The organism is Pseudomonas sp. FP1740 (assembly GCF_030687165.1).
Taxonomy (GTDB): domain Bacteria; phylum Pseudomonadota; class Gammaproteobacteria; order Pseudomonadales; family Pseudomonadaceae; genus Aquipseudomonas.
The window spans coordinates 2,486,245-2,543,915 of record NZ_CP117461.1 but is presented as its reverse complement, the minus strand read 5'-3'; the positions used below and the strand labels follow the sequence as shown (position 1 = coordinate 2,543,915).

General features: G+C 59.5%; 52 protein-coding genes (1 of these 52 running past the window's edge). 17 read left to right on the top strand and 35 right to left on the bottom strand.

Annotation, left to right across the window (positions count from 1 at the left end; all coding sequences use genetic code 11):
• Nucleotides 1-24: 24 nt before the first annotated feature.
• The 14 genes from comJ to PSH69_RS11465 form a co-directional block, all read right to left on the bottom strand.
• A complete protein-coding gene (gene comJ / locus PSH69_RS11525; RefSeq protein WP_305412071.1) occupies nt 25-498 on the bottom strand; it encodes a competence protein ComJ in 474 nt (157 codons plus the stop codon).
• A complete protein-coding gene (locus tag PSH69_RS11520) occupies nt 498-635 on the bottom strand; it encodes a hypothetical protein (protein ID WP_305412069.1) in 138 nt (45 codons plus the stop codon). Before PSH69_RS11520 ends, comJ begins: the two co-directional genes overlap by 1 nt.
• A gap of 940 nt (nt 636-1,575) precedes the next feature.
• The gene (locus PSH69_RS11515; RefSeq protein WP_305412068.1) at nt 1,576-2,109 is read right to left on the bottom strand and encodes a hypothetical protein; all 534 of its coding nucleotides are present in this window, start codon (nt 2,107-2,109) and stop codon (nt 1,576-1,578) included.
• A gap of 622 nt (nt 2,110-2,731) precedes the next feature.
• Nucleotides 2,732-3,103 carry a hypothetical protein gene (locus PSH69_RS11510; protein WP_305412067.1) on the bottom strand — a complete coding sequence of 124 codons (372 nt, stop codon included), beginning with the start codon at nt 3,101-3,103 and terminating at the stop codon, nt 2,732-2,734.
• A 2-nt stretch (nt 3,104-3,105) separates the two neighbouring features.
• On the bottom strand, nt 3,106-3,222 hold the full coding sequence (locus PSH69_RS30245; protein ID WP_370695257.1) for an HNH endonuclease: 117 nt from the start codon (nt 3,220-3,222) through the stop codon (nt 3,106-3,108).
• Between the two features lie 156 nt (nt 3,223-3,378).
• Nucleotides 3,379-3,840: an SMI1/KNR4 family protein gene (locus PSH69_RS11505; RefSeq protein WP_305412066.1), complete on the bottom strand. Its 462-nt coding sequence runs from the start codon at nt 3,838-3,840 to the stop codon at nt 3,379-3,381.
• A 281-nt stretch (nt 3,841-4,121) separates the two neighbouring features.
• Complete coding sequence (locus PSH69_RS11500) at nt 4,122-4,433, bottom strand: colicin (RefSeq protein WP_305412064.1); 312 nt, start codon at nt 4,431-4,433, stop codon at nt 4,122-4,124.
• On the bottom strand, nt 4,417-4,908 hold the full coding sequence (locus PSH69_RS11495) for an SMI1/KNR4 family protein (protein WP_305412063.1): 492 nt from the start codon (nt 4,906-4,908) through the stop codon (nt 4,417-4,419). The genes PSH69_RS11500 and PSH69_RS11495 overlap by 17 nt, the downstream gene beginning before the upstream one ends.
• Nucleotides 4,909-5,034: 126 nt before the next feature.
• Nucleotides 5,035-5,208, bottom strand: coding sequence for a hypothetical protein (locus tag PSH69_RS11490; RefSeq protein ID WP_172901200.1), 174 nt, complete (start codon nt 5,206-5,208; stop codon nt 5,035-5,037).
• Between the two features lies 1 nt (nt 5,209).
• On the bottom strand, nt 5,210-5,584 hold the full coding sequence (locus tag PSH69_RS11485) for an SMI1/KNR4 family protein (RefSeq protein WP_305412062.1): 375 nt from the start codon (nt 5,582-5,584) through the stop codon (nt 5,210-5,212).
• Nucleotides 5,585-5,586: 2 nt separating this feature from the next.
• A complete protein-coding gene (locus tag PSH69_RS11480) occupies nt 5,587-13,767 on the bottom strand; it encodes a DUF637 domain-containing protein (protein WP_305412061.1) in 8,181 nt (2,726 codons plus the stop codon).
• A gap of 31 nt (nt 13,768-13,798) precedes the next feature.
• Nucleotides 13,799-15,526, bottom strand: coding sequence for a ShlB/FhaC/HecB family hemolysin secretion/activation protein (locus tag PSH69_RS11475; protein WP_370695239.1), 1,728 nt, complete (start codon nt 15,524-15,526; stop codon nt 13,799-13,801).
• Between the two features lie 382 nt (nt 15,527-15,908).
• Nucleotides 15,909-17,336, bottom strand: a complete 1,428-nt coding sequence (locus tag PSH69_RS11470) for an FAD/NAD(P)-binding protein (RefSeq protein ID WP_305412059.1) — start codon at nt 17,334-17,336, stop codon at nt 15,909-15,911.
• A 282-nt stretch (nt 17,337-17,618) separates the two neighbouring features.
• Nucleotides 17,619-18,182: a helix-turn-helix domain-containing protein gene (locus PSH69_RS11465; protein WP_305412057.1), complete on the bottom strand. Its 564-nt coding sequence runs from the start codon at nt 18,180-18,182 to the stop codon at nt 17,619-17,621.
• On the opposite strand from PSH69_RS11465, the gene PSH69_RS11460 reads away from it, so the two are divergent.
• The 7 genes from PSH69_RS11460 (at nt 18,177) to PSH69_RS11430 (ending at nt 25,520) form a co-directional block, all read left to right on the top strand.
• Complete coding sequence (locus PSH69_RS11460) at nt 18,177-19,205, top strand: DMT family transporter (protein ID WP_305412056.1); 1,029 nt, start codon at nt 18,177-18,179, stop codon at nt 19,203-19,205. The genes PSH69_RS11465 and PSH69_RS11460 overlap by 6 nt on opposite strands.
• Before the next feature lie 239 nt (nt 19,206-19,444).
• Entirely contained in the window at nt 19,445-22,375 is a 2,931-nt protein-coding gene (locus PSH69_RS11455; RefSeq protein WP_305412055.1) for a monovalent cation/H+ antiporter subunit A, read from the top strand.
• Complete coding sequence (locus tag PSH69_RS11450) at nt 22,375-22,719, top strand: Na+/H+ antiporter subunit C (RefSeq protein WP_007935994.1); 345 nt, start codon at nt 22,375-22,377, stop codon at nt 22,717-22,719. Before PSH69_RS11455 ends, PSH69_RS11450 begins: the two co-directional genes overlap by 1 nt.
• On the top strand, nt 22,716-24,401 hold the full coding sequence (locus tag PSH69_RS11445) for a monovalent cation/H+ antiporter subunit D (RefSeq protein ID WP_305412052.1): 1,686 nt from the start codon (nt 22,716-22,718) through the stop codon (nt 24,399-24,401). Before PSH69_RS11450 ends, PSH69_RS11445 begins: the two co-directional genes overlap by 4 nt.
• Nucleotides 24,398-24,886 (top strand): Na+/H+ antiporter subunit E, encoded by a 489-nt coding sequence (locus PSH69_RS11440; protein ID WP_018928014.1) that lies wholly within the window; start codon nt 24,398-24,400, stop codon nt 24,884-24,886. Before PSH69_RS11445 ends, PSH69_RS11440 begins: the two co-directional genes overlap by 4 nt.
• Entirely contained in the window at nt 24,883-25,161 is a 279-nt protein-coding gene (locus tag PSH69_RS11435; RefSeq protein WP_007935991.1) for a K+/H+ antiporter subunit F, read from the top strand. Before PSH69_RS11440 ends, PSH69_RS11435 begins: the two co-directional genes overlap by 4 nt.
• Nucleotides 25,158-25,520, top strand: a complete 363-nt coding sequence (locus tag PSH69_RS11430) for a Na+/H+ antiporter subunit G (RefSeq protein ID WP_230172019.1) — start codon at nt 25,158-25,160, stop codon at nt 25,518-25,520. Before PSH69_RS11435 ends, PSH69_RS11430 begins: the two co-directional genes overlap by 4 nt.
• A 71-nt stretch (nt 25,521-25,591) precedes the next feature.
• On the opposite strand, the gene PSH69_RS11425 is transcribed toward PSH69_RS11430, so the two are convergent.
• The 4 genes from PSH69_RS11425 to PSH69_RS11410 form a co-directional block, all read right to left on the bottom strand.
• A complete protein-coding gene (locus PSH69_RS11425) occupies nt 25,592-26,029 on the bottom strand; it encodes a DUF3995 domain-containing protein (RefSeq protein ID WP_305412049.1) in 438 nt (145 codons plus the stop codon).
• A gap of 163 nt (nt 26,030-26,192) precedes the next feature.
• The gene (locus tag PSH69_RS11420; protein ID WP_305412047.1) at nt 26,193-27,209 is read right to left on the bottom strand and encodes an ABC transporter substrate-binding protein; all 1,017 of its coding nucleotides are present in this window, start codon (nt 27,207-27,209) and stop codon (nt 26,193-26,195) included.
• A gap of 119 nt (nt 27,210-27,328) precedes the next feature.
• Nucleotides 27,329-27,532, bottom strand: coding sequence for a hypothetical protein (locus PSH69_RS11415; RefSeq protein ID WP_007935975.1), 204 nt, complete (start codon nt 27,530-27,532; stop codon nt 27,329-27,331).
• Nucleotides 27,532-28,002, bottom strand: coding sequence for a hypothetical protein (locus tag PSH69_RS11410; protein WP_008035847.1), 471 nt, complete (start codon nt 28,000-28,002; stop codon nt 27,532-27,534). The genes PSH69_RS11415 and PSH69_RS11410 overlap by 1 nt, the downstream gene beginning before the upstream one ends.
• A gap of 410 nt (nt 28,003-28,412) precedes the next feature.
• On the opposite strand from PSH69_RS11410, the gene PSH69_RS11405 reads away from it, so the two are divergent.
• The 3 genes from PSH69_RS11405 (at nt 28,413) to PSH69_RS11395 (ending at nt 29,430) form a co-directional block, all read left to right on the top strand.
• Nucleotides 28,413-28,661: a hypothetical protein gene (locus PSH69_RS11405; protein ID WP_305412815.1), complete on the top strand. Its 249-nt coding sequence runs from the start codon at nt 28,413-28,415 to the stop codon at nt 28,659-28,661.
• A gap of 159 nt (nt 28,662-28,820) precedes the next feature.
• Nucleotides 28,821-29,051, top strand: coding sequence for a hypothetical protein (locus tag PSH69_RS11400; protein WP_018928020.1), 231 nt, complete (start codon nt 28,821-28,823; stop codon nt 29,049-29,051).
• A 139-nt stretch (nt 29,052-29,190) separates the two neighbouring features.
• A complete protein-coding gene (locus PSH69_RS11395) occupies nt 29,191-29,430 on the top strand; it encodes a DUF2789 domain-containing protein (RefSeq protein ID WP_018928021.1) in 240 nt (79 codons plus the stop codon).
• A gap of 9 nt (nt 29,431-29,439) precedes the next feature.
• On the opposite strand, the gene PSH69_RS11390 is transcribed toward PSH69_RS11395, so the two are convergent.
• The 15 genes from PSH69_RS11390 to iolC all read right to left on the bottom strand — a co-directional run bounded on the left by PSH69_RS11390 (nt 29,440) and on the right by iolC (nt 47,711).
• Nucleotides 29,440-29,643, bottom strand: a complete 204-nt coding sequence (locus tag PSH69_RS11390; protein WP_018928022.1) for a hypothetical protein — start codon at nt 29,641-29,643, stop codon at nt 29,440-29,442.
• A 121-nt stretch (nt 29,644-29,764) separates the two neighbouring features.
• Nucleotides 29,765-30,988, bottom strand: coding sequence for a methyl-accepting chemotaxis protein (locus tag PSH69_RS11385; RefSeq protein WP_370695256.1), 1,224 nt, complete (start codon nt 30,986-30,988; stop codon nt 29,765-29,767).
• A gap of 628 nt (nt 30,989-31,616) precedes the next feature.
• On the bottom strand, nt 31,617-32,021 hold the full coding sequence (locus PSH69_RS11380; RefSeq protein WP_007935965.1) for a TraR/DksA C4-type zinc finger protein: 405 nt from the start codon (nt 32,019-32,021) through the stop codon (nt 31,617-31,619).
• 326 nt (nt 32,022-32,347) lie between these two features.
• On the bottom strand, nt 32,348-33,370 hold the full coding sequence (locus PSH69_RS11375) for an ABC transporter permease (RefSeq protein ID WP_018928024.1): 1,023 nt from the start codon (nt 33,368-33,370) through the stop codon (nt 32,348-32,350).
• 57 nt (nt 33,371-33,427) lie between these two features.
• The gene (locus PSH69_RS11370; protein WP_305412044.1) at nt 33,428-34,993 is read right to left on the bottom strand and encodes a sugar ABC transporter ATP-binding protein; all 1,566 of its coding nucleotides are present in this window, start codon (nt 34,991-34,993) and stop codon (nt 33,428-33,430) included.
• A gap of 69 nt (nt 34,994-35,062) precedes the next feature.
• Nucleotides 35,063-35,989, bottom strand: a complete 927-nt coding sequence (locus tag PSH69_RS11365; RefSeq protein WP_305412043.1) for a sugar ABC transporter substrate-binding protein — start codon at nt 35,987-35,989, stop codon at nt 35,063-35,065.
• Between the two features lie 366 nt (nt 35,990-36,355).
• A complete protein-coding gene (locus tag PSH69_RS11360) occupies nt 36,356-37,408 on the bottom strand; it encodes a Gfo/Idh/MocA family protein (RefSeq protein ID WP_305412042.1) in 1,053 nt (350 codons plus the stop codon).
• A gap of 60 nt (nt 37,409-37,468) precedes the next feature.
• Complete coding sequence (locus PSH69_RS11355) at nt 37,469-38,329, bottom strand: sugar phosphate isomerase/epimerase family protein (RefSeq protein WP_007939382.1); 861 nt, start codon at nt 38,327-38,329, stop codon at nt 37,469-37,471.
• Between the two features lie 146 nt (nt 38,330-38,475).
• A complete protein-coding gene (locus PSH69_RS11350; protein WP_305412041.1) occupies nt 38,476-39,501 on the bottom strand; it encodes a Gfo/Idh/MocA family protein in 1,026 nt (341 codons plus the stop codon).
• Nucleotides 39,502-39,532: 31 nt separating this feature from the next.
• A complete protein-coding gene (iolD, locus tag PSH69_RS11345; protein WP_305412040.1) occupies nt 39,533-41,464 on the bottom strand; it encodes a 3D-(3,5/4)-trihydroxycyclohexane-1,2-dione acylhydrolase (decyclizing) in 1,932 nt (643 codons plus the stop codon).
• 31 nt (nt 41,465-41,495) lie between these two features.
• Nucleotides 41,496-42,317 (bottom strand): TIM barrel protein, encoded by an 822-nt coding sequence (locus tag PSH69_RS11340; RefSeq protein WP_305412039.1) that lies wholly within the window; start codon nt 42,315-42,317, stop codon nt 41,496-41,498.
• Between the two features lie 26 nt (nt 42,318-42,343).
• Complete coding sequence (locus PSH69_RS11335; RefSeq protein ID WP_086945491.1) at nt 42,344-43,846, bottom strand: CoA-acylating methylmalonate-semialdehyde dehydrogenase; 1,503 nt, start codon at nt 43,844-43,846, stop codon at nt 42,344-42,346.
• Between the two features lie 44 nt (nt 43,847-43,890).
• A complete protein-coding gene (iolB, locus tag PSH69_RS11330; protein ID WP_305412038.1) occupies nt 43,891-44,700 on the bottom strand; it encodes a 5-deoxy-glucuronate isomerase in 810 nt (269 codons plus the stop codon).
• Nucleotides 44,697-45,590: a myo-inosose-2 dehydratase gene (gene iolE, locus PSH69_RS11325; protein ID WP_086945489.1), complete on the bottom strand. Its 894-nt coding sequence runs from the start codon at nt 45,588-45,590 to the stop codon at nt 44,697-44,699. Before iolE ends, iolB begins: the two co-directional genes overlap by 4 nt.
• A 183-nt stretch (nt 45,591-45,773) precedes the next feature.
• On the bottom strand, nt 45,774-47,711 hold the full coding sequence (gene iolC / locus PSH69_RS11320) for a 5-dehydro-2-deoxygluconokinase (RefSeq protein WP_305412037.1): 1,938 nt from the start codon (nt 47,709-47,711) through the stop codon (nt 45,774-45,776).
• 311 nt (nt 47,712-48,022) lie between these two features.
• Between iolC and PSH69_RS11315 the strand changes: the two genes are divergently transcribed.
• Together PSH69_RS11315 and PSH69_RS11310 are read left to right on the top strand one after the other, a co-directional pair.
• Nucleotides 48,023-48,943, top strand: coding sequence for a MurR/RpiR family transcriptional regulator (locus tag PSH69_RS11315; RefSeq protein ID WP_007939390.1), 921 nt, complete (start codon nt 48,023-48,025; stop codon nt 48,941-48,943).
• 109 nt (nt 48,944-49,052) lie between these two features.
• On the top strand, nt 49,053-49,664 hold the full coding sequence (locus PSH69_RS11310) for a glutathione S-transferase (protein ID WP_305412036.1): 612 nt from the start codon (nt 49,053-49,055) through the stop codon (nt 49,662-49,664).
• Nucleotides 49,665-49,757: 93 nt separating this feature from the next.
• Here PSH69_RS11310 and PSH69_RS11305 read toward each other — a convergent pair whose 3' ends face one another.
• Both PSH69_RS11305 and PSH69_RS11300 read right to left on the bottom strand, forming a co-directional pair.
• Entirely contained in the window at nt 49,758-50,999 is a 1,242-nt protein-coding gene (locus tag PSH69_RS11305) for a M20/M25/M40 family metallo-hydrolase (protein WP_018928036.1), read from the bottom strand.
• Nucleotides 51,000-51,133: 134 nt separating this feature from the next.
• Nucleotides 51,134-52,207: a diguanylate cyclase gene (locus tag PSH69_RS11300; RefSeq protein WP_305412035.1), complete on the bottom strand. Its 1,074-nt coding sequence runs from the start codon at nt 52,205-52,207 to the stop codon at nt 51,134-51,136.
• 260 nt (nt 52,208-52,467) lie between these two features.
• Between PSH69_RS11300 and PSH69_RS11295 the strand changes: the two genes are divergently transcribed.
• The 5 genes from PSH69_RS11295 to PSH69_RS11275 form a co-directional block, all read left to right on the top strand.
• The gene (locus PSH69_RS11295; protein ID WP_305412034.1) at nt 52,468-53,412 is read left to right on the top strand and encodes an alpha/beta fold hydrolase; all 945 of its coding nucleotides are present in this window, start codon (nt 52,468-52,470) and stop codon (nt 53,410-53,412) included.
• Nucleotides 53,413-53,475: 63 nt separating this feature from the next.
• Complete coding sequence (glcD, locus tag PSH69_RS11290; protein ID WP_305412033.1) at nt 53,476-54,975, top strand: glycolate oxidase subunit GlcD; 1,500 nt, start codon at nt 53,476-53,478, stop codon at nt 54,973-54,975.
• A complete protein-coding gene (glcE, locus tag PSH69_RS11285; protein ID WP_305412032.1) occupies nt 54,975-56,024 on the top strand; it encodes a glycolate oxidase subunit GlcE in 1,050 nt (349 codons plus the stop codon). The genes glcD and glcE overlap by 1 nt, the downstream gene beginning before the upstream one ends.
• 1 nt (nt 56,025) lies before the next feature.
• Complete coding sequence (glcF, locus tag PSH69_RS11280) at nt 56,026-57,243, top strand: glycolate oxidase subunit GlcF (protein WP_305412031.1); 1,218 nt, start codon at nt 56,026-56,028, stop codon at nt 57,241-57,243.
• Nucleotides 57,244-57,372: 129 nt separating this feature from the next.
• Nucleotides 57,373-57,671: the beginning of a VOC family protein gene (locus tag PSH69_RS11275; protein ID WP_305412030.1), read on the top strand. It continues 1,093 nt past the right edge of the window; the window shows 299 of its 1,392 coding nt (coding positions 1-299); its start codon is at nt 57,373-57,375; the stop codon falls past the right edge of the window.

The window sequence follows — 57,671 nt, the reverse complement described above, 5'->3', positions numbered from 1 at the left end:
CTACCCCCTATGTCCCATCAAGTCTCATGACGCGGGCGTAGCGTTAATATCAAAACCACCTTGCTCATTTATTTCCGCATCCGCCTTCAATATCTCAAAGTCACAACGGCCTTTATTCAATCGAACTTTTATCTCATATAGCCCATTTGCATGAGGACTAACGAACTCAACCTGAAGAGCGTAATCTCCGTCGACCAACTCCAAAGACAAAACATCCGAGATACTACCGACTTCAATATTGCGATTATTTACCGTGAATGGCACTTTGAAAGCCCGCACCACATCTGCACTCAGCTTTGGCACTTCCTCATTAATAAAGAGATCAATCTTATGATCACCCTCATCAACCAACGCTCTAAAAGAAGCACTACCTACTCTCCAAGAAAATCCTTGCGTATAGCTTCGATCGCTCCAATCGTTATACGGCTGATCAAGCGAGCTTAGGAATACGCAAAATTGTGAGTACGATAAATATACATTCACTTCAAACTTAGCCATCAGTCCACCACCTTAATCCTGACTTTCTCTCCATCAGACAACCCGCGACATGCATTCCCTATGCATGCACCAGCCCCCATATTATCCTTCGGACTTATAGGTCTAACACTCGCTCCCGCCCCACCTTCCTTAAACATTGCTGGTGGATACTCATCCAGCTGTTTCCCTGGGACCTTCGGAAGACCACCGATAGATTCCTTTCTGTTCGTGCCTGTGCTATTCGCAGGTGTTTCGTGTACACGTCATCAGGTTCCTGAGCACCTGTCATGTTTCCCTCCTGCGACTCCTGTTACCGACGCCGCCTTTCCTCCACCGGGTCCAGTCGGGTCTGTTCCCCGGCTTCAACGGTACTACGCAGCGTTCCGACTCCCGTTGCCTCTTGGGGTAACGCTCCTTTCTCGTCGCGAAACCCTACCTCCACACTGTCGGTTATTCGCTCCTGCAGCTGGCCGACACCGATGCCGCAGGCCTGGAAGGTTGGGGCCCGGTCCTTTCCTTACCGGTCATCTCATGGAGGAAAACAACGGGTCTCCCAGGTTCCTGGGAAACCCTCATGCGTACATGCCCTGCTCTCTGACCCCGGTGGAATTTCAATACCAAGCCATTGCGGTATTTCCATGTTGCCTTCCGCTATTTATAAGGCGTCGGCTTCCACGCTGCGGACATTTCGAGGCTCTATCACACGGCCTATACATTCGCTGTCTACGCTTCGCAGCGCCGGTTACCCGAACACCACGCAAGACTCGCTTCCGGTGGATGGCTGGCCCTTGCCGGGCGGGGTTAGTACCCGCTGGGTTTCTTACGCCATTTCATGACGGCTTGCGCCGTCAATCCCAGGCGACCAAGCTTTGCCTGGCGCACATAAATCCGTCCCATTTCCCGCGGCCTTAAGGCGCACAAGCCGGCGGATTCTGGCGCAGTGGTAGGCCACGGCGCAAGAATGTGTAGCCTGAGTGAGTATCTGGAGATGTCGATTAAACATCGCCTGTTTATCGGTCTCACTTTGGGTTTTGCGGCGGATGGGCCGCCCCCTTCCCCCAATACAATCTCTTTTTACTCACATAAATCAGACCATAACTAATAGCGAATCCACTTTCCCGTACTTATTATCTCCGGACTATTACAATCAACTAAATAAAGCCATTCTGGATCATGCCCTACCGTACCTACCAAGACCCCTAGCGCGTCAGGATGATTGGGCATTGCAGCGTAGTGGACGGCCCCTATATAACTGCCTTCACCCTCGGGATTGTGCAGTTGAAAACGTAATGAGCCGTCAGCATTATAGATCGCAGCGTTATTAGGAAAATCAAAAAACCAGGGAGCTTCGGGGCAATTGAATTTTGAAGGCTCTTGTTCAAAAACCACTAAAACCCCAGTTCTATCAGAAAGAAGATAAGGTGTCTCATGCACTGGGATGCTAATTTCAAAGCCACTATCCAAAACCAAAAGCCGCTCAAAACTTATCACCACGTGCTTTTGCTTATATAGCATATTATTTTTTTGTTCATCGAAGCTGGTACATGCTCCGTCCCAACGAACAAACTCCTCAAAGACCACCCCATCATCGAGCTTCCACCTTGTTCTAACCTCACTAATTAACTGCGTCACTGTAACGACCTCACCGAGCTCATATTAACTTCATACAGTTCCGGGTTAGCTCGGGGTGACTTATCCATAAAATTCACCTGGTGCCCGCCTCCAGGCAAGCGAACCCCATTGGTTGCATCCCACATATCGCCCACGGTCCCCTCTCGAATGCCCACACCCGGTTTAACCGTAAACTCAATTTGAAATAATGAACCTCTTTTAAACTCCTCAGAAACTGCAAGCTTATTTCGGACGTCCGCTACAGAGTTTATCGGAGTGTCCGTGGCCCACCCCCCGAGAGCGGGGGACGGGCTTCTACCAGAATCGACCTCTGCTTTCATCCTTTCATACTGCTGTTGGTTTATGGTCATCGTCATAGTGCGTGGTTGATCTATTACCTTATCCGTCACGATTGTCCCCTCTTTCCAAGCAGGGCGTTGTGTTCCCCAATAGGGAGGTTTTACCCCACCCGCTTGCTCCGTCAAAAGCAGGTCGTTCGCTGTCTTCTCATCATAGAAACAAAGTAGAAACAAAGTAGAAACAAAGGGGACAGATTTATTTTCTGACCACTACGCCCGAAGCAAACAAATAAATCCGTCCCCTTTCTCGCCTCCCCTTTCCCGTCTGTCCCCTTTCCCGAAAACTACAACTCAATAAAACCAAAAGCCTGACGAAACTCTTGCTCTACAGTAGGGGCTGCATCTAACTTCTCCAGCGTCTCATCTACCGACAAAGGCATATCGTAAGGCTTCATCCCGCGACGAACAGCTATGCCATACAGTGCATACTCCTCATCATCACTATGTTCCCAATAAGGTACGCTTCCGATGATTTGGTAGATTTTAAAAATCTCACCATCAAACTCCATGAGATCATACAAAAAATATGGCGCGTTTTCTAAGGTGGTACTCTGAGCACACCAGATTTGAAACTCAGCTTTGCTGATAGCCTCACAAAATAGGCAGGCGAGCACGAACCCCATTAACTCGTCGTTATAGCGCTCGAAATCCAACATAATTACATTCCTCCGCCCATAGCTTCGCCACCGACATGCCCCGTCTTTTTATGTATCATCTCAGGAATTAATTGCATTCGGCCGTTATCCTGATGGTGATGCCAAGTGTAACCTTCAATTTTCCTAGGGAAGCATTAGGGGATAGACCACGCTTTTGCTTACCATCAAAAAAAATCGTGGTCTGTCCCCTATTCCCTCTGGATGTCCTGATCGCTCAGGCACAGAAGCAGATAAAACAACACCGGCACGGGGCCGGTGTAGGATGAGGATATCTATCAAATATGAGCAGAAATTCGTTTATATAAAAATTCATAAAAATCTGAAGCGTAATTAACATTTTCGCCAGACGGAAGCCGAAGACTCACGGGGCACTCACCATCTTTAAACCTTGAATAGTCAAAGAAAAAGACTTCCCCCATGTCAGTTTCGCTAATCACAAGCTTTTTTTCATCTACTAGATTATTTTTTATGCCCACAATATGTTGATAGACAATATCTCCCCCATTGACACTCTCAAAGTCCACGCCATAGATACTGTAAATTTCTTCAGTACCAATTTCCCCACCCGCATACGTCTTTAAAAACCACTTGTACGACCCTGGCAGTTCTAGCCCTAGCCTCTGCTCCGCCTTCTTAATCCAGTCGTCACCCACGTGATCGACCTCACTACCAAAGCACACGATATCAGGATGCAGTGATACTAAATCCTCAATTTGATGCGCCGTAGTTTGGCTCATTCCCAACTCCTAAAATCTGCAGATCGTTGCTGCCAGTACTGCACCTTCCACTTATCAAAAGCTGCCCTATCAATACCAGAATGAAACAAAGGAGACAGATTTATTTTCTGACCACTACGCCCGAAGCAAACAAATAAATCCGTCCCCTTTCCCTCCTGTTTCGTAGGGTAGGCGACCCTCACCAATTTTTGCTCCCAGCTTTTTGTTGAGGTTAGTCGACTGTGATGCAAAGAAGTCATCTACCTCTCCAAAGCCAGGAACCTTCTGAATACCTTTTGCACCTACAAATCATACTCTCGACGACAGTAGACAAAACCTCCCAAGCACTCAAGCCTTCCAATCGAATCCGACTCAAACTTGCATTCCAAATCTATGCGAAGAATTTTTTCTTGACCAATTGAGGCTGAAATATTTGTAGCAACAACCTCTAAGCTTTCCCAGTCAAAGTCTGTAGGTTGCCTGGCAAGGTAGTAGCAAATAAGCAACGTCCGATCATCCGCTAGAGAAAGAGCGATCGCTCTTATTGCAGGATATATCTCACCAATCAGAGCGCGCCAAACACACAAAACCAACCAATCAGGTAAAGCTTTCATGGCTCAGCTCCAACCGTAGCGGGGTTTGTAGCATTAGGGGACAGACCACGCTTTTGCTTACGATCAAAAAAATCGTGGTCTGCCCCCTATTCCTTCTTACGACGGGAGGACTATCGGATAGTAAATTTTTACGATAGTCAAAACACAGCGCATCCCCATTTCCTAAAACTGAGAAAATAATCAAATCCTGTACAAAATCCTCTGGCGGATATTGATATTTTATCTCCATGGTTTCGAATGACCCGTCAATCTTGCCAAAAGGTAAAAACATACCTGGACTGCATGTAACCTCTTGCCCCAGGAGTCGATTATAAAACTTGAAGGCGGGTTTATTCACAACAAACGCGCCATTGAACTCTAAAACAATTTCTTTGTAATCGGCAGGTAAAACCTTACCCGTCAGCGCCTCAAAAGCCCGTATTTCCGCAGAATCCCCATGACCATAATACGAATCAAAACTTACACCTGAGAACATGTTATTTCCCCTTACTCATAACAAAGGGGACACCCATTAGCCGGACGAGCGGCCTGATTAAAACCAGTAAATATTGTTCCGCCAATCTTTCCCTCTGCAATTAACTGGAAAAACACCTTTTGAACCTTAACGCTGTTCTTTACGCATATTGTTGATGACCCGATTCCAGTAGCGCACCGCTTCAAAATGCTGCTGCCTCGTCAACCAGGTTTTGTTCTCAGGACAGGTTGGATCGCCCCCCAGAATGACCGGTGTAATCTCGAACAACTCCATGCCCTTGGGGCGCTCTTGCTTATTCATTTCAGTCTGCCAACCAAGCAAATAAACCCGGGAGGTCGCGGGCTACCGTGTCAATATACTGCCGATCCATACCTATAAACGGGATGCGCACTATCGGCATAGCTGCATCATCAGTATCGAAGCCATATCCTTCTCCGCCTCCGCTCGAAGCGAACAAGAAGATGCCTGGGGCATATGTTTCGACCTCATATTCTCGATTGAAGTCGACCAGCTCCTCAGCTCTCCAAAAAATAATGTAGTTGTCGCCTATGAAGCCCTCACCACCATTATGCTCCTTGAGAAATTCGATATAACTCTTAGGAAGTGCCGACAGACCATCAAGAGTTTCGGATTCCGCAGGACCATTGAGCTGTCCCTCTGTCAAACTATATTTCATCGCTATCTTCCTAGGTCTTTCAGCAATTTGTTCCACCAAGGGGTTACCTGCTGTCGATGAACATCGCGAGGCAGAATAATTTTGTTGGTGGGGTCGGTCGGACTGCCACCAAATTTCACTGGATTGGTTTCATGCACATCCACTGGCTGACCGACAAGCCCTTGTTCTCGGCGGATGTTGCTGTTGGCTTTGTTAGCGGCATTTCTGGCAGCATTATATTCCGCTCCCTCCAGTAATCTGAATGGCCCTTGCGGCTTCGGTACGCCTACGGGGTAGCCTGCCCAATCTGAAATCGAGAAACTGCTCGGGGGAAGATCTACAGTCAATCGAGGCGCGACGCTTTCTGTGGCAAGGTTATCCGTTCCTTTTGCCTCCGCAATCTTCGCCTCAGCCGCCACCAACTCTGCCAGATTACCCCCAGCCTTCGGCCTCAGTCCACCCTCGGCGGTTTCGTAATAAAAGACACCATCAGAGCCGGCGACTTCAGTATTACCGGTCCTGGTATTAACGACCCGACGATAGCCATCCGGCAACGCCCCCGTCTCGTTAAATGCCGCTCCTGCTGAACTGCCCTCACGATAACCCGCTGGAAGTACAACATTGTCAGCGGCTTTAACGACCGCACTCTCCGCCCCCAATTTGGCCAGCGTCTTAACCCGGTTCACCGGAAGGAAGTTCAACGCAAATTCAACATCGCTTTGCGCCCGGATCGCGGCGCTGGCGGTGGTGTTGCCTTGCATGTCGTACAGGCTCGCCAATGCCGCTTTGGTTTGGCTCGCCTCGACGCTGCTCATCAACGAGTCCAGCGGATGTTTGGTCAGCCCGACCAGGCCATTGGCGATTTGTTCGCTGCCTTGCACCGGGTTGCTCAGCAAGGCCCACGCCGAGCCCGCCGCCTCGGATAATGCCTTTCCCGTGCCTTGGGCGCTGCCGGTTACCGTGCCCCAATCTGTCAGGCCCGGGCTGACAGCCAGGTTCTTGCGGTAGAAGTTGGCGTATTCACCACTGAGATCACCCGCGTAGAAGCCCTGCAGGTTGACGACGTTGATGGAGTTGTCCGCGTACTGCGCCGCATGGGTGCTGCTGTAGTTGGCGATTAACGCGGCGGTTTCGGTGGGGGTGTAGGTTTTCTCGGGACCTGTTGCCGGAATATCCGTCGCCGCTGCGGGTGCGTACGTGGCGCCCAGCGGTGCCAGCGCGATGCCCAAATGCTTCACCGTCAGGGCATCGGGCGCGGCACCTTGGCCACTCAGCACGCCGTTCCAATCTTTGTCGGTGTAATAAACCAGCGCTTTGGCTAGGCGTCTTTCCGCTTCTGCAGGGCTGAGTCCGGCTTCCTTCGCCAGACTGTCAGCCTGTTTCTTCAGAAGCGGAATTTCGTCTGGATGAAGTTGGCGGTTGTACTGATCGGCCATCAGCGAAACCCAGGCCGCTTTCTCAACGTCTTTACCAGCAAGACCGGCGGCGGTCAGGCCGACGATTTGTGCGGCGGCCTCGCGATATTCCGGCTGCTTGCTGAAGACATCATTCAAGGCGCCAGCCATGGCCTGGCTGGCACCGGCGGCCACCGCACCGGTCGCGAAGTCGCCGCCCGTGGCTGAGGACATCGCGCCACCCATCATGGCGTGCAGCGCGGTTCGTCCGGCGCCACCCTCGGCCCACAGTGCCATGCCGACCGAGTCTTTATTGGCCGCAGCTTTGAGGTACTCTTTTTGGGCGAAGCTGCCGACCTGGCTGAACCCCACCGCCGCGGCAACGGTCCCGGCCTGGGTCACAAGTTCATCGAGCAGGTTGTCGCCCAGGCTGCCACCGTTGACCGCGGTTTTGACCACGCCCGAGGTAACGCCTTGTGCGCCGGCATGCACGGCGAAACCACCTATGCCCTCAAGGGTGGATAAGTCGAAACCCTTGGTGATGCTGTTGTAAGGCTTGGTTGTCCCGCCCAATTCCGGGTCGATCACGCCGGTGGTAAACCCTGCGACCATCCCGGAAATGGCAGCATTTTTCAGGCTGTCGCTGCTGAACGTATCTTTAACAGCCGCGCCCAGATTGCCCTTGTTGTTGATTACACTGACAGCACCCGTACTGGCCATGGACGTCATCGCCGCCGTCGCAATGACGTTACCCCAGCCTGCCCCAACATAGGTCGCCCCGGCAGCCACGGCCTCCGCAGTCGTCGCCGCCGCCATCGCAGAGGCAGTGCCAGCCTGAGCCCCGGCCGCCGCGCCCGCCAGGCCACTGGCCGCACCTGCGGTGAGGATCGTCACGACGATGATGATCGCCAGCATCGCGCCCTGACCCAGGCTGGAGTGGCTGTACTTGAAGGAGTCATGCACCTCCTTCACTTGGCGCCAGTCCACATCGCCGCGTTTTTCCGCTTCCTTGATCCAGGCGAGTTGCGGGTCAGCCTTGACCATCGCATCGATGGTCTGGCTGACGGTGTTTTGATTGATCTGTTTGATGTCGACTTTCAGCCCATCGACCGCCCGAACAGCCAGGGCGCCCTGGGCAACCAGCGTGCTCTGACGCAACGTTTCATCGGTATTGCCCTTGCCCTTGGAGCTGGTCCAGGCCAGGTCGCTCTTGCTCTTGGTGTGGCTCTCGTCGTGGTAGTCCTTGACCCCCTCAAACGTGATGGCGCCGCCGCTTTCAAGGATAAGGTCTTTACCGCTGTTGAGCCTGGCAACCTGGTAGCGCTGATCACCGGCACTGGCGAGGGTGAGATTGCCGCCGGTGTTGATTTCGGTACCCACATGGGTGATCTGCGTCACCTCATCGCGCTGAGCCTTCTTCGCCCCCCAGTTCCCCTTCTCCTTCATGTCATACAGCGTGTGCGTGCTGTTCTGCGCCGCCAGCAGGTTCAGCTTGTTGCCGCTGTACAGATACGCTTCGTTGCCGGCGATGATCTTGCTGGCGATGAGGTTGGTGTCGCGAGCCGCCTGGGCGTTGAAGTTATTGCCCGCGCTCAGGATGCTGGCGACCTGGGTGGTGCGGTCGTTTTCTTCGGTGATGCGTTTTTTGCCGTCCTTGGTTTTGCTCTCGACGTTGTGAATGTCGTCAGCAGAGGTCACGTTGAAGTCTTGACCGGCCTTGATGTTCAGGTTGTTCCCGGCCTTGACTTGGCTGGCAATAACATTGACGTCGCGGCCCGCATCCACGGTCAGGTTGCCACCGACAGTAACGGTCGCGGCGAGGTTCTTCACGTCGGTGGTGATGCTCGACTTGTGGCCGCCGTCGCTGAATTCATGCTTCTCGCTGGCGTCGGTTTTGGCCGCCAGGTTGATGTCCCGACCCGCCGTCAGGGTCGCGTTGCCGCCACTGTTTAATGCGCCGTGGTTGGTCAGGTCGCGACCGGCCGCAACGGCGAGGTTTTCCCGGGCGCTGATGCGGCTGCCCGCGTCGGTCAGGGTGCGCATGCCAGAGCCGTCGCGAACCCGGATCGCGGTGCGGTCGTTGATGATGTCGCCCCTGAGCGCAACAAGGCTGACCTGGCTGGCGCGGATCTCGCCGGCCATGGCGTTGCGAATGCTGTCTTGCGCCAGCATTTGCAGGTCGTTGCCGGCCTCGACCAGCCCGCCCTGATAGACGCTGCCGGCGCTTTGGATGTTGAGGTTGTTGCTGGCGCGCAGTGTGCCGACGTTGATCAGATCGCCGCCGGTGAACAGGTTCAGGTCACGGCCCTGGACCAGGCTGCTGCCACGTACGTTGCGGGTGGAGGTCTGGGCCAGGTACAGCACTGGCACGAGGACTTTTTGCCCGTCGACGATGCGATTTTCCATCCAGACGATGTCATGGGTCAGCGCGCTGACTTGCTCACCCGTCAACGAGACGCCAAGGCTTAGACGCAGCGCGTCCTTGCTGGCGAGGGCGTTGTCCATCAAGTAACGGTATTGCTCATAATCGCTGGTCAAGCCGCTGGCGAGAAAACGCTGGCCAGTCTGCGCCAGCACCGCGTCGCGAATCAGGCGCTGCTCGTACAGGCCATCACCGAGTCGGCGCCAATTGCCGTCGGCGTTGACGTTCAACTGCTTGAGCAGGTAGTCCGAACCAAAGAACCGCGACAGGTTCGTGAGGTTCGGGTTGGTTTCGATCATGTAGTGACTGGTCGGATCGGGGTTCTTGATGAACATCCCGTACTCGCCGTTGGGCAGCTGGAAGGTGGGCCCGGACGTAGGGTCCACGGAGATGAACGGGATGCCGCTGTAATCCACCGGTTTAAAGACGCTCTGTACGCTGCTGTCCGTCGCGATACGCTTGCTGGTCACAGCACCGGCATCGCTCACCTGCGGGTTGAGGTTGATATCGATCCCGCCGACCCCGACACCGGTCTGGTCATCGCCCAGCGTGCCGGTCAGTTGTTCAAGCGTGTTCTGGTGCAGCGTTCCGTTTTGCACGGTGCGCGTGACGTTCAGGTTGACGGTGCCGCCGGCCTGAATCGTCGCGGCGTAGGTCGGCTGAAGATTGTCGGTCCAGACGGTGACGTTGCTTTGCTCCTGGAAGCGGCTGTCACTGGAGCGAGATTTCAGCAACTCGAAGCGGGCATCATCGTAGTTGCCGGCGGCCACGGCCGCGTTGAAGGCCGGGATGTCGACGTACTCCATCTGGTCCCAGTAGCCGGTGGAAATGCGCCCCGGCGTACCGATCTTGATGGTGTTCTGCCCGGTGCGGGTGGACGCGCCCTGATTGAGCAGGTCATCGGCAATGATGGTCAGGTTGTTGTTGGCGGCCAGCAGGCTGTAGCGGTTCTGCACGCTTGAGGCCTGGATGTTGAGGTCTTTGCCGGCAACCAGACGCGCCGAAGCAGAGTCCTTGGTGGCGCGCTCGATGAACGTTTGGCCGATGGTGATCTGGCCGCGTTTGAAGGAGTCATGACCGCCGCAGTGTTGGCCGCACACCCAGCTCAAGGTGCCGCTCACCCGCTCCTGGCTCAGTTCGAATTCGGCCTTGGCGTTTTCCAGCGAGGCGGCATAAAGGCTGATGTTGCCTTCGCTTTCAATCGTCCCGGAGAGGTTGCGCAAGCTTTGCGCCTGACTGTCACCGATACCGGCGAAGCTCAGGTTGCCGACGCTGTAGAGGTCGCCATACCGGTTGAGCAGGCTACTGGCGCGCAGGGTCATGTCACCACCGCTGAACAGCAATGCATCGGCACCGTTGGTGATGCCGCCGGTGGCGGTGAGGTTGACCTTGCCTTGGGCACCCAGTGTGCCGCGGTTGTCGATTTGCGCCGCGTCGATGCGCAGGTTCTGGCGTGCAGTCAGGTAACCGAGGTTATCCAGCGTACCGCTCAGGTTGAGGCGTATGTCGGTGCCCGCGCCCATGCGTCCGCCGTCCTGGCTGATGTCATGGGCGGTGATGCCGAGTTTCTTTTGTGCGGATAACCGACCGCTGTTGAACAGATCGCCCGTAAGGTTCAGCGTGAGGTCGCCGTCGCTGAGCAACTCGCCGCCGTTGTTCAGGCTTTCAAGGTTGAGCACCAGAGCGGTGCTGCTGGCCAGGCGATCGCCGGACCGCAGCGTCAGCGAATCGCTGGTGTACGTCAGCGCCTCGTCGAGCTGTGCACGACCCAGCCCATCCACCGCGCCAAAGTTCCAGTCGCCACTGCCCAGGCCGGTGATCCCGCCACCGGCCCCGGTCAGGCTATCGAGGTGCAGGGTAAATAACCCGGAGTTGGCGTGTTCGAGGGTCCCGCCTCGGTTATCCAGCGAGCGGGATTCAAAACTGAACGATGTGTTGCCCACCTCGATGGTGCCGTTGCGGTTATTGACGGCGCCGTTGAAGTCGACGGTGCTGATGTCGTCTGGCGAGACGCGAAGTGTACTGGCCTTGTTGCCCAGCGCACGGATCCGCCCCGAAGCGCTGTTATCCAGCGTATCGCCCTGAAGTGTCAGCCAGCTATTGGATTCGATCAGGCCACCCTGGTTGATCAGCGAATCGACGGTCAGCTTCAGTTCGCCCTTCAGGCTGGCGATCATGCCGGCCTTGGTGCCGTCGCGGCGGTTATCGAGATTGCCGGCGGTCACCTCGACGGTGTTGCCCTGGATCGCACCGCCAAGGTTGTCGATGCTGCCCTTGCCGAGCTTCAGGCTGGCAAGCCCCGCGTCGGCGAGGATGATGCCGCCGTTGTTGACCAGGCGTTGAGCATCGACCTCGATGGTTTTACCGAGCACCGTGCCGGCGCTGTTGTCCAGCCAGCCACCTTGCAGCAAAAGGCCGCCGTCGCTCTGAATGCGCCCTTTGTTATTGAGCAGCTGCGCCTTGATGGCCGCCGGATCGAAAATCAGGCTCATGCCCTGGGCGCCTGCCGCCAGCAGCCCTGCGTTGCGGTTGTCGAGCCCCGAGGCGTTCAGATCAATGCGCTCGCCGACGATTTTCCCGCCGCGGTTGTCAACCTGGCCACCCGGCGCGCGAATGCTGACCTTGGACCCCAGCACGCTGCCGAGCTGGTTATTGAGGCTCGAAGCTTTCAGATCGAGGTCACCTTTGACCGCCAGTAGCCTGCCGCCCTGGTTGATGACCTCCTGGCCCGTGACTGACAGTTTGTTTTGCGCCTGAAGAGTGCCCGAAGTGTTGTCGAACCTGCCGCGGATGTTCACCTGCGCATTGCCGGCGCTGGCAGACAGCAGGCCAGAGCGATTATCCAGCGTGGCGGTATCGACAATGAGGCCGCCAGCGTCGATTTGCCCATTACGGTTATCCAGCTGGCGAGCGGTGATTGTCAGGCTTCCGCCCAGCACCTGGATCAAGCCTTCGCGGTTGTCCAGGCTGTCGAGTTGCAAGGACGCCGCCTGCCCCGCGCCAAAACCGATCACCCCGGCCAGGTTGACGATGGCCGGCGCATTGAGCACCAGCGAGCGGTCACCGACGATTCGCGCGGCGGTGCCCTGGTTGGTCACCCGGGCGCTGGTCAGATCGACCGCCGCGCCCTGCACCACGCCTTGATTGGTCAGGTCTTTGCTTGCATGGATACTCAACGAGCGACTGGCTTCGAGGCTGCCGCTGTTGGTCACCGAGGGGCTGGTGATGCTCAGGTCACCCGTGGTGTTGCGGCTGTTATCGGCTTCAATGCCCGCGGCGATCACGCCGGAGTTACTGAGTTTGTCGGCATTGATGTCGATGCGGTTGCGTGCAGCCAGGCTCTGCCGGTTGACCAGCTCGCCGGGCGTGCGCACATCGACACTGCCGGCGTAAGCCTTGCCGGTCATCTCGACACTTTGCGCGTTGACCCGCAAGGCACCTTGGGCCGATGTCTGCGCCATGCTCAGATGGCCACCGGCATCGATTTGAATATCGCCGGCACTGGCAGCCATGTTGCCCGCCAGCTTGACCCCGACACCCTGTTCGGTGCCCACCAGTTTGATGGTATTGGCATACATCCCGCCCAGCGCCGCCGCATCGATTGCCAGTTGAGGCTTATCGGCATCACGGGCCGCGCGAGGCGTGGTGGCCAGGCTGTCGGCGTTGACGTTGTTGGCACCGGTGATGACATTCAATTGCCGGGCATGGATGTCTGCGTTGATCTTCGCCGAACGGGTAATCAGGTCGAATTGATCAATGTTGGCCGCATCAAGCCCCATGCCATCGATGGTGATGCTGCCGCCATCCACCTCGAAGTGATCAAGCTTGCCGCTGCCGTCGAGTACAGGCTTGCCGGTGCTGAGGGTCACGCGCGGCGTGTTGATGAAGCCGCAACCGTTACAGCTCACGCCGTATGGGTTGGCGATGATGACCCGCGCCGACTGGCCTGCCACTTCGGTGTAACCGTTGAGCTGGCTGGGGCTACCGCCGTTGACTTCGTTGAGGATGGTGCCGGCTGCCCGTCCACCGAGCTGGCTGTTGCCCAGGATGTGGCCGCCCAACTGGGTGTTTTGCACCGCGTTTGTCGCGTTGTTGAGGATCACGCCCTGTTGACCGACGTTGTAATCCTTGAACTGGTTGTGCGAAAGCCCGGCGCCGTTGGGCGCGGCAATGTTGATCACCGGTACACCGTTGCCGGCCTGCCCCAGGCTGGTCTGAGTACCGCCGCTGACGGCAATGCCCTCGGCCTGGGCCCAGATCGGCTGCCAGAACATGACGTTCGCCAGCAGCAATGCCAGCCAGCGTTTGGGCATGCCCAGGAAGTGCGTGCGAGGGGCCACGGCAGTCGAAGGCTGGCGGGACAGAAAGGCAAACTGGTGAACGTCCATATTCAAAAATCCCGACGCAACGACAAATTAGTTAGAGAAACAGGTCGACCTGGAAATAGATCGGCGCCTCGCGCTCGGTGAGCACGGTGGGGCGTTCCAGCGAGTGGGCGAAGGTCACGCGAGTGGCGAGGTACTTGCCACGGGCGAAGATCTCCAGAGAGTTGCTGGACATTCGGCCATGCACTTCGCCGTTGTATCCGTCATTGCTGATCACGCCTTGGTCATAGCCGACACTGGTGCCGTACTCGCTCAGGACCGGGCGTAGCCAATCGGCGGTCACCGGGCGGGTCCAGCGCAGTTCGTTGCGCCAGTAGCCGCCGCTGTCCCCGGATAAAAACTGGTCTTTGTAGCCACGCACCGATGAGCTGCCACCCAGGCTGATGCGTTGCGGGCTGAACAGCACGTCTTCACTGCGCTGGCCCGTGGCGAGGCTGCTGAACGTGAAGGACTCGCCCAGCCAGTTGAACGGCAACAGGTAACTGGCCGTGGCGGTGTACTTTCGATAGCGAGCGTTGGCGGTAAGGTTGCCGGCCTCATCACGACGCTGGTCGTTGCCTTGCGCATCCAGCGCGCCGATGCCCTGCTGCATGCCCAGGTCCAGGTTGACGAACGAATGGCCGATACGCCGACCGTGGTTGATACCCAGCTGGGCTTCGGTAATCCGCTGGCTGCTGTTATCCAGGCGGCTGTCTTCGATGTAGTTGTTGGTGCGCAGGTGGGAGAAGCCGGCATTGATCGAGGTTTTGCTCACCGCATCGCGATGGACGAGGCGCTCGGCGCGCAATTGATGACTCTCGCTGTCGCCGCTCTGGCTGAAGTTGAAACCATTGCCTTGGGCCTGGGAGCGGTATTCGCTCTGGCTGTAGGTATAACTGAAGTTCCACCAGCCCCAAGGCACGTTGTAATAGAGCATGGCGTTTTTCGAGGTTTTCTGGTGATCGCTCACCGCGTCATGGCCGCCGCGCAACATCAACTGGTCGGCCAGCCCCAGCGGGCTGTCCCACTCCAGGCCTGCTCCCCACTGCTGTTCACCGGTGCTTTTCTGACCGTCGTTGTTACGCGACAGGCTGGCACGCCAAGGCTTCTGTGGGGTGTTCTTGACCAGCACGCTACTGCCGCCGACCTGAACGCCGGGGGTCAGTTCCATTTGCGCCTGATTGGAGGGCAAGCGGTTCAACTGATCCACCAGTTGTTCTATTTCACGCAGATTGAGCAATTCACCCGTTTTACCGGGGAAGGTCATGGACAGTTCCCGATCGGAGATATGGCTGTCGTCAGCGCCCTTCAAACCCTCGAGTTTGCCCTCGACTACAAACACACTTAAGTGGCCGCTGGAGAGGTCTTGCTGCGGCAAGTAAGCGCGGCTGGTGATCATGCCCTTGCCGATGTAATGGTCGGTGATGACCTTCAGCAATTCGTTGAGTTGCGAGACGCCCAGGCATTGACCGATATAAGGCTTGAGCAAGCGCTCGCGGTCGGCGGCGGACAGACTGTCGGCGCCCTTGAGTTCGATGTCTTTGATCGGAAAACAACGTGTATCCACCGGGGCGGCCGGTGTTGCGGGCAATGTTGGCTTGCCCGGCAGTTCCTTGAGTTCTTCCAGTCGACGCTGCTGTTCTTCAATCAGGCGGTTCTGGCGATCGCGGATCAAGTCCTGGTCGCCCGGCGTTGGCAGGCCGGCGCCATAGGCATTGCTCTGCGTACCGATGCCAAACAATAGCGCGCACAGCACCAGCCACATCCGTGGGGAGATAAACATAACGCTCCATGTCATAAGTGCTGAGGGCGAAAATTGATGCCCGCAGGGGAAGGGTCGTAGTCACCCTGAAATTGATGTCAGAAATACTGGCCAAGTGACAACGGCCATCATTGGCGTGAAACAGACCGCACACATTTTGAAAGATTCAGCCGACAGGAAAATTATTATCAGCTGCGTCAGAGCCACTGAGCGACGCGACGGGCTCGATGGCGTCTTCGGTGCAGTCATTCAAGATTGGACGGGATAAGCACCAAAGCCCTTGCATTGCACATGGGTGGCGAGGGGGCTGCTGTGAACCGATTTTTTACGAACATCGCAGATCAAACAGGTGCAAGCGAACCTGCTCGCGACAAGGCCCAAAAGAACCCCCTCCAACTCTCGATCAATCCGCCAACCGCGCCGCAAGAGATTTGGCCTGGCTCGCCACGTCAGTCACCGCCGTGCTCTCCCACCACATGCCGCGCAACGGCGGCCCCATGGCGAACAAACGGCTGGCGACCTGCCCGTCGGCACCCAGTACCGCGCCATCCACCGCCGCGGCAATGCCCAGCGCCAATGGCCCCGGACGCACCAGCCCGCGAGCGAGCAACTGCTGGGGCAACGGCCGCGCCACCCGGCGCCAGTCGTATTCGATGCCGCTGGAGTTGATCAGCGCCGCGCCATGCACCACGCAGGTTTGCGCCTCACCACGACGACGAATGCGGATGCTGACCTCACCGTCCGACGCAGGCTCGAGCCCCTTGAACGATGCGGCATGAATCCGCAACCGCCCTTCCCCATGCAGCCGCGCCACCAACTCGGCACTCAACGGCGGCGAACGATGGTGATGGCTTTCCCACCATGGCCGCACATGCCGCACAAATTGCCGGCGTTGCCGATCCGTCGCCTGACTCCACAACCGCCCGATGTGCGCCCGCACCGTGTCCAGCGGTGCTTGCCAGTCGATGCCTTGAGCGATGGCATCGCGGCAATGCCGGCGCAGTTCGCGCACCAGCTGACGCGGTGTGCGAATGCTGTGGTCCTCGGCCAAAAAATCAATCCAGGCCGGTGGCTGCCTGCGCACATGCGGCAGCAGGCCATGACGGGAAAAGACTTCGATCGGCCCGCGATGCCCGGCCTGCTCCAGCGACACCACGGCATCGACCATGGTCAGCCCCGAGCCGATGATCAGCACCGTCGACTGCGGGTCGAGCTGACGCATGGCGGCTACATCCCACGGGTCGAGTGCAGCGGCGTTCAAACCGCTGGATTCGGTTTGCGGCGTGCGGGCGGCGGGAAACATTCCAGTCGCCAACACCGCGTAAGCGCCCTGCAATTGCTGCCCATCACTCAGGCTCAACCGCACCGAATCGCTCAACGTTTCCAGGTCCACCACCTCGGCCCGCACATGTTCGACACTCGACCCCTTCAATGCGCCCACCGTCTGCGCTTCAGCCAGACGCTGCTGCACATAGACGCCGAACAGCCCGCGCGGCGGAAACAGTTCACTGACCGGCACATGCTGCTGATCCGACTCCGGCCAGCCACCCGCGGCGATGTGTGCGGTCAGCCATTGGGTCAGGTCATCGGCGTTGTCCGGGTCGACGCTCATCCGCGCCGCGTTACCGTTGAGCGTATGGCCCAGCTCCACCGCGCTATAGGCTTCGCCACGGCCCAGTTCTGCTCGCGGCTCGATCACCAGAATCCGGCGCTGACCGGGCAACCGCAACAACTGCGCCGCCAACATCGTACCGCTGAGGCCGCCGCCGATGATCAGGATGTCCGCGTGGCGGATGGCGTCGCTCGCCTGTGCGCGTGGGGTCTCAGTCATGGCTTTCTCACTGATCAATGTTTACCTGAATGGAAGTCGTGCGGATCGCTCCGTGTCAGTCACTCACCGGACGCTAGCCTGTGAAGCGTACTTGGGTGCCAAGTTAATATTTTGCTCGGCCATCAGGAAGCGCACCTGCTCGTTTCGATGCCATCCCCACTGTTTTTCAGGAGCCGCACTTGAATATAATTTTCTTTTATTTCAATAAGTTGGGTAATTATTCAAGAAACACTTGCAGCTTTAAAACAGCAAAGTGTTTATCCAGTGTTAGCCGGTAAACAGTCAAATCACCACATTGCGCACAAACCGCACCGCCACTTCCCCATCATTGAGATAAGAATGCGGTTGATGACTGGCAAACATAAAGAACTCGCCAGCCGCAATTTTCTGCGGCTGACCGCCAAGCATCAGGGTCAGGCAACCTTCGAACACATAAAGCTGTTCGCTGTAGCCTTCGGCATCCGGCTCCGAGAGGTAATGCTCGCCCGGTTCCAGGCGCCATTCCCAGAGTTCTACTTCGCGGGTGGCGGTGGCTTTGGCCAGCAGCACCGCTTTACTGCCCGGGATCGTACCGGCCCAGGCCAGTTCGTTGATGCGGCTCGGGTCGCGGGCCTCCGGGGCCTGGATCAGGTCGCTGAAGGCCACGTCCAACGCTTCGGCCACGCGGTCGAGGGTGGTCAGGCTGACGTTCTTCTCGCCGGCCTCGATGGCCACCAGCATCCGGCGGCTGACCCCGGACTTTTCGGCCAGGGCGCTCTGGCTCATGTCGGCGGCGTGGCGCAGACGTCGCACGTTCAGGCTGACGTGCTGGAGGACCGAAGCCCGTTGGGTGGAATCTTTGTGCACTATATTGCTCACTGGGTGGCGTTGCGCAGTATACTGCCCAACTTCGGGCGCATTGTGCGTCTCCCTCAGATGGCGCGCAAGGTCATGACGTCAATGAACGCTTCTCATACTTCCCCCCGTTTCTCCCAGTTCAGCAAGGCCGAGTGCGTGCTGGTGCTGATTACCATGGTTTGGGGCGGGACCTTTTTGCTGGTGCAGCATGCGATGACCGTCAGCGGGCCAATGTTCTTCGTCGGGCTGCGTTTTGCCGCGGCGGCGAGCCTTGTGGCGCTGTTCTCCTGGCGCCATCTGCGTGAACTGACGCTGTTCGAACTCAAGGCCGGGGCGTTTATCGGCGTGGCGATCATGCTTGGTTACGGCTTGCAGACCGTGGGTTTGCAGAGCATTCCCAGCAGTCAGTCGGCGTTTATTACCGCGCTGTATGTGCCGTTCGTACCATTGCTGCAATGGCTTGTGCTGGGGCGTCGTCCGGGGTTGATGCCGAGCATCGGGATCATGCTGGCGTTTACCGGGTTGATGTTGCTGTCGGGGCCTTCCGGCGCTTCATTCAATTTCAGCCCCGGTGAAATCGCCACATTGATCAGCGCCGTGGCGATTGCGGCGGAGATCATTTTGATCAGCACCTATGCCGGCCAGGTCGACGTGCGCCGGGTGACGGTGGTGCAATTGGCGGTGACGTCGGTGCTGTCGTTCCTGATGGTGGTGCCGACCCAGGAAGTGATTCCCGACTTCTCGTGGTTGCTGTTGTGCAGCGCTTTGGGATTAGGCGCGGCGAGTGCGGCGATTCAGGTGGCGATGAACTGGGCACAGAAGAGTGTTTCGCCGACTCGGGCAACGTTGATCTATGCCGGGGAGCCGGTATGGGCCGGGATTGTCGGGCGGATTGCCGGGGAACGCTTGCCGGCGATTGCGCTGGTTGGCGCGGGGTTGATTGTGGCGGCGGTGATTGTCAGTGAGTTGAAGACCAAGGGTAAGGCGGCTGCCGAGGTTGATGAAGCCCTGGAGAGCGAAGCCGAGCACTGATCATTCCCACGCTCCCGCGTGGGAATGCCTCAACGGACACTCTGTGTCCGCTCTTGGGACGCGGAGCGTCCCCGGGCTGCATTCCCACGCAGAGCGTGGGAATGATCGAACCGGCTCTCTGAAACAATGTGAATCAGGGTTTCTGCATCTATCTTGTAGGATTCTGCGACAGCTTGGCGTTTGGTGATCGGGGAGCTGGCACGTATGATGCTTCATAAACTTCCGCAGATTAGAAGCCTATGTCCCTGATAGTTCTACTGCTTCTGCCTTTTATCGGCAGCTGTCTGGCAGCCTTGCTGCCGCACAACGCGCGTAATACCGAATCGCTGTTGGCTGGCCTGGTTGCCTTGATCGGCACCGTCCAGGTCGCCCTCTTGTACCCGCAAATCGCCCATGGCGGCGTGATCCGTGAAGAGTTCTTCTGGCTCCCCAGCCTGGGCCTGAACTTCGTGCTGCGCATGGACGGTTTCGCCTGGCTGTTCTCGATGCTGGTGCTGGGCATCGGTACGCTGGTTTCGTTGTACGCCCGTTATTACATGTCACCGGACGATCCGGTACCGCGCTTCTTTGCGTTTTTCCTGGCGTTCATGGGCGCCATGCTGGGGTTGGTGATTTCCGGCAACCTGATCCAGATCGTGTTTTTCTGGGAGCTGACCAGCCTCTTCTCGTTCCTGTTGATCGGCTACTGGCACCACCGCGCCGATGCGCGACGGGGTGCCTACATGGCGTTGATGGTCACCGGCGCGGGCGGTTTGTGTTTGCTGGCGGGGGTCATGCTGCTCGGCCATGTGGTCGGCAGCTATGACCTGGATAAGGTCCTGGCCGCCGGCGATCTGATTCGCGCGCATGCCCTCTACCCTATTCTGCTGCCCCTGATCCTGATCGGCGCCCTGAGCAAAAGTGCGCAATTTCCCTTCCACTTCTGGTTGCCCCACGCGATGGCGGCACCGACACCGGTCTCGGCGTATCTGCACTCGGCGACCATGGTCAAGGCCGGGGTGTTCCTGCTCGCGCGCCTGTGGCCGTCGCTGTCCGGCAGTGAAGAATGGTTCTACATCGTCAGCGGGGCCGGCGCCTGCACCCTGTTGCTCGGCGCTTACTGCGCGATGTTCCAGAACGACCTCAAGGGCCTGCTGGCCTACTCGACCATCAGCCACCTGGGCCTGATCACCCTGCTGCTGGGCCTGAATAGTCCGCTGGCCGCCGTGGCCGCGGTGTTCCACATTCTCAACCACGCCACGTTCAAGGCCTCGCTGTTCATGGCCGCCGGGATCATCGACCACGAAAGCGGCACCCGGGACATTCGCAAACTCAGCGGTCTGGTCAAACTGATCCCGTTCACCGCCACCCTGGCCATGGTCGCCAGCGCCTCCATGGCCGGCGTGCCGTTGCTCAACGGCTTCCTGTCCAAAGAGATGTTCTTCGCCGAAACCGTGTTCATCAACGCCACGGCCTGGATCGAGATGACCCTGCCGATCGTCGCGACCATTGCCGGGACGTTCAGCGTCGCTTACTCCCTGCGCTTCACCGTCGACGTGTTCTTCGGCCCGACCGCCACCGATCTGCCGCACACCCCGCACGAGCCGCCGCGCTGGATGCGCGCGCCGGTGGAGTTGCTGGTGTTCACCTGTCTGGTGGTGGGGATTTTCCCCGCTCAAGTGGTCGGCTCGCTGCTCGCCGCCGCCGCATTGCCGGTGGTGGGCGGCACGCTGCCCGAGTACAGCCTGGCGATCTGGCACGGCTGGAACGCACCGATGTTCATGAGCCTGATTGCCATGTCCGGCGGCATCGCGCTTTACCTGTTGCTGCGTAATCAACTCAAGCAAGGGCGCTTCACGCACCCGCCGGTGATCAGCCGTTTCAATGGCAAGCGGCTGTTCGAGCGCTGCCTGGTGATCATGATGCGTCTGGCCCGTCGCCTGGAGCGGCGGATCAGCACCCGGCGCCTGCAAACCCAACTGTTCCTGGTGGTACTCGCCGCGGTGCTGGCCGGGGTGATCCCGATGCTGCACAGCAGCCTGAGCTGGGGTGACCGGGCGAAAATTCCGGGCTCGATCGTGTTCGTGATCCTCTGGCTGCTGGCGATTGCCTGTGCACTCGGCGCGGCGTGGCAAGCCAAGTATCACCGGCTTGCGGCCCTGACCATGGTCAGCGTCTGCGGCCTGATGACCTGCGTGACCTTCGTCTGGTTCTCGGCGCCGGACCTGGCCCTGACGCAACTGGTGGTCGAAGTGGTGACCATGGTGCTGATCCTGCTCGGCCTGCGCTGGTTGCCGCGACGGATCGAAGAGGTGTCACCGTTGCCAAGCAGCCTGCGCAAGGCGCGGGTACGACGGGTTCGCGACTTGTTGCTATCGACAGCGGTCGGTGGCGGCATGGCGCTGTTGTCCTACGCGATGCTGACCCGCCAGACGCCCAACGACATATCCTCTTTCTACCTCAGTCGCGCCCTGCCCGAAGGCGGCGGTAGCAACGTGGTCAACGTAATGCTGGTGGATTTCCGTGGCTTCGACACCCTCGGCGAAATCACCGTGCTGGTGGCCGTGGCCCTGGCGGTGTTCGCCCTGCTGCGACGCTTCCGCCCTCCGAAAGAAAGCCTGCAACTGCCGGCCCAACAGCGTCTGCTGGCCCCCGATGTGGTCACCGATCTGGTCAACCCGCGTCACGCCAGCGACACCGCGCTCGGTTTCATGATGGTGCCGGCGGTACTGGTGCGCCTGCTGTTGCCGATCGCCCTGGTGATCTCCTTCTATCTGTTCCTGCGCGGGCACAACCAACCGGGCGGCGGTTTCGTCGCCGGACTGGTGATGTCGGTGGCGTTCATCCTGCAATACATGGTCGCCGGCACCCAGTGGGTCGAGGCGCAAATGAGCTTGCGGCCGCTGCGCTGGATGGGCACCGGGCTGTTGTTCGCCACCGTTACCGGGCTCGGGGCGATGGCGGTCGGGTATCCGTTCCTGACCACCCACACCTGGCATTTCGAGCTGCCGCTGCTGGGTGACATTCATATCGCCAGCGCGCTGTTCTTCGATATTGGCGTGTACGCCGTGGTGGTCGGTTCGACGCTGTTGATCCTCACCGCCCTCGCCCACCAATCGGTACGCGGTCATAAAACCAGCGCGCAAATCAGGCCCGCGGCCAAAGCCGTTGCCACCCAAGGAGCCATCTGATGGAAGAAGTCATCGCAATCGCCATCGGTGTGCTGGCCGCGTCCGGCGTATGGCTGATCCTGCGGCCACGGACGTTCCAGGTGGTCATGGGCCTGTGCCTGCTGTCCTATGGCGTCAACCTGTTCATCTTCAGCATGGGCAGCCTGTTCATCGGCAAGGAGCCGAACATCAAGGACGGCGTGCCTCAGGATTTGCTGCACTACACCGACCCGCTGCCGCAAGCGCTGGTGCTGACCGCGATCGTCATCAGTTTCGCCATGACCGCGCTGTTCCTGGTGGTGCTGCTCGCCTCCCGGGGCCTGACCGGCACCGACCATGTGGATGGCCGGGAGCCTAAAGAATGATGGCGATGACTCACTTGATCGTCGCACCGATCCTGCTGCCGCTGCTGACTGCCGCCGTGATGCTGATGCTGGGCGAAAAACACCGTCCACTGAAGGCCAAGATCAATCTGTTCTCCAGCCTGTTGGGGCTGGGCATTGCCGTGATGTTGCTGCAATGGACACAAACCACCGACGTGCCCGGCTCCATTGGCGTGTACCTGCCGGGCAACTGGCAGGCGCCGTTCGGTATCGTGCTGGTAGTCGATCGCCTGTCGGCGTTGATGCTGGTGCTGACCGGGATCATCGGCGTCAGCGCCCTGCTGTTCGCCATGGCCCGCTGGGACGGCGCCGGTTCGAGTTTCCACGCACTGTTCCAGATTCAGCTGATGGGCCTGTACGGCGCCTTCCTCACGGCGGACCTGTTCAACCTGTTCGTGTTTTTCGAAGTACTGCTCGCCGCCTCTTACGGGCTGATGCTGCACGGTTCGGGCCGGGCGCGGGTGTCGTCGGGGCTGCATTACATCTCGATCAACCTGCTGGCCTCGTCGCTGTTCCTGATTGGCGCGGCGCTGATCTACGGCGTTACCGGCACACTGAACATGGCCGACCTGGCGCTGAAAATCCCGCTGGTGCCGGAAGCCGATCGCGGCCTGCTGCATGCCGGCGCGGCGATTCTGGCAGTGGCGTTCCTGGCCAAGGCTGGCATGTGGCCGCTGAACTTCTGGCTGGTGCCGGCCTATTCCGCGGCCAGCGCGCCGGTAGCGGCGATGTTCGCGATCATGACCAAGGTCGGCGTCTACACCCTGCTACGCCTGTGGACGCTGCTGTTCTCCGGCCAGGCCGGGGCCTCCGCGTACTTCGGTGGCGACTGGCTGATCTACGGCGGCATGGCGACCATCGTCTGCGCCGCCGTGGCGATCCTCGCCGCGCAACGCCTGGAACGCATGGCCAGCCTGAGCATTCTGGTGTCGGCAGGCATTTTGTTGTCGGCCATCGGTTTCGCCCAGCCGAACCTGATCGGCGCGGCGCTGTTTTATCTGGTCAGCTCGACCCTGGCCTTGAGCGCGCTGTTCCTACTGGCGGAGTTGATCGAGCGTTCGCGTTCGGCCAACGAAATGCCACTGGACGATGACGGCGAGCTGCTGCCACGGCCCCTGGAACCCTTGCAGCCGCCCAAAGGCTTCAACCTCGATGACGACCAGAAAGCCGTGGTCGGTCAGGTGATTCCCTGGACCATGGCCTTCCTCGGCCTGAGCTTCATCGCTTGCGCCTTGCTGATCATCGGGATGCCGCCGCTCTCCGGATTCATCGGCAAACTCAGCCTGCTCAGCGCCCTGCTCAACCCGCTGGGCCTGGGTCATGGCAACGACGAGCCGGTATCGAACGGTGCGTGGGGGTTGCTGGCGTTGTTGATCCTGTCCGGATTGGCCTCGTTGATCGCTTTCTCGCGTGTGGGTATCCAGCGTTTCTGGACCCCGCAAGAGCGGCCATCGCCCTTGCTGCGTCGTCTGGAATGCGTGCCGATCATGGTTCTGCTGGGGCTGAGCATTGCGCTGACGTTCAAGGCTGAACCGCTGTTGCGCTACACACAAGCGGCTGCGCAGGCGTTGAATAACCCTCAGCAATACGTGATGGCGGTGCTCGGCACCCGTGCGGTGCCGAGCCCTGAAGCCAGGGCAGCACTGGTGGAGGTGCAACCATGAAGCGTCTGTTTCCTGCGCCGTGGTTGTCGCTGTCCTTGTGGCTGCTGTGGCTGCTGTTGAACCTGTCGATGAGCCCCGGCAATGTGCTGTTGGGCGCGGTATTGGGCCTCTGTGCCCCACTGATGATGCGCAAGTTGCGGCCGTTGCCGATCCGCATTCGTCGCCCCGGGGTAATCCTGCGTTTGTTCTTGCTGGTCGGGCGCGATGTGCTGGTGTCCAACCTCGCCGTGGCCTGGGGTGTGCTCAATGCCGGGCGGCGTGCGCCTCGCTCGCGGTTCATCAAAGTGCCGCTGGACTTGCGAGATGCCAACGGCCTGGCGGCGCTGTCGATCATCTGCACAGTGATTCCCGGCACAGTCTGGTCGGAACTGGCGCTGGATCGCAGCATTCTGTTGCTACACGTCTTCGATCTGGATGACGAAAACCAATTCATCCAGCACTTCAAGGCGACCTACGAGCGCCCCTTGATGGAGATCTTCGAATGAGCGAATTGCTGTCGAACGCGATCCTGCTGAGCCTGTTCATCTTTTCGCTGGCGATGATTCTGACCCTGATCCGCCTGTTCAAGGGCCCGTCGGCCCAGGACCGGGTTCTGGCCCTGGATTACCTGTACATCATCGCCATGCTGATGATGCTCGCGCTGGGCATTCGTTATGCCAGTGACACTTACTTCGAGGCGGCGCTGCTGATCGCGCTGTTCGGCTTCGTCGGCTCGTTTGCCCTGGCTAAATTTCTGTTGCGCGGCGAGGTGATCGAATGAGCGCTGAACTGTCTTTGTGGGTGGAAATACCGGTGGCGATTCTGCTGGTGTTTGGCAGTCTGTTTGCGCTGATCGGCGCAGTCGGGCTGCTGCGGATGAAGGATTACTTCCAGCGCATGCACCCGCCGGCGCTGGCCTCGACATTGGGTGCGTGGTGCGTGGCACTGGCTTCGATCATTTACTTTTCGGCGCTCAAGTCGGGGCCGGTGTTGCACGCCTGGCTGATTCCGATTCTGTTATCGATCACGATGCCGGTGACCACGCTGCTGCTCGCCCGGGCGGCGCTGTTCCGCAAGCGCATGGCGGGGGATGATGTGCCTGCGGAAGTGAGTAGTCGGCGCACGGAACCCGGGAGTTAGTTCAGGGATTTGTGTTGATTGGCAGGGTCTCTTCGCGGGCTTGCTCGCGAAAGCGATTGACCGCCCCCCCCTCAGATCCAGGCCACTGCCAGCAACCCGGCCCCCAACACCAAGCACAATGGCGAATACGCCCAAGTGTCGAGCCGGGCAAACTTCGAATCCTTGACCTGCTTGAAGAACCCCACCAGATTCGAATCGCCGATCGCCCGAGCGAACATCAGCAGAGCAATCGCGCTAATCACCCATTGCAACGACCAGTGATGCACCGTGGGCAGATACAGCCCGACCCGCAGGCACACCAGCATCGCAATCAGCAGCAAACCCACCGCCACCAGCAGCGTGCCAAAGCCCGATGGCTTGAACGCCGGCCTTGATGCCTCACCGCCCTCCCCGGGTACTCTCGGTACCACCGCCTCGCTACCCCACTTGCCACCCGCCGCCCAATACAGGTGGATCAGGCTGATGACCAGAAAGATTGCAGCAATCCATTGCGCGACCAAAAGGCTCATATTCAAACGTCCCGTGTGAAATGTTGCAGCAGAATGAACTTCCTTGCGCGATTTTAAAAGCGCCCGGCACAAGCTGGCGAAGCCTGCAATCTTTTGACTTTGCTTCCAACGGCAAAATCAAAAGATCGCAGGCTTCTATGGGATTTATGTACACCCGAGCAGTTTATTTCAGCTGGGCAGCGACTTTATCCGCCACATCCTTGGGCACCCAGGCCTGCCACACCTGCGGGTTCGCCTTCATGAACGCCTCGGCCGCTTGACGTGGCGGGGTGTGTTTTTCACTCATGTCCGCCAGGGCCTTGTTCAACGCTTCGATCGGTAAATCGACCTTGCTGAAGAACTCGGTGAGCTGCGGGTACTGTTTCTGAAACGGCGCGGACACACCGATGGACAGCTTCGAAGGCAGTGAGCGAGTCGGCTTCGGATTAGGGTTGTCGGCCTCGGTCAGGGTTTTCCAGGCTTCGGCGTCGAATGGCGGCTCTTGCAGTTGAATCAGCTTGAAACGGCCGAGCAATGGCGTCGGTGACCAGTAATAGAACAGGACTGGTTTGCCGCGACGAATCGACGAACTGATCTCTGCGTCCAGCGCCGCCCCCGAACCACTGCGAAAGTTCACGTAGCTGTCGTTCAGCCCATAGGCCTTGAGCTTCTGCTTGTTGACCACCTCCGACGTCCAGCCGATCGGGCTGTTCAGGAAGCGCCCCTTGCTCGGGGTTTCCGGGTCTTTGAACACATCCTTGTAGCGCGGCAGATCACTGACACTGCGCAGCCCCGGCGCCAGCGGCTTGATGCCCTTGGCCGGGTCGCCCTTGATCACGTATTCCGGCACCCACCAGCCCTCGGTGGCGCCCTTGACCGTATCGCCCAGGCTCGCGACTTTGCCCTCGGCCTCTGCCTTGACCCAGACCGGGCTGCGGCCCGCCCACTCTTCGCCAATGACCTGAATGTCATTGTTGGCCAAGGCGGTTTCCAGGGTGATGGTCGTCCCCGGCAAGGTATCGGTCGGCAAGCCGTAGCCCTGCTCGACGATGATCCGCAGAATTTCGGTGATCAGGCTGCCACTTTCCCAATTCAGGTCGCCAAAATGAATCGGTGCCTGGGCAGCGAATACCGGAACGGGTGAAACCAACAAGCCGAACGTGGCCAGGGTAGCGGCCAGTAACCGTCGTAATCCCTTCATGCTCTTGCACCTCGTGCTGTTCACAGCAATAGCAGGATGGCCTGACAAAGAAGACCGCAAGCCTCTGAATACTCAGTCAACTGACTGTAGTAGAGGTTTCTGCTTTCGAGGGGCGAGGATTATTTTTCGGAAGGTTCCTGCAAGCGCGCAAGCTCTCTTCTGACCATGCTGGCGTACGCCGCCGGGCGCAACATATAAATCTGTGACGCTACCCAACTCAGCCAGGCTCCCTGCAGAACGGCCTTTTCAGCCAACAGGCGCTGGGCCTCGGCGTGTGCACTGGCCTGGTTCTGCTCATGGAAATCGGCGCGGGTCTGGGTCATTACTCGCTGGCCTTGAAGGTCACCAGTTCGCCTTTGCGCCACTTGGCGGCCTTGGCAGTCACGGCTTTCAGGGTCTTGGTCAGGCCTTCCTGCAATTGTTGGTGGGCCGCAAACACCATCACCACGCTATGACCTTCCTTGAACACAATGCCGTGGCCGTCCGCGGTGGTCACGAACGCGTAATCCCCCAGCCCGTATACCGTCAATTTGATTTCGCGGAACTTGATGTCCAGTTTTCCGCCTTCGCGGCTGGGCAATACGGAAGCGCTGAAATGATCACCGACCTTGAGTTTCAGCCCGGGCTTGTCGTCCACCACCAGTGCCGATTCGGTGTCGATCTCGGCAATGTAAATGCCTTCAGCGTTCTGTTCGGTGATGTAGACGAAACGTGACTGAAACTGTTTAACCAGCTTTGCGCGCAAATCACCCAGTACGAACAAAGCATGCATATCGAGATTACTTACTGCCAAGGAAACATCCCCACATCTGAAAATGATGCCGCACGCAGGAAACGCGCACAGCAGAAAAAAGCGGCAATGCCGAGGTTTAACCAAATGACCCGGGTCGTAATCCTGGAACGAGCAGAGGGCTCATTCATCGCGAGGTTTGGGAAGATTACTGGAACATCCCCCGCGTCGTCTTGCCTAGCGGTCGTCAGAGGTTGAAGGAAAACGCCCTTCTGACGGCCAGAAAAACCGGACCACCAACTTTAGGGAAAAATCTCTTTAAAAAAAGCACTTTTCCGACATATCGCCAGTTAAAAATTGCTTTAGATGGGCAGCAATCGCCAACCAGTGATAGCGATTCTAGAGCAGCCATGCTCACCGAGACTACCCAAAACAACGTACACACGTCGGTAAAACCACGAAAAGGACTTCATATGTGCACACTGACTCACTTCGCCGAGCCTCACACACACCACACCAACGGCTCGTCACTTCTGCAATCGATAGTAATCCGCCAGCAGGATTTCCTCACTGAGGCGCATCTGCAGCCGCGTTTTCAGGTGGTATTGGCCGGCAACGCCTTTTTCCACATCAGGGAAATATCCACCGGACGTGTCAGAGGTTTCCGCGCCGACCATAACGAAGCCTGCGCCCTTGCCCGCTCGCTCGAGTCTCGCAACTGACTCATCCTGCGGCATTCACATCTATAGACGTTTCGTCACGCCGGCGACTTAACTCAGCCGCCGGCAGGCAACTACTGCCATACTGCCCGCCCCATGAAACCCGTCCCCAGGGTGGACGGCGCTCAATACAACATAATATTTCAAAGGGAAGGCTGCTACGTGACGGAATTTGATATCGGTGAATTTTTTATCCGGGGCGAAGCCAGAGAAGTCGACGGCGAATTCCAGGCAGTCATTATCATGCGCGCCAAACCGCCGTTGACCACGGTGTCGTATCACCAGGTGGAAAAGGATCGCTGGTTCAAGACCGCGGAAGTCGCGACGATTGCCGCCCAGGAATCCGCCAAAGCCCTGAAGCTTGCCGTCGATGAGGGTGCGTTGAAGGGCTGACCATCGGGTTTACAGTCTATGCTCATCCCTGCTTTGAACATCGTTATCGAACTCCCTGGCGCGCGGCCCCCTCGGATGCAATGAAGCCGCACCTCAGACCTCACGCCCCAGGCGATTGATTATCTGCAAGGAGATGAAGATGGATTCACCCACACATGACTTGAAAGGCTTGTTCGACCAGCTCGGCCTGGACTCCAGCGAAAAGGCCATCGACGATTTCATTGCCCTGCATTCACCGTTGCCTGATGACAAGAAACTCATCGATGCCGAGTTCTGGACTCCGCAACAAGCCGGCTTCCTCAAGGAACAACTGCGTGAAGACGCCGATTGGGCGCACGTGGTCGACGACCTGAACCTGCGCATGCACCAGATCCACTAGCCAAGAGGCTCAATGCAGGCTGTCGGGCATTTCGGCGTTCAATTGTGCCAACCAGGCAGCCCTGCACTCCTCGGCTTCATTACGACTGGAGAACACCGTCCCCCGGCGCTCACCGTTGAGCAGCACCACCCAACAGACGCTCTGCCCCATCGCTCGCAAACTGGCGGGCACGCCGCTGCCAATCATGACCGCGACATCGACTTTGCTTTGCATGCTGACCTCTCGAACTTCATTAGCAACCTAACTATGCAGGCATGTTAATGAGTTCATCCTCGAGGAAACAGCAACGGCGCTGCACAGCTTCGTTGCATAAGCGGTAACAATTGTCAGGCTATCAGCGAGGCTTTTCCGGTTTGTAGCCCAACCGCAATCCACCCCAGTGGCGACCCTTGAGCATGATCGGCACCGAGAGGTCGTGCATCAGCTCACCGGTGTCGCGGGTGTAGGTCTGCAACAGTACGGCCTGCTGGTGGCTGCCACAGCGAATCCCGGTGCGGTCGGCGAACTTGCGCTTGGTGCGGTTTTGCAGGGTATCGACCTGCGCGTCGCCGGTCAGCGGCTGGCTGAACACGGTGTTGTGGGTCGGTACATACCCCTGCTGCGTGCAGGCAATGGCGAACACCAGGCCTTCGTGACGCGGCAGCAATGGCTCCTGGATCGCCGGCAAGACCTGATCGGTATAGCGGTCGAAGCGGGTCTGGTATTTGACCGGGCTGGTGTTGGGGATCGCCTGATAATTGCGATCAAACAGGTCATCGAGGCTGATCCGGCCCTGGTCGATATCCGCCTCGAAACGCGCCGCAATCTGACTCGCCCCTTCGCGGGCCAGGTCGTAAATCCGCTGGTGATAGTCATCCAGCCCGACTTCGGCGAGACGTTCGCTGATGGTTTCGGCCTGCCCTTCCATTTGCACCGCCGCCTGGGCCAGACGTTGGGTTTGCTGGTCACTGATCGCCAGGTCGCTGCGCATTTGTTCGATGGCGTGGAACAGGCTGTCGAGTTGTTCGCGATTAGTGTCCGCGCCCAGAGCGATTTCCCCGACCTGCCTTTCAACACCGGCCGCCAGGCGCGCGATGTTTTCCAGGTGCTGCCCCGTGTGCTCGACCTGCGCAACGCCAGTATTGAGGTCGCTGGCCAACTGACGAATCTGCTCCACCACTTGCGCGGTGCGTTGTTGAATGTCAGCGACCATCTCCCCGACTTCGCCGGTCGCCGTCGCCGTGCGCGCGGCCAGGCCACGAACCTCATCGGCCACCACCGCAAAGCCGCGACCATGTTCCCCGGCCCGCGCCGCTTCGATGGCTGCGTTCAACGCCAACAGATTGGTCTGGCTGGCGATGGACTGGATCACCAGCGTGACCCGCTGGATATCGTCGCTGCGCAGGCTCAGGGCTTCGATCAGCTCGCGGCTGCTGCTGGCGCGTTGACTGAGTTGATGCATGCGCGCGATGGACTCGATCAGCTCCGTACGCCCTGCCGCGCTGCTCTGATGAGCTTCGCTGGCCGCGCTCAAGGCTTCCCGGCTGAGTGCCGAGGTAGCGTGTTCGGTGGCGATCATCACTTCAGCGCTGCTGACAATTTGTGCTGCGGCGCCGAGTTGCGATTGCAGCTTGTCGGCCAGTTGCTTGACCGAAAAGGCCACGCCGGCGGCCGACAAGGCGTTATGACTGGTGGTATAGGAAAGATCGCGAGTCAACCCGGCGATGGCGCTGGCGCTGTCCTCTGGGGTTGCCTCGGGGAGCGCGCGCGAACGCAGGCGCGGCAGCCAGATGATCAGCACGGCCAATGGCAGGCCAAGGTAAAGCGACCAGCCGGCCAATGCCATACCGCACAGCAAGAGCATCAGGGCGATGCTTTGCAGGGTCGGCGTGAGCCACTGGTTTTTCGGCAAAAGTACGGCTGCGGGCACTGCCCCAGCCAGAGACCCGTCTCGCGTCATCATTTGTCACCCCAGGCATCTTCTAATTGTTGTATCCGCATTAAACGCCACCACAAGGCCATTATCTATGGTCCGTTAGTAGTGGGGGGTTGCAGCAGATCAATAGAAGTGCATGGGTGTTTTCGCAGACGTCGAAAAGCAAAGATCGCAGCCTTCGGCAGCTGCACGGGTTCACATAAACCTGTAGGAGCTGCCGAAGGCTGCGATCTTTTCAAGGCACCCCCATTCAAGGGGCTGCCCCGCAGAATCAGGCCTGACGCTGGTGCTTGTCGATCTGCTCGTGACGTTCTTGAGCTTCGATGCAGTACTTGGTGGTCGGGCTGATCAGCAGGCGCTTGAGGCCGATTGGCTCGCCGCTGTCATCGCACCAGCCGAAGCTGTCTTCCTTGATGCGTTCCAGGGCCTGTTCCAACTGAGGCAGCATGCGCTGGTCGCGATCGATCGCGTTCACCAGCCAGGTGCGCTCTTCTTCGACAGAAGCTGCGTCAGCCGGATCGGCCGGGGTGTCCAGGCTCTCGATGGCGATGCGATTCTGTTCGATGCGCTCATGGGTTTCGACTTTCATGTTCTGCAACAGCTCAGAGAAAAAAGCATGTTGCTCGGCATTCATGTAGTCATCCGCCGGCATGGCCAGCAACTTGTCCTTTGTCATTGATATCTCTATAAAAAAACGTGCATTAAGGCGAATTAGGGAGCGTTCCGTTGAACCTTGCGCGGTCATTGGAAGGGCGCCATTTATTCCAAGCGCCACCCGGCACTCAATTTACGAGGGGCGGCAGTCTAAGGCCGACTTGAGGCCTCAGCAACTGAAAAGACTGCAAATCTGTCCGACAAAGCCCTGAAAGTGCTCTATGGCAGGCTTTGAGGTGCTTATCGGAGTGCGTTTATAGCAAGAAATTCAGTCCAGCGGCTGTATATAGAAGACAAACGGCTGCGCCACGCGGGTCAGGCGTGGCGCATTTTCGTCTTTCGTGTGGCTCAGCGCTTGAGTTTGCGCTTGTTGCGGTACTGGTCGATGACCACCGCCACCACAATAATCAGCCCTTTGATAATGTCTTGAATATAAGCATCAACACCGACAAAGGTAAAGCCGCTGGCCATGACCCCGAGAATCAATGCCCCGATTACGGTGCCAGTGATGCGCCCTACGCCACCGGCCAGGCTGGTACCGCCGATGACCGCCGCGGCGATCGCATCCAGTTCATAAGACATGCCCATCCCGGCCTGCCCCGTCGCGGCCCGTGCCGACGCCACCACCCCGGCCAGGCCGGCAAGCAACCCGGCGATGCTGTAGACGATCACCAGATGACGCTTGACGTTGATCCCGGAGGTGCGCGCCGCCTGCATGTTGCCGCCGATGGCGTAGGTGTACTTGCCGTACTTGGTGTAGCGCAGGGCAATGTGAAAGATCACCGCCACCACCAGAAAGATGATCACCGGCATCGCGCCATGCCCAATGGCCGTGTAGGAATCCGAGAGCATGCTCACCGGCTGACCTTCGGTGTAATAGCGCGCCAGACCGCGCGCCGAGACCATCATGCCGAGGGTGGCAATGAACGGTGGAATCCCGGTGATTGCAATGATGCTGCCGTTGATCGCCCCCGCCAGCAACCCCACCCCCAGCCCGGTGATCACTGGAATCCACACCGGCAAGTCCGTCAGGGACGGAAACACCGCCCGGGCAAAGTCCGAGGTCTGGGCCAGGCTGGCGGCAATCATCGCCGACAGCGCCAGCACCGAACCCGAGGAAAGGTCGATACCGGTGGTGATGATGACCTGGGTTACCCCGATTGCCAGCAGGCCGATGATCGACACTTGCAGAATCATCAGCACCAGGCGCTGAGAGTTCATCAGGAAACTCTGGTCCCGCACGATCCAGCCGAACAGCTCGAAGACCAAGCCGATGCCGATCAGTACCAGGAAGATACTCAGCTCAGTCGGGAAGCGCCGGCGACTCTTGACCGGTGCCATTGCAGGCTTGTTTTCCAGTATCGCGTTCATAACCACTCACCCTTCTATTGCGTCATCGACGGCAACCATGGCCACCGCCAGCATCCATTAGTGAACCGCGGACATGCCCGAGGCCAGTTGCATCACTCGTTCCTGGGTCGCTTCGCTGCGGTCGAGGGTGCCCATCAGGTCGCCCTCATGCATGACCATGACCCGGTCGCTCATGCCCAGCACTTCCGGCAGTTCCGAGGAGATCATGATCACCGCCATGCCTTCGCTGGCCAGGTACGAGATCAGCCGGTAGATCTCGGCCTTGGCGCCGACATCGATGCCCCGGGTGGGCTCGTCGAGAATCAGGATTCGCGGGTTGGTCATCAGCCAGCGCGCCAGCAACGCCTTCTGCTGATTACCGCCGGACAAGGTATCGATGCACTGCTCCAGCGACGGCGTTTTCACTCGCAGCTTCTTGCACATGTCTTCACACAACGCGCGCAGGGCTTTCTGCTGGATGAAGCCGTTGCCGACGTAATGGGGCAATACCGCCATTTCCATGTTTTCCAGCACCGACAGGCACGGGAACAGGCCGCTGAGCTTGCGATCTTCGGTCAACAACGCGAAGCCCTTCTCGATGGCCATGTGCGGATCGGTGATGCGCACCACCTCGCCGTCGAGCCGGATCTCGCCACCGTCACTCGGAGTGATGCCGAAAATCGCCTCGGCGACATTGGTCCGCCCCGAGCCCATCAACCCGGCAATGCCCAGGATCTCGCCGGCATGCAGGTCGAAGGAGACATCCTTGAAAATGCCGTCCAGCTTGAGGTCGCGTACCGACAGCAACAGATCGCCAATCGGCTTCTCGCGCACCGGGAACAACTGGCTCAGTTCGCGGCCGACCATCATCGAAATCAGGCTGTCGCCGTCCATGCTGTCGGCCCGTTGCAGGCCGATGTAGGCACCGTCGCGGAACACCGCCACTTCATCGGCGATGCTGAACACTTCGTTCATCTTATGAGTGATGTAGATGATGCCTTTGCCCTGGTTCTTGAGGTCGGCAATGATCGAGAACAGGTGGGCGACTTCCTTATCGGTAATGGCCGAAGTTGGTTCGTCCATGATCAGGATGTCGGAGTCGTAGGACACCGCCTTGGCGATCTCGACCATCTGCCGTTCGGCGATGCTCAGGTTGCCCACCTGCTCTTCCGGGTCGAGATTGATCCGCAGACGCTCAAGCAGTTTGGCGGTGCAGCGGTGCATTTCGCGGTGGTCGATCATGTGCAGGCCGTTGAGCTGCTCACGGCCGATCCAGATGTTCTCGGCGATGCTCATGTGCGGCATCAGGTTGAGTTCCTGGTGAATCATCGCGATCCCGGCCTGGAGCGCAGCCAGGGGTGTTTCAAAGACCACCGGTTTGCCCCGCAGGCGCAACTCGCCGGCGTCCGGCTGGTAGATGCCGGCAATGATTTTCATCAGGGTGGATTTGCCGGCACCGTTTTCGCCCATCAGCGCCAGCACGGAACCGGGACGCACCCGCAGCTGTACGTCGGACAAGGCCACCACACCGGGAAAACCCTTGCTGACGTTGATGATCTCCAGCAGGTACGGCTCATCGACAGATGTTGCGGTTGGCTGGATACCCACCAACGGGGGGCTCGAAGCAGTCGCTGAAGCGAACATGATCAGGTACTCCATCAGCAAGGTCGCGTCGCAACCTTGCGTGCTTATTGTTGTTATCGAACGGACGGACTATTTGAACTGGTCAACGTTTTGCAAAGTGATCAAGCGATACGGCACCCACACGGCCTGTTCGACCGGCTCGTTCCTGGCCATTTTCACCGCCGTGTCGACCGAACCATCGGCCTGCCCCTTGGCGTCCTGGAACACCGAAACCAGCAGAGAGCCCTTCTTCACCGCGTTCAAACCGTCGGGCGTACCGTCAACACCGGCGATCAGCACACTGCCTTTGGCGACACCCGCCTGTTGCAGGGCCATGGCCGCGCCAATCGCCATCTCGTCGTTGTTGGAGACGACCGCGTCGAACTTGCGGCCTTGGGTCAGCCAGTCGTTGACCAGGGTCATGCCCTTGTCCCGCGACCAGATGCCGCTCTGCTCTTGCTCGATCTTGATGTTCGGGTACTTGGCCAGCACCTCTTTTACGCCCTTGGTACGGTTGGTGGTGGAGTTGTTGGCCAAATCACCGAGCAGAATCACGATGTCGCCCTTGCCGCCCATTTTTTCCGCCAGGTACTGCATCTGCATCTGGCCGGCCTCCAGATCGTTGGAGGCGACAGTGACCACGCCTTTGGGCAGGTTCATGTCGTCGGGACGACGATTGACGTACACCAGCGGAATACCGGCCTTGACCGCTGCTTCGGTGATTTTCTTGGTGGCGGCGGTATCCACCGGGTTGACCACAATGGCGTCGACCTTCTGGCTGATGAAGCTTTCTACCTGGCTCAACTGCTTGACCACATCGCTGCGGGCGTCTTCGAACTGCAGCTGGACGCCTTCCGGATAGGACTTGGCTTTGGTGTCCATGGATTGGCGCAGGTAAGTCAGCCAGGTGTCATCGAACTGCGACATGCTGACGCCGATCTTCATGTCCGCGAGTGCGGCACCGCTGGCGAGCATCAGGGACAAGGCGAGCGAGGCGAAACGGATCTTGGTCTTCATGAAAGGTCTTTCTCCACATTCTTGTTGGTTTTATGGATAAGGCGTGACGATTTCAGTAAGCGGGCAAGCGGACTATCGGCGCTCCCGGAATGCAGCAGACCAGGGCGCCATTGCGTTCGACGCAAAGCAAGCGAGAGACGGAATGAAACGAGACGCGAGACAGGTCACGAGGGAGGTGCAGCGCGGAACGTAAAGCATGCAGAGCTGAGTTGAAGGTTTTCATCGACGGTACCTGGCTTTGTTTCTTGTTTTTGGTGCGTCCTTCACTCGTTCAAGGCCTGCTTGAGCGTGATCGGACGTTGATAGTCGGCAACCTGGAAACGACTTTATTGGAAAATAATTTCTATATCAACTCATTTTAGAATTTTATTCTGATTTTGTTCCATGGCTTTCAATTGCGCTCAAAGTCACCACTTGATGGCGCTCGAAACTGAGCCGCGCAGCGTCTAGCACGCGGGTGGTCGCCAGTGCATCACGGGGCTCGACCGGCAGTGGGCCACCGCTCTGTAACGCGGTTTGTAGCTGCAAATAGAACTGGTTCCAGCAGCCTCGCTCGGACGGCACCCGCTCGCGCACCTCGCCCTGTTCGAACCAGCCCCAGCGACGATGCTCTTCGACGCCCCAGCGCTCGCCCTCGGATTTGGGCGTGAGCCCGGCCAGGGTCGACGCCTCTTGCCCGTCCAGACCGTCGACGCTGTAGCAGCCCTGGGTGCCGGTCACGCGAAAACGCGGGCCCGGGGTGTTTTGCAGGCAACTGCCACTCAGGTGCGAGATCACGCCACTGGCATGGGTCAGGGACATAAAGAAGCCGTTGTCGAAGGTCTGGCCTTTTTCGAGGTAATCCAGTTCGGCGTAAACCCGGGTGACGGGGCCAAACAACAGCAACGCCTGATCCACCAGATGGCTGCCCAGATCGCGCAGGAAACCACCGCCGCTGCCGTTATTCACCGACTGTGGCGAGTAGCGTTCGATCCGCGACTCGAAACGGGTGACCTTGCCCAAGGCACCGGACTCGATGAGTTTGCGTACGGTGAGGAAATCCGAATCCCAGCGCCGGTTCTGGTAGACGCTCAAATGCACGCCCTGACGCTCGGCCATGGTGATCAGGGTTTGTGCCTGTTGCGTATCGGCGGCGAACGGCTTGTCACTGACCACCGCCACCCCGTGTTCGATGGCGTCGAGCACCAACGCCGGACGGCCTTTGAGCGGCGTGGACACCACCAGCACATCAACCCCGGCTTCGACCAGTTGGCCAATGCTGTCGAAGGCCGGTACTCCGGGATGTTCCGTGGCCAGCAGTTGTCGGCGCTCGGCGGAACGGGTGACCACGCCCACAAACGTCGCCGCCGGCAAACTGCTGATCAGCGGAGCATGGAAAAACCGGCCGCCATGGCCGTAACCAACAAGTCCGATACGCATGAAAACATCCTCCTTATATGATCGTTCCCACGCTCTGCGTGGGAACGATCGGTTACAGAGTTATTGGCAGAGTTCGCGGGTCACGCGTTCGAGCATCATTCGGTTGGACTCGTCCGGCCGGTCTTCCCAGGCGAACACCGAGACGGTGGCGATGCCATCGAACTTGATCTCGCGCAAGGTGCCGAAAAACGCTTCCCAGTCGACCTCGCCCTGGCCGATGTCCAGGTGCTGATGCACGGTGGCAGTGACACCCGGCGGGTTGACGATGTAGCGCAAGCCCGAAGAGGCCTTGTGGTTGTAGGTGTCGGCGATGATCAAGTGACTCAGCTTCGAGCCGGCGTACTTGAGCATCGAGGCGATGTCACCCACGCCATCGTCATAGAAAAACGTGTGCGGCGCGGCGTAGAGGTAGTTGATCCAGTCGCGGTCCAGACCGCGAATGATGTCCACCGACTCGTTGTTGCGCTCGCAGAAATCATAAGGATGGGCCTGGATATCGAGCTTGATGCCTTCGCGTTCGAACTCGGGGATCAGTTCGTCCATGGAACGCATGAACTGGTTCTCGCAGACCAACGGGTTGTCCGACTGGCCGGTGAACTCGGTGTTGACCAGTTCGCAGTCCATCTCCACGGCAATCTGGATCGCCCGCTTCCAGTTACGCACGGCAGCCACGCGCAAACCTTCATCGGCGGCGGCCCAGTGGTACATGGGTAATAAGGACGAGAGTTTGACCCCGGTATCGCTCAGGGCTTTGCGAAATTCCTTGATCCGCGCCTTGTCGACTCGCGGGGCTTTATAGAACGGCAGGAAATCTTCCCGGGGCGACAGCTCGATGTGTTCGTAACCGAGCTCGGCGACCTTGTCGACCATCTTGCCCAGGGACAGGTTGCGGTACATGTAGGGGTCTAGTGCGATGCGCATGTTTTTTTTATTCTCCTTAACCTTACGCTGATCGTTCCCACGCTCTGCGTGGTAATGCATCAATGGACGCTCTGCGTCCGCTTTTGGGACGCGGAGCGTCCCGGGCTGCATTCCCACGCAGAGCGTGGGAACGATCATTACGAGGGTTAGCCGTAGAAGCGGGGGCGATCTGGCAGGCCGACTTTGACGATCTGGCCGCTGTTCTGCGCCTCGATGCAGGCATCCGCAGCAACGGCGGCGGCGAAACCGTCCCACGCCGATGGCCCGCCGACCTGCCCGGCCCGCACGCCATCGATGAACGCCTGCAACTCGACGTCGTACGCGGCGATGAACCGATCCTTCCAGTCCATCAGAATCGCATTGGACAGTTTCGCTCCGCTGCGCAGCTGAACCTGCGACGGCTCCGGCAGTTTGGCGATGCCCGTCTCCCCTACCACTTCGCACTGGATGTCGTAGCCGTACTGGCAGTTGACGAACACTTCCACGTCGATGCGCGTGCCCTTGGCGGTTTCCAGCAACACGATCTGCGGGTCTTTCAAATGGGCGTGGGCCTTGCTGGTCTTGCGCGGAAACACCACTTGCACCGACACATAGTCGTCGTCGAGCAACCAGCGCAACACGTCCAGCTCATGGATCAGCGTGTCGGTGATCGCCATGTCGGTCTTGTAGTTTTCACCTACGGTCGGGTTGCGGTGTGCGCAGTGCAGCATCAGCGGCTCGCCGATCTGGCCACTGTCGATCACCGATTTCAATGCCCTATAACCTTCATCGTACGGGCGCATGAAACCAACCTGCACCAGTCGCTTGCCGTGGGCCACTTCGGCCTCGACGATCTTGCGGCAGCCTTCGGCGGTGACCGCCAGCGGTTTCTCGCAGAACACCGGTTTGCCCGCCGCAATGGCCGCCAGTACGAACTCTTCGTGGCTCGGGCCCCAGGAGGTGACGAGGACTGCGTCGACGTCCGGCGCCTTGATCAGCGCGTGGCCATCGGGATAAACCTCGGCGGTCAGCTTCAGATCGGAGACGACCTTGGCTGCTTGCTGCAAATTGATGTCAGTGACCGCGACGACCTGACTGTTGAGCAAGGTCTGGCTGCAACGACGGATATGGTCCTGGCCGATGGCCCCGGTGCCGATGACGCCAATGCGCAACGAATTGGAAAGCGAAGACATATAAACACTCCTGTTGTTCGTTTCAGGGCAATCAGTATTGACGGGCCTTGGCCAATCGTTCGTTGAGGGTCTTGGCCACCGCATCGGTGCGCGCGCTGGTGGAGACTTGCGCCACGCCGACCCGCCACCATGACAGGTATTTGTGAATCATGGTTTTGGGCAGGACCTTGATGTCGATCAGCGTCGACACCGTCTGCAAGCGTGCATCGGCCAACGCGGCTTGCAGCTCCTCGACGGTGTTGACCTTGTAGGTCTTGCAGCCGTAAGCCGCCGCGCTCATGGCGAAATCCACCGGCACGAAACCGCCATCGAGCTTGCCGGTTTCAGGATTGCGGAAACGGAACTCGGTGCCGAAGCTGTCCATGCCGTGTTCCATTTGCAGGTTGTTGATGCAGCCGAAGGTCATGTTGTCCAGCAACACCACGTTGATCTTGCGGCGCTCCTGGATCGAGGTTGCCAGCTCCGAGTGCAGCATCATGTAGGAGCCGTCGCCCACCAGTGCATAGACCTCGCGCTCAGGCTCGGCGAGCTTCACCCCCAGTGCGGCGTTCACCTCATACCCCATGCACGAATAACCGTATTCGACGTGGTAGGTGTTCACGCCCTTGCTGCGCCAGCTGCGCTGCAAGTCGCCGGGCAGACTGCCGGCGGCGGCGACGATCACCGCATCATCGGCCAGGGTTTCATTGAGCACACCGAGCACCCGGCTCTGGGTCAGGCAGGAACCGGTCAGCTCGATGAATTCGCGCAGCACCGCCGGGTCCAGGTGATCGTTGATTTCCGGGACGAAGTCTTGAGTCTGGTATTCGACCTGATAGATGCGGTCGACTTCCTCGTCCAGCTGCGCCCGGGCCTGTCGGGGTTGATCGCCCCAGCCGGAGCGATAGTCACCCAACACAGCGACCAAGGCGTTCAAGCCGGTTTTGGCGTCCGCCAGCAGTTGCACGCCATCGAGTTTCAGGGCGTCGCAAGGGCTGATATTGAGGTTGAGAAATTGCACGTCCGGGTGTTTGAACAAGGATTTCGACGCGGTGGTGAAATCGCTGTAGCGGGTGCCGACGCCGATGATCAAATCAGCGTCCTTGGCCAACAGGTTCGCCGCCAGACAACCGGTTTCGCCGATCCCGCCGACGTTCAGTGGATGGCTGGACACCACCGCGCTCTTGCCGGCCTGGGTTTCGGCGAAAGGAATATCGAAGCGCTCGGCAAAGGCCTGCAACGCTGCATTGGCACCGGAATACTTGACCCCACCGCCGCAGATGATCAGCGGTTTGCGCTTGCCTTTGAACAACGCCACGGCATCGCCGAGCATCGCTTCGGTGGCCGGACGGCGCTCGATGCGATGCACGCGTTTTTGCAGGAAGTAATCGGGATAGTCGTACGCCTCGGCCTGCACGTCTTGCGGCAGGGCCAGGGTGACGGCGCCGGTTTCGGCGGGATCGGTGAGCACGCGCATGGCGTGGATCGCCGCAGTCATCAGTTGCTCGGGACGGTTGATCCGGTCCCAGTATTTGCTCACGGCCTTGAACGCGTCGTTGGTGCTGATGCTCAGGTCGTGAAACTGCTCGATCTGTTGCAACACCGGGTCCGGTTGGCGGCACGCATAAACGTCACCGGGCAACAGCAGCAAGGGAATACGGTTGGCGGTGGCCGTGGCGGCAGCGGTCAGCATGTTCGCCGCGCCCGGGCCCACCGATGAAGAACAGGCGTAGATCTTGCGCCGCAGGTGTTGCTTGGCGAAACCGATGGCGGCGTGGGCCATGCCTTGTTCGTTGCGGCCCTGATGGACGATCAGGTCGCCGCTGTCCTGTTCCAGGGCTTGCCCCAGACCCAGCACATTGCCGTGGCCAAAAATGGTAAAGATCCCAGCAACGAATTTGCTCTGAACCCCATCGACCTCGATGTACTGGTTATCGAGGAATTTCACCAGGGCCTGGGCCATGGTCAGTCTTGTTGTGGTCATGCTCGCACCTTTTCCGTATGCAAATCCGATGTCAGCTCAGGGACTTCTGCAGGTGATCCATACTCGCGCCGATCGCCGTCTGGATATCCGCCAGGCCATGGACGCTGTCGGCAAACGGTTCGAACGACAGGTAGCCGCCATAGCCGCTACTGAGCAAGGTGTCGATCTGCGCCGCATTGCCGAGGATGTCGCCCTCGCCCACCAGCACCCGATGGCCGTCACGAATGGTCGCCAGTGGCGCCTCGGCATCTTCGACGCCGGAGATGTGCACCAACCCGGTCAGTTCAGGGAAGAATTCATGCTCGCTGGCCAGGTGATGGTGGAAGGTGTCATGCACCAGACGAAACACATCCAGCCCTCCGATGGCCTTGATCGCATCGACTGCCGTGCGTTTGCGCCGCAGCGAGCATTCTTCGAAACCCAGCGGTTCGATAAAGCCGAGAATACCGTGATCGCGCAGGATCGGTGCCAGTTCACTCAGCGCCGTGCGCAGGCCAGACGCACGCTGCGCTTCGGTTCGTGGATCGGCGCGGTCGTTCAATGGGCACATCACCAAGCCCCGTGCGCCACAGTCACGGGCATAAGCGGCAAGCTTCAGGGCGTGTGCGCGGCGCTCGTCATTCCAGACATCGAACGGATACAGCGCGTTGATCGACAGCACAGTGATGCCTTTGGCCGCGCACAGCTCACGGACGTGTTCGGGTGCGGTGCCATCCTCGATCTCGACGCCTTTGAGGTCGTTGCGAATCTCGATGGCGTCGGCCTTGAGGGTTACCGCCAATTCGATGAACGCCGGCAGGGACAAACGTGGGGCGACCATACGGTTCAAGGCGAAACGCAGGGGTTTGCTCATTTTTTGTTGTTCTCCGCACACGTGAATTATTTGGCTGTCGGCATGCTGAATTCAGGGCCCTTGGCGATGCTGTCGGGCCAACGCTGCATCACGCTTTTGTAGCGGCTGTAGAAGCGAATGCCTTCTTCGCCATAAGCGTGGTGATCACCGAACAGCGAGCGCTTCCAGCCGCCGAACGAGTGCCAGGCCATGGGCACCGGAATCGGTACGTTGATGCCGACCATGCCGACCTTGATGCTGCGGGCAAACGAGCGGGCGATGCCACCGTCGCTGGTGAAACACGATACGCCGTTGCCGAATTCATGGGCGTTGATCAGCGCCACGGCGCTGGCGAAGTCCGGCACGCGCACAATGCCCAGCACCGGGCCGAAGATCTCTTGCTGGTAGATGCTCATCTCGGTCGTGACCTTGTCGAACAGCGTCGCGCCGACGAAGAAACCGTTCTCGGCGCCTGGCACCTTGAAGTTGCGCCCGTCGACAATCAGCTGCGCGCCCTGGGCCACGCCTTCGCCGATAAACCCCTCGACCTTGGCCTTGTGTTCGGCGGTCACCAGCGGCCCCATGTCGCTGTCGCCTTGCATGCCATTGCCGACCTTCAGTTGATCGATGCGCGGCAGCAGTTTGGCAATCAACTGGTCACCGACATCACCGACGGCCACGGCAATCGAAATCGCCATGCAACGCTCACCGGCCGAGCCGTACGCCGCGCCGATCAGCGCATCCGCCGCTTGATCCAGATCGGCGTCGGGCATGACGATCATGTGGTTCTTCGCCCCGCCCAGCGCCTGTACGCGTTTGCCGCGCGAGGTCGCTTGCTGGTGGATGTACTCGGCAATCGGCGTCGAGCCGACAAAGGAAATCGCCTCGATGTCCGGGTGTTGCAGCAAGGCATCGACCGCCGCCTTGTCGCCCTGGACCACGTTGAACACACCGTCCGGCAACCCGGCTTCGGTGAGCAAGCGAGCCATCAACAAACTGGCGGATGGATCACGTTCAGACGGTTTGAGGATAAAGCAGTTGCCGGTGACCAGCGCCAACGGGATCATCCACAGCGGCACCATCACCGGGAAGTTGAACGGCGTAACGCCGGCGCAGACGCCCAATGGCTGGCGCAGGTTCCAGTTGTCGATGCCACCGCCGATGTTGTCGCTGAAATCGGTTTTCAGCAGGTTCGGCGCACCGCAGGCGTATTCGACGATTTCGATACCACGGGTCACTTCGCCCTTGGCGTCAGAGAACACTTTGCCGTGTTCGCGGCTGATGATTTCGGCCAGTTCGTTGTGATGGCGGTCGAGCAATTCCTTGAACTTGAACATCACCCGCGAACGGCGCAGGGACGATTGCTCGGCCCAGGCCGGGAACGCCTTCATGGCCGAAGCGACGGCCTCGTCCACGGTCTTCTGGCTGGCCAGCCCGACCCGCGCCTGAACGCTGCCGGTGGCCGGATTGAAGACATTGCTGAACCGCTCGCTACCGCTGTCCTGCACCTGACCGTCGATGTAATGGCCTATGACCGGGGCATCGCTCATTGTTCTTGTTCTCCGTTCGAATGTTTGAATTCAGGCGTTGTAATTCAGAGATCCAGAAGCCAGCTGTGCTGCGGATCGTTATGGAACTGCCAGACGCGTTTCGGGCCGGCCATCACGTTCAGGTAATACGACTCATAGCCGTAGGGCACGCTGACCGGGTGATAACCCTTGGGCACCACAACCAGATCGCTGTTTTCCACCGCCATGGCCTGATCGATGCTGCGATCGTCGGTGTAGACCCGCTGGAACACGAAGCCCTGGGGCGGGTTGATCTGGTGGTAATAGGTTTCTTCGAGAAAGCTCTGGTGCGGCAGATCGTCGGTGTCGTGCTTGTGCGGCGGGTAGCTCGACGAGTGACCGGACGGCGTACGCACTTCCACCACCAGCAGCGAATGGGCGGGCTCGGTGTCCGGCAAAATGTCGCAGACATAACGGGTGTTGGCGCCCTTGCCGCGCACACTGCGTTTCATGCTGTCGGGTTTGATCAACCGTGGGCCGAGGTTTTCGGTAGTCGAACCGGGGGCCGCGCACACGGCGATTTGCACGTCGCTCAACGCCACCACCTGGGCCTGGCTGCCGGGTGGCAAATACACGGCGAACGGTGATTTGTCTTCGAACACCGACTGACGATCGCCGATGTTGTCCCAGTCGAATGCGCCCTGCCCCGGTGCTTCACCCTTGATGCCGACCCGACCGCTGAGCAGCACCAGGCACAATTCCTTGTCGCCCGCGCTGACCGGCAGGGTTTCGCCAAGACTCAGGCGGTAAGCGGCAAAACCGACGTATTCCAACTCACCCTGACCCAACTCGACCATGGTCCGGCCACAGGCATTGCTCTTGACCAACAGGCTCATTGCGCGGTCCTCTCGTCGAGCAAGGCACGCAAGGTGTCGTAGCCTTTTTTGGCGTAGACGTAACTTGGTGCCACCGCCGGATCCTGCTCGGCTTCCACCACCAGCCAGCCGTGGTAGTCGGCGCCCAGCAGCACGTCGAGCAAGGCGCTGAAGTCGATGTCGCCATCGCCGGGCACGGTGAAGGTGCCGTTGATGATGCAGTCCGGGAAGCTCCAAAGATTGTTGCGCGCCAGTTGCACCACTGGTTTGCGCACGTCCTTGAAATGCACGTGGCAGACCCGTTCGATGTGTTTGCGCAATACCTGCAACGGCTCGCCGCCGCCCATGTAGCAGTGGCCCGAATCGAACAGCAGTCCGACTTCGCTGCCGGTCAACGCCATCAGTTTGTCGATGTCGGCCGGGGATTCGACGTAGGCCCCCATGTGATGGTGATAGGCCAGACGCACGCCCTGGGACAGGGTGAAGCGCGCCAGTTCAGTGAGTTTGTCGGCGTATTCTTGCCAGGCCTGCTCGGTGTGGAAACGTGGGCGCTCGACCAGTGGAATGCGCTGGCCTTGAATGGAGTCGGCGACTTCGCCATAGACCAGCACCTTGGCGCCGTTCTTCGCCAGCAGCTCGACATGGCTGCCGATGGCGTCGATTTCCTCGGCCACGGAACGGCGGGCCAGACGGCTGGAATACCAGCCCGACACCAGCGCCAGGTCGTAAGGCCGCAGCACATCGCCGACGCCTTTGGCGTCCTTGGGGAACTTGCCGTTGAGTTCAAAGCCTTCGTAGCCAATGTCCTTGCCTTCGCTGAGGGCGGTGCTCAACGGCGTCTCGCCACCGAGGGACGGCAGGTCGTCGTTGCTCCAGGAGATCGGATTGATGCCAATTCGGATAGCGGGCATGGCTGCACCTTTTATTGTTTTCTCAAAAATATTTGGCCAATCATCTGTGGCCAGTGGCGCTCTTGTGGCGAGGGGGCTTGCCCCCGTTCGAGTGCGTAGCACTCGCTATTTCGGGACCGCTTCGCGCTCCAACGGGGGCAAGCCCCCTCGCCACAAAAAGCCCAATCGACCACATAACTTTGTTCAGGCACGGGCCGTGCGCCAGGCATCGATCAGTTCGACGAACGTGCCCTGCACCTGACGAATCAGTGCCTCGTCGTCGATTTCACCGGCCAGCCACGCGCGGCTCGGTTCCTGGAAGATCGTCCGGCCCACGGCGAAACCACGGCAGGTCTGGCTCTGGCTGGCCTGCTGAAACCCTTCGGCCAGGGTCGCCGCCGGGGCATTCAGGCCCAGCAGCACCACGCCACGGCAATACGGGTCGCGTTCCTGAATCAGCTCGTCGAGTTGTTTCCACTCCTCGGCGCTTTGCGCTTCGATCTTCCACCACGCCGGGTAGATGCCCAGGTTGTAGAGGCGTTTCAGCGCGCGATACAGCACGTCTGGATGCGGTGATGGGTGATCCTTGGGCGGAATGATCTCCAGCAGCAATTCATGCCCGCTGACCTGCGAGGCCTGATACAGGCCCTTGATCTGCGCCTCTTGCTCCAGACGCAACAGCGGCTCATCGTCGGGATGGAATTGCACCAGGCATTTGATGATCTGTTCTTGCGGCCAGGCGATCAGGTTGCTACCGATCGAGCGCCCGTGTTCGAACGCCAATGGCCGCGAACCCTGCACTTCCACCGGCCGCGCTACCCACCAGCCACGACCGGTGGCGGCGTTCAGCGAGTCCTGACCGAAACGTTGATCGGCCAGCAAGCCGACATCGGCGTCGACACCCTGCTCACGCAAATCCGCCTCGACCCGTTCCACGGCTTTGATAAAGAGTTGTTTGAGTTCGCAGATAGCGTTCAGGTCGCGCCCGCCCTTGTGGGCCAGCTCCACCAGTTGCCCGCGATGATCGAAGGCAAAGATGAACAGCTGCTTCCACTGTTTGCGCGGCACGCTGACCTGATGCAGACGCTGCAACACGGCGTCCTGATCCGGCCGGGTGATCGGCACCGGGCTGTTGAACAGGTAATCGAGTTCGGCGCGGGTCGGCATCGCCGGAGCGCAGGCATGGCGCGATACCACCAGACCGCCGCAGGCATTGGCCAACTGGCAGCAGCGCTCGTCGCTGGCGTCCTCCAGCCAGCCACTGAGGAAACCCGACATGAAGGCATCGCCGGCCCCCAGCACATTCAGCACTTCGACGCGCACACCGGGATAGATCGCGCCGTCTTCGAGACGCGCCGGGATCGCCCCGTGGATCACCGTGCAACCTTGCGGGCCGAGCTTGACCACCAGCGTCGCCGCGCTCAGGCGCCGGACATTGCGCAGCGCGGTGAGCAGATCTTCGGAGCCGCCGGCGATCAGGAATTCTTCTTCAGTACCGACAATCAGGTCGAAACGCGGGAGGATTTTCTGCACGTGCTGGCTGACGTTCTGGTCGGCGACGAAACGGGTTTCACCGTCCGCCTTGCCGGCCAGGCCCCAAAGCACCGGGCGGTAGTCGATGTCCAGCACCCGTTTGACGTTGTGCTTTTCGGCGTAGTCCAGCGCCTGAATGCTCGCCTTGTAGACGCCGTCGGTGGAGAAATGGGTGCCGGTGATCAGCAGGGCTTTGCTGGAAGCGATAAAGGCTTCGCTGATGTCTTCGGCGCGCAACGCCATGTCGGCGCAGTTTTCGCGGTAGAACACCAGGGGAAAGGTTTCGCGATCCTTGAGGCCCAGCAGGACCATGGCGGTCAGGCGTTCCGGATCGACCTTGATGCCGCTGACGTCGCAGCCTTCACGGACCAGGGATTCAACGAGGAAACGGCCCATGTGGTCGTCCCCTACCCGGCTCAACATCGCCGACTTCAGCCCCAGCCGCGCGGTGCCGAAGGCGATGTTGGCGGACGAGCCGCCCAGGTACTTGGCGAAGCTGCTCACATCCTCCAGCCGCGCCCCGACTTGCTGCGCGTAGAGGTCGACGCCAAGGCGCCCGAGGCAAATCAGATCCAATTGACGCCCACTGGCAAAACGAGTCTGGCCCATGCTGGCTCCTGTTATTTTTATCAGCCTGCGTTCGGGGCGATGAAGGCGCCGAACACTCTTGGTGGATGCAGACTAAAACGACCGGGGCCGAACAATCAATATTTATTCCATATATTTTTTACGTGGAATATTTTTTCCAATAAACTTTGATACAAGCGTTCCAGACACCGTGCATCGTTTCAGCAGGCCCCAGGCCGATTGCAAGCTCAAGATTTTATTCCGGCCTACCCTGTAGACTGCGCACAGCCAACCTATTGTCAGGGGGTGACGAGAACCGTCATCTCTATAAGAACAAGCCAGAAGGATTTCTTATGTCCCGCACCGATCAGCCGGCTACGACCGAGAGCTCGCCCGACAGCGATCTCGCCAGCCCTCCGATCAATGCCGAGCGTCTGTTGCAGCTGATCACCGAGGAATACGAAAGCCTGCCGCGCCAGCTCAAACGCATCGCCAGCTACATGAGCCAGCAGAGCGACCGGATCATGGTCGACCGCATCAGCGACATCGCCCGCGAATGCGAAGTGCACCCGTCGGCCATCGTGCGCTTTTCCCAGCGCTTCGGCTTCAGCGGGTTCAGTGAAATGCAGGCGCTGTTCCGCGAGGCCTACACCCACAAGACCACGCCGGTGCAGAACTACCAGCAACGCATCCGCAGCATGATCGCCAACAAGTCGCAGAAGGCCAGCGGCGGCGACCTGGCGCGCGAATGCATCAACGCCACCCTGTCGGGTATCGAGCGATTGGGGCTGGAACTCGATGACCAGGCTTTCGACAAGGCCGTGGACCTGGTGGTGAATGCCGACAACATCTACGTGGTCGGGGTGCGTCGCTCGTTCGCGGTGGCCGATTACCTGGTCTACAACCTGCAACACACCAACAAGCGCATCCACCTGGTATCGGGCCTTGGCGGCAGTTACCGCGAGCAGATGCGCAGCGTGCGCGCCAACGACCTGGTGATCGCCATCAGCTTCACGCCTTACGGCAAGGAAACCCAGCACTGCCTGCGCATCGCCCAGCACCATCAGGCGAAAACCCTGATCATCACCGACAGCAACCTCTCGCCATTGGCCAAGCGCGCCAACACCGTGCTGCTGGTCAACGAGGGCAGCTCGTTTGCCTTCCGTTCATTGAGTGCCACCTTGTGCCTGTGCCAGGCGCTGTTCATCGCGGTGGCTTATCGACTGGAATTGAAGGTCGATGAGATTCATGAGCAGGCAGGCTTTGAGGATTAGCCTTCGAGGATGAACAATAGGCCTGAGGATTAGCGCGGAACCATTTGCACGTCGCTGAACCTCGGCTAAGGTTGTCCATCCCCAAGGACCGTCTGTAAGGAGAGGCTCAATGAAACTGATCGGCATGCTGGATTCGCCCTACGTGCGGCGCGTCGCCATTTCCGCCAAATGCCTGGGTATCCCGCTGGAACACGAGTCGGTTTCGGTGTTCAGGCACTTCGAGCAGTTCCAGCAGATCAACCCGGTGGTGAAGGCGCCGACGCTGGTGCTGGATGACGGTGAGGTGTTGATGGATTCAACGCTGATCATCGATTACCTCGAAGCCTTGGCCGCTCCGGGTAAAAGCCTGATATCCGACAATCCGGTTCAACGCTTGCGCTCGCTGCGGCTGATCGGCCTGGCATTGGCGGCGTGCGAAAAGTCGGTACAGCTTTACTACGAACGCAACCTGCGGCCAGCGGAAATTCAGTACGCGCCTTGGGTGAAACGGGTCGAAGGACAATTGGCGGCAGCGTATTCGGCGCTGGAGCGGGAGCTGGAAAAGCAGCCGCTGAAGACCGATGGCTCGATTGCACAGGATGGGATTAGCCTGGCGGTGGCCTGGAGTTTTACCAACCTGATGGTGCCGGATCAGGTGGATGCTGCGCAGTTTCCACTGATCAACGCGTTCACGGCGTATGCCGAAGGGCTTGAGGTGTTTATCGATACACCGATCGAGTAGGCAATACGCAGTAAGCCCAAACACTGAAAATCCCTGTGGGAGCGGGTTCCGCATTGGGCAATGCTCACCACAGGGGCCTGACGATCTGGCTGATTACCGCTTGGCCAATTCCATAATCATCCGCGACAGCAAATAAATCCGCGGCGCCACGCTTTCGACCTCGGCGTACTCTTCAGGCGTATGGATATTGCCGCCGACAATCCCGAACCCGTCCAGCGTCGGCGTACCAACACCCGCGGACAAACTCGCATCTGCCGCCCCGCCGCTGCCTTCTTCCGTCAACTTGCGGCCAATTTCGCCGTAAATGCCTTGGGCCATGGCCATCAAGCGATCCGATTCCGCCGTTTGCGGCATCGGTGGCAAGCCGCGCTTGAGGCTGGTGGTGACTTGCGTATCGGCAATCAGTTTGTCCTTCGACACCCGCGCCAGGTCCTTTTCGATCCGGTCGAATTCCTCCGGCACCGCCGCCCGCACATCAGCCTTGGCCGTAGCCTGATCCGGAATCACGTTGGTGCGGTCGCCGGCCTTGAGCACGGTGAAGTTGATGGTGGTTTTCTTCGCTTCATCGCCCAGTTTGCCGAGTTGCAAAATCTGGTGCGCGGCTTCCATGGCAGCGTTACGCCCCAATTCCGGGGCAACGCCCGCATGCGCAGCCTTGCCTTTGACCTCGACCACGGCAGTGGCGCTGCCTTTGCGCCAGACCACCAGGCCATCGGCCGGGCGGCCCGGTTCGAGGTTGAGGGTCACGTCGTGGGCCTTGGCGGTTTTCTTGATCAGGTCGGTGGCGACGTCCGAGCCGGTTTCTTCACTGGCATCTAGCAGGAAGGTGATCTGCGCGTAGTCCTTGAAGTCGAGGTTCTTGAGGATTTTCAGCGCATAGATCCCGGCGACGATGCCACCCTTGTCGTCCATCACACCCGGCCCATAGGCGCGGCCGTCCTTGATGTGGAAAGGACGCTCGGCGGCGGAGCCTTCCTTGAACACAGTGTCCATGTGCGCCATCAGCAGGATCTTCGCCTTGCCGGTGCCTTTGAGGGTAGCCAGCACATGGTTGCTCTCGTCCGGGGTGTTGGGCACCAGTTCGATGGTGGCACCCAGTTTCTTCAACTCTTCGATGGCGATGTCACTCACCTGGGTCAGGCCCGGTTCATAGCCGGAGCCGGAGTCGATGTTCACCAGCCGTTCCAGCAGTTTCAGGGCTTCAGCCTTGTACTGTTCAGCATCGGCGAGGACTTGTTTGTGGGGTTCGGCGAAGGCTGCGGGGGTGAAGGTGCCGAGGGCGAGGGTCAGGCCAAGACTGGTGGCCAGGAAGGAACGCGGGAGCTTGAACGTCATGAATCGATCCTTGTTTCGTGTCGGGGTCTTTAGACCCTACCTGACTACGACGCAAGGCTCTACACCGGATGCGACACATACAAACCTGCATGACCACACATTCCCTGTGGGAGCGGGATTGTGTGGTTATTGGGTTACACAGAATCCAGCAACTCTTTACGCGGCTTGCCGTCGCCATGGCAAATGACGCGGTTACGGCCGGTGCTCTTGGCTTCGTAGAGCGCCTGGTCGGCGTCGTTGAGCCACAGGGTCGCTTCGTCGTGGGCCGGGTTGAAGGCCGCCAGGCCGATGCTCAAGCTGACCTTCAGCGCCGGGTTCTGCTCGTAACCCAACGTGGCGAAACGAGCACGCAGCGCATCCATCGCCACGGCGGCACGCTCCAGCGGCAGGTCCGGCAGCAGCACGCAGAATTCGTCGCCACCATAGCGGCCGGCGACATCGGCTGCCCGCAGGTTCTGCTTGAGGATTTTGCTCAGCTGACGCAAGACGATGTCCCCGGCGACATGGCCGTAGGTGTCGTTGATGGTCTTGAAATGGTCGATGTCGATCAACGCAATCGCCCCACCCTTCTGCTGGCGCCGGCAACGCTGAAACTCGATGTCCAGCTGGTCTTTCCAGGCGCCGTGATTCAGCAGGCCAGTCAGGCTGTCGGTGCGGCTCAGGGCCAGCAACTCGCGCTTGTGTCGGCCGAGAGTGTGGGCCTGACGGAAGCAGACCCAGCCCAGGGACATCGGATAAATCGACAGCAAAGGTAAACAGGCGTATAGCTGAAATGGACTGGTTTGCGGGACAAAAGCCGGCATGAACACCAGCAGCCCGAGGCCGATCCCGAGGATCTGCGCGACGGCGCCCGCCAACAGAAAACGCAAGCCACCGATGGCCACGTTGTGCATCGCCATCATCGACAGCGTAGCTGCGCTGGGCAGCGGATTGAACTGCATGGCGGCCACCCAGAAACCGCCGAGAAACGCGTCCACCAGAATGTTGTGGTGTTCGGCGTGATAAGGAATTTTCGCCCGACGCGCCCATTGATAGGCCACATGCGGCCAGATGACGCCGTTGAACAGCATCACCACCCAGACCCAGGGCGCGGGGTCGAGTGGATACATCCCTGCACCGACACACAATAGTCCAAGGGCCAGTCCCAGGATGCGCGACCCATAAAGCCTCCTGGCCAATGAAAGTCCCTTTCCTCCCTTTTTTTCCATAGAGGCCTCTGTACTACTGAACCGAGCCTGACATCACATGGGTGAAAGTGATTGAAGTCTATCAGGGGAACGGCGAATAGCCATCACCGGATGACGGTCTGACAGCTGGTAGCTCCAATAGTGTGGCATCGCGATGAGGCGAGTGCCCAATGTTTGTCTATACATGAAGTAAGGGATCGATAAACCACGATAAACAGGAGGCCGCTGCAGAGGCTCCGCCAACCACCCTCAGTCCTGATCACTGCAAAAGGAATAGCCTGATGCTTTTGTTGGTTGTTGCTATCGCCGTTTTCGCGGCCTGGAGCTGGTTGAGCTACCCGGCCATCGGTTACTGGCTCTATGACTTGAACATGGCGCTGGAGGCCCGGCTGTATCGGTTGCACAAGCTTATCGTGCCGATCACCGAAATGACCGTCTCGACCTGGCAAGGCGGGCCCTACGAAGCCTCCAGCAACATACTGATGCTGCACGGCTACAGCGCCGACAAGAATATCTGGCTGCGCTTCGCCCGGCATTTTGTCAACGACTACCGGGTGATCATCCCCGACCTCGCCGGCCATGGCGAAACTGGTTTCAAGGCCGGTGGTGGCTACGACATTCCGGTCCAGGCCAAGCGGTTGATCCAGTTGCTCGATGTCTGCGGGGTCGAGAAGGTGCATGTGATCGGCAACTCCATGGGCGGCTACATCGCGGCATGGCTGGCGGCCAATTACCCCGAGCGTATCGTCTCGCTGGCGCTGCTCGACCCGGCTGGCGTCACTGCCCCGGAACCCAGCGACATGGAGCGCCACCTGGCTCGCGGCCATAACCCGTTCCTGATTCATTCCCGCGAAGAGTTTCAGCATTTCTACGCCATGACCATGGCTTCGCCGCCATGGGTACCGGGGATCGTGCTGGACGCCGTCGCCCAGCGCTATGAACAGCAGCGCGACGAACTGGAAGAAATCTTCAGGGACTTCCGGGCCAGCCCGCCGATGGAGCCAAAACTGCCCGATATCAAATGCCCGGCGCTGCTGCTGTGGGGGCGCAAGGACCGCTTGATCGACGTCAGCAGCGTGCCCGTCTGGAGCAAGGGCATCGCCGATCTGCGGGTGGAAATCTGGGACGGTGTCGGCCACATGCCGATGGTTGAGCAGCCGACCAAAACCGCACGCTTGTACCGGGAGTTTTTGCGGGCGCATCACATGACTCCCACCGCCTCATAGCAGCTGCTATGGGTTGGCGGATAATTCGGGAGGATGCTCGGCGATTCATACGAGGCGCGATTGATGAACATTCTTTACGACGAACGCATCGACGGCGCCCTGCCCAACGTCGACAAGGCGGTGCTGCTCAAGGCCTTGCAACAGGAGGTGCCGGATCTGGACATCCTCTGGCGCGAGGAAGAACTCAAGCCCTACGAATGCGACGGTCTCTCGGCCTATCGCACCACGCCGATGCTGGTGGCCCTGCCCCGGCATCTTGAACAGGTGCAGGCACTGCTCAAGCTCTGCCATGCCCGGAACGTGCCGGTGGTGGCGCGCGGGGCCGGCACCGGGTTGTCCGGCGGTGCGCTGCCGCTGGACAAAGGCGTGTTGCTGGTGATGGTGCGATTCAACAACATCTTGCACATCGACCCCGCCGCCCGCACCGCACGGGTCCAGCCAGGGGTGCGCAACCTGGCGATTTCCCAGGCAGCGGCGCCCTTCGGTTTGTATTACGCGCCGGACCCTTCCTCGCAAATCGCCTGTTCCATCGGCGGCAACGTCGCGGAAAACGCCGGTGGCGTGCATTGCCTCAAGTACGGCCTGACCGTGCACAACCTGCTGAAACTCGAAATCCTGACCCTTGAAGGCGAACACCTGACCCTCGGCGCCGACTCGCTGGACGCGCCGGGGTTCGACCTGCTGGCGCTGTTCACCGGCTCCGAAGGCTTGCTGGGGATCATCACCGAAGTCACGGTCAAACTGCTGCCCAAGCCTCAGGTCGCCAAAGTCCTGCTGGCCAGTTTCGATTCCGTGGAAAAGGCCGGTCGCGCGGTGGCCGAGATCATCGCCGCCGGGATCATTCCCGGTGGCCTGGAGATGATGGACAACCTGGCGATCCGCGCCGCCGAGGATTTCATCCACGCCGGTTACCCGGTGGAGGCCGAGGCGATCCTGCTGTGCGAACTGGACGGCGTCGAAGCCGATGTCCATGACGACTGCGAGCGAGTCCGCGAGGTGCTGCAACAGGCCGGCGCCAGCGAGGTGCGCCAGGCCCGGGACGAGGCCGAGCGCGTGCGGTTCTGGGCTGGGCGCAAAAACGCCTTCCCGGCCATCGGCCGTCTATCGCCGGACTACTACTGCATGGACGGCACCATCCCCCGTCGCGAACTGCCCGGCGTACTCAAGGGCATCGCCAACCTGACGCAAGAATACGGCTTGCGGGTGGCCAACGTGTTCCACGCCGGTGACGGCAACATGCACCCGCTGATCCTGTTCGACGCCAACCAGCCCGGCGAACTGGAACGGGCCGAAGCCCTCGGCGGCAAGATCCTCGAACTGTGCGTGAAAGTCGGCGGCAGCATCACCGGCGAGCACGGCGTGGGCCGGGAGAAAATCAATCAGATGTGTGCGCAGTTCAACAGTGACGAGTTGACCTTGTTTCACGCGGTGAAAGCCGCGTTTGACCCGCAGGGGCTGCTCAACCCCGGTAAGAACATCCCGACCCTGCACCGCTGCGCGGAATTCGGCGCGATGCACATCCACGCAGGAAAACTGCCGTTCCCTGAGCTGGAGCGTTTCTGATGGCGGATTTCGATGCCAGTGAAGCCCTGCTCGACCAGGTCAGGCAGGCGCTGGAAAACGCCACGCCGCTGCGCATTCAGGGAGGGAACACCAAGGCCTTTCTCGGCCGTGAAGTGGCCGGCGAAGTGCTCGACACCCGCGCCCACTGCGGCATCGTCAGCTATGACCCGACGGAACTGGTGATCAGCGTTCGCGCCGGCACACCGCTGAGCGAACTGTTTGCCGCGCTGGATGCCGCGGGGCAAATGTTGCCCTGCGAGCCGCCGTCGTTCGGCGAAGGCGCCACGGTCGGCGGGATGATCGCCGCGGGGCTGTCCGGGCCACGGCGCCCATGGTCCGGTTCGGTGCGGGACTTTGTCCTCGGTACGCGGGTGATCAGCGGACTGGGCACTCACCTGCGCTTTGGCGGCGAAGTGATGAAAAACGTCGCCGGTTATGACCTGTCGCGCCTGATGGTCGGCAGTTACGGCTGCCTCGGCGTGCTGACTGAAGTCTCGCTCAAAGTGCTGCCCAAACCCCGGCAATGCCTGAGCATCAGCCTGGACATCGACTGCGCCCGCGCCTTGGCCAATCTGGCGCAATGGGGCCAGCAACCGCTGCCCATCAGCGCTGCCAGCCACGATGGCCAGCGTTTGTACCTGCGCCTGGAAGGCGGCGAAGGCTCGGTCGCGGCGGCCCATCAACGGCTCGGCGGCGAGCCGCTGGACTCGGCCTATTGGTCCGACCTGAACGAACAACGACTAGACTTTTTCAATGAAGGCCTGCCGTTGTGGCGCTTGTCATTGCCCAATAACCTCGGGCCACTGGACTTGCCCGGCGAGCAGTTGATCGACTGGGGTGGCGCGCAACGCTGGTTGAAATCAGCAGCCGATAACATTCAATCACTGGCTCAGCAGCACGGCGGCCATGCCACCTGCTTCAGCCATGGCGTCACAGAAACGCCTTTCCAGCCCCTGGCCCCGGCGCTGCTGCGCTATCACCGGCAACTCAAGGCGCAACTGGACCCGCAAGGGTTGTTCAACCCCGGCCGGATGTACGCGGAACTCTAATATGCAAACCAACCTCAGCGAACAATCCCGCCAACTGCCCCGCGCCGAAGAAGCGGACAAGATCCTGCGCACCTGTGTGCACTGCGGTTTTTGCAACGCCACGTGCCCGACCTACCAACTGCTGGGCGACGAACTGGACGGGCCGCGCGGGCGTATCTACCTGATCAAGCAAGTGCTCGAAGGCGCCCCCGCCACGGCACAGGCCCAATTGCACCTGGATCGCTGCCTGACCTGCCGCAACTGCGAAACCACCTGCCCGTCCGGGGTCGATTATCACAACCTGCTGGACATTGGCCGCGCCGTGATCGATCAAGCGGTGCCACGCCCGGCCAGTCAACGATTGTTGCGTCAGGGCCTGCGGGCATTGGCGCCGAACCCGAACCTGTTCAAGACCCTGCTGCAGATCGGCGCCACTTTCCGGCCGTTGCTGCCACGGGGTGTTGAGGCGAAGTTACCCCACGACCTCCCTGCTCCGGGCGAACGCCCTGTCCCTCGGCATGCGCGCCGGGTGTTGATGCTCGAAGGCTGCGTGCAGCCCGGCCTGTCACCGAACACCAACGCCGCGACGGCGCGGGTGCTGGATCGGCTGGGGATCAGCGTGATTGCGGCGCCGGAAGCCGGTTGTTGCGGCGCGCTGGACTATCACCTCGACGCCCAAGCCATGGGCCTGGACCGCGCCCGACGCAACATCGACGCGTGGTGGCCGCACCTGGAAAGCGGCGCCGAAGCCATCGTACAAACCGCCAGCGGCTGCGGCGCATTCATCAAGGATTACGGGCATCTGCTGGAGCGCGATCCGGTTTATGCGGCCAAGGCCCGGCGAGTCAGCGAAATGGCCCTGGACCTGGTGCAAGTGCTGGCCGATGAACCGTTGGAACGAGTCTGCGCCGCCACCGACCGGCGGATCGCCTTTCACTGCCCCTGCACCTTGCAGCACGCACAGAAACTCGGCGGCGCGGTCGAGGCCGTGTTGACGCGGTTGGGCTTCAATCTCACAGCGGTACCCGACAGTCATTTGTGTTGCGGCTCGGCGGGCACCTATTCGATCACCCAGCCGGAGCTGGCCCGGCAACTGCGCGACAACAAACTCAACGCCCTGGAAAGCGGCCACCCAGAAGTCATCGCCACCGCCAACATCGGCTGCCAGAGCCACCTCAACAACGCGGGACGCACGCCAGTCAGGCACTGGATCGAATTGGTGGACCAAGTGCTGCGTTGACCGAGCAGCCTGAGTGGCAAGAACAGTCCTTGGCAGAATGAAGTTCGTCAGAAACTTCGTTTGTCGGCGCCGCCGAAGGCTGCGATCTTTTCCGGCATCCGTTACGTCACTGCGCCAGGAATTTTTTTCATGAGCCACCCGAATTTCGTCAGCCCTGACCTGATCCGCCAACGCTTCTCCAAAGCGATGTCCGACATGTACCGCGAAGAAGTGCCGCTGTACGGCGCGCTGATGGAACTGGTGGAACAGACCAACCGCCACGTGCTGGACAGCGACCCGCAAATCGCCCGACAACTGCACAGCACCGGGGAAATCCAGCGGCTGGACCTGGAACGCCACGGTGCAATCCGCGTCGGCACCGCCACTGAACTGGCGACCCTCGCCCGCCTGTTCGCGGTGATGGGCATGCAACCGGTGGGCTATTACGA

What these genes read in the sequence shown, in the direction of transcription:
- comJ (WP_305412071.1), bottom strand. Translation starts at nt 498, where the DNA reads ATGGCTAAGTTTGAAGTGAATGTATATTTATCGTACTCACAATTTTGC.
- PSH69_RS11520 (WP_305412069.1), bottom strand. Translation starts at nt 635, where the DNA reads ATGTTTAAGGAAGGTGGGGCGGGAGCGAGTGTTAGACCTATAAGTCCG.
- PSH69_RS11510 (WP_305412067.1), bottom strand. Translation starts at nt 3,103, where the DNA reads ATGTTGGATTTCGAGCGCTATAACGACGAGTTAATGGGGTTCGTGCTC.
- PSH69_RS11505 (WP_305412066.1), bottom strand. Translation starts at nt 3,840, where the DNA reads ATGAGCCAAACTACGGCGCATCAAATTGAGGATTTAGTATCACTGCAT.
- PSH69_RS11500 (WP_305412064.1), bottom strand. Translation starts at nt 4,433, where the DNA reads ATGAAAGCTTTACCTGATTGGTTGGTTTTGTGTGTTTGGCGCGCTCTG.
- PSH69_RS11495 (WP_305412063.1), bottom strand. Translation starts at nt 4,908, where the DNA reads ATGTTCTCAGGTGTAAGTTTTGATTCGTATTATGGTCATGGGGATTCT.
- PSH69_RS11490 (WP_172901200.1), bottom strand. Translation starts at nt 5,208, where the DNA reads ATGAATAAGCAAGAGCGCCCCAAGGGCATGGAGTTGTTCGAGATTACA.
- PSH69_RS11485 (WP_305412062.1), bottom strand. Translation starts at nt 5,584, where the DNA reads ATGAAATATAGTTTGACAGAGGGACAGCTCAATGGTCCTGCGGAATCC.
- PSH69_RS11480 (WP_305412061.1), bottom strand. Translation starts at nt 13,767, where the DNA reads ATGGACGTTCACCAGTTTGCCTTTCTGTCCCGCCAGCCTTCGACTGCC.
- PSH69_RS11475 (WP_370695239.1), bottom strand. Translation starts at nt 15,526, where the DNA reads ATGTTTATCTCCCCACGGATGTGGCTGGTGCTGTGCGCGCTATTGTTT.
- PSH69_RS11470 (WP_305412059.1), bottom strand. Translation starts at nt 17,336, where the DNA reads ATGACTGAGACCCCACGCGCACAGGCGAGCGACGCCATCCGCCACGCG.
- PSH69_RS11455 (WP_305412055.1), top strand. Translation starts at nt 19,445, where the DNA reads ATGTCCCTGATAGTTCTACTGCTTCTGCCTTTTATCGGCAGCTGTCTG.
- PSH69_RS11450 (WP_007935994.1), top strand. Translation starts at nt 22,375, where the DNA reads ATGGAAGAAGTCATCGCAATCGCCATCGGTGTGCTGGCCGCGTCCGGC.
- PSH69_RS11445 (WP_305412052.1), top strand. Translation starts at nt 22,716, where the DNA reads ATGATGGCGATGACTCACTTGATCGTCGCACCGATCCTGCTGCCGCTG.
- PSH69_RS11440 (WP_018928014.1), top strand. Translation starts at nt 24,398, where the DNA reads ATGAAGCGTCTGTTTCCTGCGCCGTGGTTGTCGCTGTCCTTGTGGCTG.
- PSH69_RS11435 (WP_007935991.1), top strand. Translation starts at nt 24,883, where the DNA reads ATGAGCGAATTGCTGTCGAACGCGATCCTGCTGAGCCTGTTCATCTTT.
- PSH69_RS11430 (WP_230172019.1), top strand. Translation starts at nt 25,158, where the DNA reads ATGAGCGCTGAACTGTCTTTGTGGGTGGAAATACCGGTGGCGATTCTG.
- PSH69_RS11425 (WP_305412049.1), bottom strand. Translation starts at nt 26,029, where the DNA reads ATGAGCCTTTTGGTCGCGCAATGGATTGCTGCAATCTTTCTGGTCATC.
- PSH69_RS11420 (WP_305412047.1), bottom strand. Translation starts at nt 27,209, where the DNA reads ATGAAGGGATTACGACGGTTACTGGCCGCTACCCTGGCCACGTTCGGC.
- PSH69_RS11415 (WP_007935975.1), bottom strand. Translation starts at nt 27,532, where the DNA reads ATGACCCAGACCCGCGCCGATTTCCATGAGCAGAACCAGGCCAGTGCA.
- PSH69_RS11405 (WP_305412815.1), top strand. Translation starts at nt 28,413, where the DNA reads ATGTGCACACTGACTCACTTCGCCGAGCCTCACACACACCACACCAAC.
- PSH69_RS11395 (WP_018928021.1), top strand. Translation starts at nt 29,191, where the DNA reads ATGGATTCACCCACACATGACTTGAAAGGCTTGTTCGACCAGCTCGGC.
- PSH69_RS11390 (WP_018928022.1), bottom strand. Translation starts at nt 29,643, where the DNA reads ATGCAAAGCAAAGTCGATGTCGCGGTCATGATTGGCAGCGGCGTGCCC.
- PSH69_RS11385 (WP_370695256.1), bottom strand. Translation starts at nt 30,988, where the DNA reads ATGATCGCCACCGAACACGCTACCTCGGCACTCAGCCGGGAAGCCTTG.
- PSH69_RS11380 (WP_007935965.1), bottom strand. Translation starts at nt 32,021, where the DNA reads ATGACAAAGGACAAGTTGCTGGCCATGCCGGCGGATGACTACATGAAT.
- PSH69_RS11375 (WP_018928024.1), bottom strand. Translation starts at nt 33,370, where the DNA reads ATGAACGCGATACTGGAAAACAAGCCTGCAATGGCACCGGTCAAGAGT.
- PSH69_RS11370 (WP_305412044.1), bottom strand. Translation starts at nt 34,993, where the DNA reads ATGTTCGCTTCAGCGACTGCTTCGAGCCCCCCGTTGGTGGGTATCCAG.
- PSH69_RS11365 (WP_305412043.1), bottom strand. Translation starts at nt 35,989, where the DNA reads ATGAAGACCAAGATCCGTTTCGCCTCGCTCGCCTTGTCCCTGATGCTC.
- PSH69_RS11360 (WP_305412042.1), bottom strand. Translation starts at nt 37,408, where the DNA reads ATGCGTATCGGACTTGTTGGTTACGGCCATGGCGGCCGGTTTTTCCAT.
- PSH69_RS11355 (WP_007939382.1), bottom strand. Translation starts at nt 38,329, where the DNA reads ATGCGCATCGCACTAGACCCCTACATGTACCGCAACCTGTCCCTGGGC.
- PSH69_RS11350 (WP_305412041.1), bottom strand. Translation starts at nt 39,501, where the DNA reads ATGTCTTCGCTTTCCAATTCGTTGCGCATTGGCGTCATCGGCACCGGG.
- iolD (WP_305412040.1), bottom strand. Translation starts at nt 41,464, where the DNA reads ATGACCACAACAAGACTGACCATGGCCCAGGCCCTGGTGAAATTCCTC.
- PSH69_RS11340 (WP_305412039.1), bottom strand. Translation starts at nt 42,317, where the DNA reads ATGAGCAAACCCCTGCGTTTCGCCTTGAACCGTATGGTCGCCCCACGT.
- PSH69_RS11335 (WP_086945491.1), bottom strand. Translation starts at nt 43,846, where the DNA reads ATGAGCGATGCCCCGGTCATAGGCCATTACATCGACGGTCAGGTGCAG.
- iolB (WP_305412038.1), bottom strand. Translation starts at nt 44,700, where the DNA reads ATGAGCCTGTTGGTCAAGAGCAATGCCTGTGGCCGGACCATGGTCGAG.
- iolE (WP_086945489.1), bottom strand. Translation starts at nt 45,590, where the DNA reads ATGCCCGCTATCCGAATTGGCATCAATCCGATCTCCTGGAGCAACGAC.
- iolC (WP_305412037.1), bottom strand. Translation starts at nt 47,711, where the DNA reads ATGGGCCAGACTCGTTTTGCCAGTGGGCGTCAATTGGATCTGATTTGC.
- PSH69_RS11315 (WP_007939390.1), top strand. Translation starts at nt 48,023, where the DNA reads ATGTCCCGCACCGATCAGCCGGCTACGACCGAGAGCTCGCCCGACAGC.
- PSH69_RS11310 (WP_305412036.1), top strand. Translation starts at nt 49,053, where the DNA reads ATGAAACTGATCGGCATGCTGGATTCGCCCTACGTGCGGCGCGTCGCC.
- PSH69_RS11305 (WP_018928036.1), bottom strand. Translation starts at nt 50,999, where the DNA reads ATGACGTTCAAGCTCCCGCGTTCCTTCCTGGCCACCAGTCTTGGCCTG.
- PSH69_RS11300 (WP_305412035.1), bottom strand. Translation starts at nt 52,207, where the DNA reads ATGGAAAAAAAGGGAGGAAAGGGACTTTCATTGGCCAGGAGGCTTTAT.
- PSH69_RS11295 (WP_305412034.1), top strand. Translation starts at nt 52,468, where the DNA reads ATGCTTTTGTTGGTTGTTGCTATCGCCGTTTTCGCGGCCTGGAGCTGG.
- glcD (WP_305412033.1), top strand. Translation starts at nt 53,476, where the DNA reads ATGAACATTCTTTACGACGAACGCATCGACGGCGCCCTGCCCAACGTC.
- glcE (WP_305412032.1), top strand. Translation starts at nt 54,975, where the DNA reads ATGGCGGATTTCGATGCCAGTGAAGCCCTGCTCGACCAGGTCAGGCAG.
- glcF (WP_305412031.1), top strand. Translation starts at nt 56,026, where the DNA reads ATGCAAACCAACCTCAGCGAACAATCCCGCCAACTGCCCCGCGCCGAA.